The 56,016-nt window shown below is 54.0% G+C and carries 54 protein-coding genes (2 of these 54 running past the window's edge); 13 read left to right on the top strand and 41 right to left on the bottom strand.

Annotated features, from left to right (window positions below; all coding sequences use genetic code 11):
• From B9Z32_RS00505 to B9Z32_RS00550, 10 genes are all read right to left on the bottom strand, one after another.
• A protein-coding gene (locus B9Z32_RS00505; RefSeq protein ID WP_108419474.1) for a potassium transporter Kup crosses the window boundary here: on the bottom strand, positions 1-808 show its beginning. The gene continues 1,061 nt to the left of window position 1, outside the view; 808 of the gene's 1,869 nt are visible here — the first part of the coding sequence; the start codon lies at positions 806-808; its stop codon lies beyond the left edge, outside the window.
• Between the two features lie 153 nt (positions 809-961).
• The gene (gene gshA / locus B9Z32_RS00510) at positions 962-2,257 is read right to left on the bottom strand and encodes a glutamate--cysteine ligase (RefSeq protein ID WP_108419475.1); all 1,296 of its coding nucleotides are present in this window, start codon (positions 2,255-2,257) and stop codon (positions 962-964) included.
• Between the two features lie 17 nt (positions 2,258-2,274).
• Entirely contained in the window at positions 2,275-3,642 is a 1,368-nt protein-coding gene (locus tag B9Z32_RS00515) for a glutamate-5-semialdehyde dehydrogenase (protein ID WP_108419476.1), read from the bottom strand.
• A gap of 43 nt (positions 3,643-3,685) precedes the next feature.
• Entirely contained in the window at positions 3,686-4,741 is a 1,056-nt protein-coding gene (gene holA / locus B9Z32_RS00520) for a DNA polymerase III subunit delta (RefSeq protein ID WP_108419477.1), read from the bottom strand.
• Between the two features lie 25 nt (positions 4,742-4,766).
• Positions 4,767-5,324, bottom strand: a complete 558-nt coding sequence (lptE, locus tag B9Z32_RS00525) for an LPS assembly lipoprotein LptE (protein WP_108419478.1) — start codon at positions 5,322-5,324, stop codon at positions 4,767-4,769.
• Positions 5,325-5,334: 10 nt separating this feature from the next.
• Positions 5,335-8,007: a leucine--tRNA ligase gene (gene leuS, locus B9Z32_RS00530; RefSeq protein ID WP_108419479.1), complete on the bottom strand. Its 2,673-nt coding sequence runs from the start codon at positions 8,005-8,007 to the stop codon at positions 5,335-5,337.
• Between the two features lie 52 nt (positions 8,008-8,059).
• Entirely contained in the window at positions 8,060-8,500 is a 441-nt protein-coding gene (locus B9Z32_RS00535; RefSeq protein WP_108419480.1) for a biopolymer transporter ExbD, read from the bottom strand.
• Between the two features lie 21 nt (positions 8,501-8,521).
• A complete protein-coding gene (locus tag B9Z32_RS00540; protein WP_108419481.1) occupies positions 8,522-9,166 on the bottom strand; it encodes a MotA/TolQ/ExbB proton channel family protein in 645 nt (214 codons plus the stop codon).
• Between the two features lie 10 nt (positions 9,167-9,176).
• Entirely contained in the window at positions 9,177-10,025 is an 849-nt protein-coding gene (gene dapB, locus B9Z32_RS00545; protein ID WP_108419482.1) for a 4-hydroxy-tetrahydrodipicolinate reductase, read from the bottom strand.
• A gap of 8 nt (positions 10,026-10,033) precedes the next feature.
• The gene (locus tag B9Z32_RS00550; RefSeq protein ID WP_108420883.1) at positions 10,034-10,639 is read right to left on the bottom strand and encodes an outer membrane protein assembly factor BamE; all 606 of its coding nucleotides are present in this window, start codon (positions 10,637-10,639) and stop codon (positions 10,034-10,036) included.
• Positions 10,640-10,745: 106 nt separating this feature from the next.
• Between B9Z32_RS00550 and fur the strand changes: the two genes are divergently transcribed.
• Positions 10,746-11,168, top strand: a complete 423-nt coding sequence (fur, locus tag B9Z32_RS00555) for a ferric iron uptake transcriptional regulator (RefSeq protein WP_108419483.1) — start codon at positions 10,746-10,748, stop codon at positions 11,166-11,168.
• 47 nt (positions 11,169-11,215) lie between these two features.
• Here the strand turns inward: fur and hprK are convergent, their stop codons facing one another.
• The 4 genes from hprK to B9Z32_RS00575 all read right to left on the bottom strand — a co-directional run bounded on the left by hprK (position 11,216) and on the right by B9Z32_RS00575 (position 14,513).
• Positions 11,216-12,169 carry an HPr(Ser) kinase/phosphatase gene (gene hprK, locus B9Z32_RS00560; protein ID WP_108419484.1) on the bottom strand — a complete coding sequence of 318 codons (954 nt, stop codon included), beginning with the start codon at positions 12,167-12,169 and terminating at the stop codon, positions 11,216-11,218.
• A 39-nt stretch (positions 12,170-12,208) separates the two neighbouring features.
• Entirely contained in the window at positions 12,209-12,670 is a 462-nt protein-coding gene (locus B9Z32_RS00565; RefSeq protein ID WP_108419485.1) for a PTS sugar transporter subunit IIA, read from the bottom strand.
• A gap of 99 nt (positions 12,671-12,769) precedes the next feature.
• Complete coding sequence (hpf, locus tag B9Z32_RS00570; RefSeq protein ID WP_108419486.1) at positions 12,770-13,099, bottom strand: ribosome hibernation-promoting factor, HPF/YfiA family; 330 nt, start codon at positions 13,097-13,099, stop codon at positions 12,770-12,772.
• A gap of 187 nt (positions 13,100-13,286) precedes the next feature.
• Positions 13,287-14,513, bottom strand: coding sequence for an MFS transporter (locus B9Z32_RS00575; RefSeq protein WP_108419487.1), 1,227 nt, complete (start codon positions 14,511-14,513; stop codon positions 13,287-13,289).
• Positions 14,514-14,826: 313 nt separating this feature from the next.
• Between B9Z32_RS00575 and corA the strand changes: the two genes are divergently transcribed.
• On the top strand, positions 14,827-15,813 hold the full coding sequence (gene corA, locus B9Z32_RS00580; protein ID WP_108419488.1) for a magnesium/cobalt transporter CorA: 987 nt from the start codon (positions 14,827-14,829) through the stop codon (positions 15,811-15,813).
• Position 15,814: 1 nt separating this feature from the next.
• On the opposite strand, the gene B9Z32_RS00585 is transcribed toward corA, so the two are convergent.
• From B9Z32_RS00585 to B9Z32_RS00605, 5 genes are all read right to left on the bottom strand, one after another.
• The gene (locus B9Z32_RS00585; protein ID WP_108419489.1) at positions 15,815-17,488 is read right to left on the bottom strand and encodes a long-chain-fatty-acid--CoA ligase; all 1,674 of its coding nucleotides are present in this window, start codon (positions 17,486-17,488) and stop codon (positions 15,815-15,817) included.
• On the bottom strand, positions 17,488-18,927 hold the full coding sequence (locus tag B9Z32_RS00590; protein ID WP_108419490.1) for an NAD(P)(+) transhydrogenase (Re/Si-specific) subunit beta: 1,440 nt from the start codon (positions 18,925-18,927) through the stop codon (positions 17,488-17,490). Before B9Z32_RS00590 ends, B9Z32_RS00585 begins: the two co-directional genes overlap by 1 nt.
• Complete coding sequence (locus tag B9Z32_RS00595; RefSeq protein ID WP_108419491.1) at positions 18,924-19,247, bottom strand: NAD(P) transhydrogenase subunit alpha; 324 nt, start codon at positions 19,245-19,247, stop codon at positions 18,924-18,926. Before B9Z32_RS00595 ends, B9Z32_RS00590 begins: the two co-directional genes overlap by 4 nt.
• Before the next feature lie 42 nt (positions 19,248-19,289).
• Entirely contained in the window at positions 19,290-20,420 is a 1,131-nt protein-coding gene (locus B9Z32_RS00600) for a Re/Si-specific NAD(P)(+) transhydrogenase subunit alpha (RefSeq protein WP_108419492.1), read from the bottom strand.
• A gap of 136 nt (positions 20,421-20,556) precedes the next feature.
• Positions 20,557-21,306: a lytic transglycosylase domain-containing protein gene (locus B9Z32_RS00605; protein ID WP_233248006.1), complete on the bottom strand. Its 750-nt coding sequence runs from the start codon at positions 21,304-21,306 to the stop codon at positions 20,557-20,559.
• A gap of 56 nt (positions 21,307-21,362) precedes the next feature.
• Here B9Z32_RS00605 and mnmA point away from each other — a divergent pair, with 56 nt between their 5' ends.
• On the top strand, positions 21,363-22,481 hold the full coding sequence (gene mnmA / locus B9Z32_RS00610; RefSeq protein ID WP_108419493.1) for a tRNA 2-thiouridine(34) synthase MnmA: 1,119 nt from the start codon (positions 21,363-21,365) through the stop codon (positions 22,479-22,481).
• Positions 22,482-22,483: 2 nt separating this feature from the next.
• Here mnmA and tcuB read toward each other — a convergent pair whose 3' ends face one another.
• From tcuB to B9Z32_RS00630, 4 genes are all read right to left on the bottom strand, one after another.
• Positions 22,484-23,656 carry a tricarballylate utilization 4Fe-4S protein TcuB gene (gene tcuB / locus B9Z32_RS00615; protein WP_108419494.1) on the bottom strand — a complete coding sequence of 391 codons (1,173 nt, stop codon included), beginning with the start codon at positions 23,654-23,656 and terminating at the stop codon, positions 22,484-22,486.
• A gap of 10 nt (positions 23,657-23,666) precedes the next feature.
• Positions 23,667-25,157, bottom strand: a complete 1,491-nt coding sequence (gene tcuA, locus B9Z32_RS00620; RefSeq protein WP_108419495.1) for an FAD-dependent tricarballylate dehydrogenase TcuA — start codon at positions 25,155-25,157, stop codon at positions 23,667-23,669.
• A gap of 70 nt (positions 25,158-25,227) precedes the next feature.
• The gene (locus B9Z32_RS00625; protein WP_108419496.1) at positions 25,228-26,316 is read right to left on the bottom strand and encodes a 4-oxalomesaconate tautomerase; all 1,089 of its coding nucleotides are present in this window, start codon (positions 26,314-26,316) and stop codon (positions 25,228-25,230) included.
• Between the two features lies 1 nt (position 26,317).
• Entirely contained in the window at positions 26,318-27,277 is a 960-nt protein-coding gene (locus tag B9Z32_RS00630) for a tripartite tricarboxylate transporter substrate binding protein (RefSeq protein WP_108419497.1), read from the bottom strand.
• Between the two features lie 97 nt (positions 27,278-27,374).
• On the opposite strand from B9Z32_RS00630, the gene B9Z32_RS00635 reads away from it, so the two are divergent.
• Complete coding sequence (locus B9Z32_RS00635) at positions 27,375-28,292, top strand: LysR family transcriptional regulator (RefSeq protein ID WP_108419498.1); 918 nt, start codon at positions 27,375-27,377, stop codon at positions 28,290-28,292.
• Positions 28,293-28,396: 104 nt separating this feature from the next.
• Here B9Z32_RS00635 and ssb read toward each other — a convergent pair whose 3' ends face one another.
• A complete protein-coding gene (ssb, locus tag B9Z32_RS00640) occupies positions 28,397-28,888 on the bottom strand; it encodes a single-stranded DNA-binding protein (protein WP_108419499.1) in 492 nt (163 codons plus the stop codon).
• Between the two features lie 48 nt (positions 28,889-28,936).
• Positions 28,937-30,112 carry an MFS transporter gene (locus B9Z32_RS00645; RefSeq protein WP_108420885.1) on the bottom strand — a complete coding sequence of 392 codons (1,176 nt, stop codon included), beginning with the start codon at positions 30,110-30,112 and terminating at the stop codon, positions 28,937-28,939.
• 308 nt (positions 30,113-30,420) lie between these two features.
• Between B9Z32_RS00645 and B9Z32_RS00650 the strand changes: the two genes are divergently transcribed.
• On the top strand, positions 30,421-30,729 hold the full coding sequence (locus B9Z32_RS00650; protein ID WP_369909213.1) for a high-potential iron-sulfur protein: 309 nt from the start codon (positions 30,421-30,423) through the stop codon (positions 30,727-30,729).
• Positions 30,730-30,985: 256 nt separating this feature from the next.
• Positions 30,986-33,916, top strand: coding sequence for an excinuclease ABC subunit UvrA (uvrA, locus tag B9Z32_RS00655; protein WP_108420887.1), 2,931 nt, complete (start codon positions 30,986-30,988; stop codon positions 33,914-33,916).
• A 1-nt stretch (position 33,917) separates the two neighbouring features.
• Here the strand turns inward: uvrA and pyrF are convergent, their stop codons facing one another.
• On the bottom strand, positions 33,918-34,760 hold the full coding sequence (gene pyrF, locus B9Z32_RS00660; protein WP_108419500.1) for an orotidine-5'-phosphate decarboxylase: 843 nt from the start codon (positions 34,758-34,760) through the stop codon (positions 33,918-33,920).
• A 76-nt stretch (positions 34,761-34,836) separates the two neighbouring features.
• Between pyrF and B9Z32_RS00665 the strand changes: the two genes are divergently transcribed.
• Positions 34,837-35,751 (top strand): DMT family transporter, encoded by a 915-nt coding sequence (locus B9Z32_RS00665; protein WP_108419501.1) that lies wholly within the window; start codon positions 34,837-34,839, stop codon positions 35,749-35,751.
• On the opposite strand, the gene B9Z32_RS00670 is transcribed toward B9Z32_RS00665, so the two are convergent.
• Genes B9Z32_RS00670 through B9Z32_RS00685 form a run of 4 tightly spaced genes read right to left on the bottom strand, consistent with a single transcriptional unit; the run spans position 35,748 to position 38,831 of the window.
• Positions 35,748-36,542: a uracil-DNA glycosylase gene (locus B9Z32_RS00670; protein ID WP_233248007.1), complete on the bottom strand. Its 795-nt coding sequence runs from the start codon at positions 36,540-36,542 to the stop codon at positions 35,748-35,750. The genes B9Z32_RS00665 and B9Z32_RS00670 overlap by 4 nt on opposite strands.
• Before the next feature lie 3 nt (positions 36,543-36,545).
• A complete protein-coding gene (rimI, locus tag B9Z32_RS00675; RefSeq protein WP_369909216.1) occupies positions 36,546-37,043 on the bottom strand; it encodes a ribosomal protein S18-alanine N-acetyltransferase in 498 nt (165 codons plus the stop codon).
• Complete coding sequence (tsaB, locus tag B9Z32_RS00680; protein WP_199219918.1) at positions 37,040-37,864, bottom strand: tRNA (adenosine(37)-N6)-threonylcarbamoyltransferase complex dimerization subunit type 1 TsaB; 825 nt, start codon at positions 37,862-37,864, stop codon at positions 37,040-37,042. The genes rimI and tsaB overlap by 4 nt, the downstream gene beginning before the upstream one ends.
• 4 nt (positions 37,865-37,868) lie before the next feature.
• Entirely contained in the window at positions 37,869-38,831 is a 963-nt protein-coding gene (locus tag B9Z32_RS00685; RefSeq protein WP_108419502.1) for a DMT family transporter, read from the bottom strand.
• 38 nt (positions 38,832-38,869) lie between these two features.
• Here B9Z32_RS00685 and dacB point away from each other — a divergent pair, with 38 nt between their 5' ends.
• From dacB to B9Z32_RS00700, 3 genes are all read left to right on the top strand, one after another.
• Positions 38,870-40,381 (top strand): D-alanyl-D-alanine carboxypeptidase/D-alanyl-D-alanine-endopeptidase, encoded by a 1,512-nt coding sequence (gene dacB, locus B9Z32_RS00690; RefSeq protein ID WP_108419503.1) that lies wholly within the window; start codon positions 38,870-38,872, stop codon positions 40,379-40,381.
• Positions 40,382-40,517: 136 nt separating this feature from the next.
• Positions 40,518-41,723, top strand: a complete 1,206-nt coding sequence (locus tag B9Z32_RS00695) for an SGNH/GDSL hydrolase family protein (RefSeq protein WP_108420891.1) — start codon at positions 40,518-40,520, stop codon at positions 41,721-41,723.
• Between the two features lie 21 nt (positions 41,724-41,744).
• A complete protein-coding gene (locus tag B9Z32_RS00700; RefSeq protein ID WP_108419504.1) occupies positions 41,745-42,428 on the top strand; it encodes an OmpW family protein in 684 nt (227 codons plus the stop codon).
• Between the two features lie 45 nt (positions 42,429-42,473).
• Here the strand turns inward: B9Z32_RS00700 and B9Z32_RS00705 are convergent, their stop codons facing one another.
• Genes B9Z32_RS00705 through purE form a run of 3 tightly spaced genes read right to left on the bottom strand, consistent with a single transcriptional unit; the run spans position 42,474 to position 45,172 of the window.
• Positions 42,474-43,466, bottom strand: coding sequence for an L-threonylcarbamoyladenylate synthase (locus B9Z32_RS00705; RefSeq protein ID WP_108419505.1), 993 nt, complete (start codon positions 43,464-43,466; stop codon positions 42,474-42,476).
• A gap of 33 nt (positions 43,467-43,499) precedes the next feature.
• A complete protein-coding gene (locus B9Z32_RS00710; RefSeq protein ID WP_255416590.1) occupies positions 43,500-44,657 on the bottom strand; it encodes a 5-(carboxyamino)imidazole ribonucleotide synthase in 1,158 nt (385 codons plus the stop codon).
• The gene (gene purE / locus B9Z32_RS00715) at positions 44,654-45,172 is read right to left on the bottom strand and encodes a 5-(carboxyamino)imidazole ribonucleotide mutase (RefSeq protein ID WP_108419506.1); all 519 of its coding nucleotides are present in this window, start codon (positions 45,170-45,172) and stop codon (positions 44,654-44,656) included. Before purE ends, B9Z32_RS00710 begins: the two co-directional genes overlap by 4 nt.
• Before the next feature lie 94 nt (positions 45,173-45,266).
• On the opposite strand from purE, the gene trxA reads away from it, so the two are divergent.
• Complete coding sequence (trxA, locus tag B9Z32_RS00720) at positions 45,267-46,223, top strand: thioredoxin (RefSeq protein WP_108419507.1); 957 nt, start codon at positions 45,267-45,269, stop codon at positions 46,221-46,223.
• A gap of 38 nt (positions 46,224-46,261) precedes the next feature.
• Here trxA and B9Z32_RS00725 read toward each other — a convergent pair whose 3' ends face one another.
• Together B9Z32_RS00725 and fba are read right to left on the bottom strand one after the other, a co-directional pair.
• On the bottom strand, positions 46,262-47,176 hold the full coding sequence (locus B9Z32_RS00725) for a phosphoribosylaminoimidazolesuccinocarboxamide synthase (protein WP_108419508.1): 915 nt from the start codon (positions 47,174-47,176) through the stop codon (positions 46,262-46,264).
• 24 nt (positions 47,177-47,200) lie between these two features.
• Positions 47,201-48,265, bottom strand: coding sequence for a class II fructose-bisphosphate aldolase (gene fba / locus B9Z32_RS00730; protein ID WP_108419509.1), 1,065 nt, complete (start codon positions 48,263-48,265; stop codon positions 47,201-47,203).
• Between the two features lie 253 nt (positions 48,266-48,518).
• Here fba and B9Z32_RS00735 point away from each other — a divergent pair, with 253 nt between their 5' ends.
• Positions 48,519-49,154 (top strand): phosphatase PAP2 family protein, encoded by a 636-nt coding sequence (locus tag B9Z32_RS00735; RefSeq protein ID WP_233248008.1) that lies wholly within the window; start codon positions 48,519-48,521, stop codon positions 49,152-49,154.
• A gap of 3 nt (positions 49,155-49,157) precedes the next feature.
• Here B9Z32_RS00735 and pyk read toward each other — a convergent pair whose 3' ends face one another.
• A complete protein-coding gene (gene pyk / locus B9Z32_RS00740; protein ID WP_108419510.1) occupies positions 49,158-50,591 on the bottom strand; it encodes a pyruvate kinase in 1,434 nt (477 codons plus the stop codon).
• 78 nt (positions 50,592-50,669) lie between these two features.
• Positions 50,670-52,046 carry an MmgE/PrpD family protein gene (locus B9Z32_RS00745; RefSeq protein ID WP_108419511.1) on the bottom strand — a complete coding sequence of 459 codons (1,377 nt, stop codon included), beginning with the start codon at positions 52,044-52,046 and terminating at the stop codon, positions 50,670-50,672.
• 230 nt (positions 52,047-52,276) lie between these two features.
• On the opposite strand from B9Z32_RS00745, the gene B9Z32_RS00750 reads away from it, so the two are divergent.
• Positions 52,277-53,386, top strand: a complete 1,110-nt coding sequence (locus tag B9Z32_RS00750) for a fatty acid desaturase (protein WP_233248009.1) — start codon at positions 52,277-52,279, stop codon at positions 53,384-53,386.
• A 2-nt stretch (positions 53,387-53,388) separates the two neighbouring features.
• Here B9Z32_RS00750 and B9Z32_RS00755 read toward each other — a convergent pair whose 3' ends face one another.
• From B9Z32_RS00755 to fmt, 4 genes are all read right to left on the bottom strand, one after another.
• A complete protein-coding gene (locus B9Z32_RS00755; protein WP_108419512.1) occupies positions 53,389-54,579 on the bottom strand; it encodes a phosphoglycerate kinase in 1,191 nt (396 codons plus the stop codon).
• Between the two features lie 80 nt (positions 54,580-54,659).
• Complete coding sequence (locus B9Z32_RS00760) at positions 54,660-55,004, bottom strand: AzlD domain-containing protein (RefSeq protein WP_108419513.1); 345 nt, start codon at positions 55,002-55,004, stop codon at positions 54,660-54,662.
• Positions 55,001-55,735 carry an AzlC family ABC transporter permease gene (locus B9Z32_RS00765; protein WP_108419514.1) on the bottom strand — a complete coding sequence of 245 codons (735 nt, stop codon included), beginning with the start codon at positions 55,733-55,735 and terminating at the stop codon, positions 55,001-55,003. Before B9Z32_RS00765 ends, B9Z32_RS00760 begins: the two co-directional genes overlap by 4 nt.
• Positions 55,719-56,016: the end of a methionyl-tRNA formyltransferase gene (gene fmt / locus B9Z32_RS00770; RefSeq protein WP_108419515.1), read on the bottom strand. Its footprint extends 665 nt past the window's final position; the window shows 298 of its 963 coding nt (coding positions 666-963); its start codon lies beyond the right edge, outside the window; its stop codon occupies positions 55,719-55,721. The genes B9Z32_RS00765 and fmt overlap by 17 nt, the downstream gene beginning before the upstream one ends.

The raw sequence follows: 56,016 nt of genomic DNA on the forward strand, positions 1-56,016 counted from the left end.
GGGTCGACAACAACAAAGCACCTTGACCAAAATAATTCAAAGTCAAGGCGGGCATGACGGTGGAAAACCACGCCAATCGGATGGGCCTCTTGCCGAAGTGGCCCATGTCGGCATAGAGCGCTTCACCGCCAGTGACACACAAAACCACGGCACCCAAAATGATGAAGGTGGTGCCGGGGTTCTCCCACATGAACATCACTGCGTAATGGGGGCTGATGGCCCACAAAATTTCAGGCATGGTTGAGATGTGATAAACCCCCAACACGGCAATGGCTGCAAACCAAACCAAGGTGATGGGGCCAAAGAATTTACCAATGCCTGCGGTGCCTCGTTTTTGGACGGCAAACAAGCAAAACAAAATAATCAAGGTGAGCGGTATCACCGCCTTTTTAAAGTTGGGAGAAATAATCTCCAAACCCTCAACCGCGGAAAGCACCGAAATGGCTGGGGTAATCACACCATCGCCATAAAACAAACAGGTGCCAAAAATTCCCACCATCAGAAGCACTTTACGCAGCTTGGGTTTGTCTTTAACCGATTGCGACGCCAGTGCCAGCATGGCCACCAAACCACCCTCACCGTGGTTGTCTGCACGCAGCACCAAAGTGACGTATTTGAGCGAGACGATGGTGGTGAGTGTCCAAAAGAAAATGGACAATATTCCGTATATGTTGTCTGGGGTGAAGGCTACATGGCCCGAACCAAAAACCTCTTTCAAGGCATACAAGACGCTGGTTCCAATGTCGCCGTAGACGACACCGATGGCGCCCAAGGTCAGGGCACCGATAGAAGTTTTACTTGAAGACACAAAAAGTCAGCCAAGCAACAAGGCTAGGCTTTTATTCAGAATGTGGGCGATTTTGCGCCTGTTTTGACATCTTGAACATGGGGGCCACGCTCTAAAACACGGCCCCACATGAAATTGTTGCACCGCAGCAACTTGAGCCTATTGAGGAGAACTTTAGTCGTAAACCTCGGCTTCGGGGTCGGTTGACTCAAGCTCGTAGCTGGCGGCCAGCATGGCCAATCGGCCAATGACGCCATACATGTAGAAGCGATTTGGAACGCTGGCGCCTGGCTTCATACCTGGCTGGGGCAGATGTGGGGTTTCGGCAAATGCCAAGGGTACAAAGCTCGCACCTGGCGCATTCAAGTTTTCATCCACACCACGCTCGGCATGCACCCGGTAGAAGCCGCCCACCACATAGCGGTCCATCATGTACACCACGGGCTCGGCCACTGCGTCGTTCATACGCTCGTTGGTGAGCACGCCTTCCTGAATGATCACATCGCTCACCACCTGGCCATCTTTGATGACGCTCATTTTGTTGCGTGTTTTGCGGTTGAGCACATCCAAATCGGACACATCGCGCACGGTCATGATGCCCATACCGTAGGTGCCGTTGTCGGCCTTCACCACCACAAATGGTTTTTCATTGATGCCGTATTCTTTGTACTTGCGCTTGATTTTGGTCAAGAGCGCATCAACATTGCTGCGCAAGGCCTCAATGCCCAAGCCTTCCGCAAAATTAACATCCCCGCACTGGTTGAACATGGGGTTGATGAGCCACGGGTCAATTCCCAACAATTTGCCAAAGCGCTTGGCCACTTCTTCATAGCTTTGGAAGTGCAGGGTTTTGCGGCGCACACTCCAACCTGCATGCAACGGTGGCAACAGGTGCTGCTCGTGCAATTCCTCCAAAATACCAGGCGCGCCTGCCGACAGATCGTTGTTGAGCAAAATGGTGCAAGGATCGAAGTCTTTCAAGCCAACTCGGTGTTTGGTGCGAAGCACTGGCTCTAAAGTGACCTGCTCTCCGCCGGGCAAATCAATGGTGGTGGACTCTTTGATCTCAGGGTTGATAGAGCCAATGCGCACATTCAAACCGGCCATGTGAAAGATGCGCTGCAACTGAACCACGTTGCTCAAATAGAAGGTGTTGCGCGTGTGGTTCTCGGGAATGATGAGCAAGTTTTTGGCTTCAGGGCAAATTTTCTCGATGGCCGCTTGGGCGGCTTGCACCGCCAAAGGCAGCATTTCGGGCGACAAATTGTTCCAGCCACCCGGAAACAAATTGGTATCGACCGGCGCCAACTTAAAACCTGCGTTGCGAATGTCAACCGAGGTGTAAATGGGCGGCGTGTGCTCCATCCACTCCAACCTGAACCAGCGCTCAATGGCGGGCATGGAATCAAGGACCCGTTGCTCGAGTTCGTTGATGGGGCCATTCAAAGCCGTGACTAAATGCGGAACCATATGCGCCTTGTATGTAATTAGTTTCGAACTTCACCCTCGCCCAGCACAACGTACTTGAGCGAAGTGAGTCCTTCTATACCAACGGGCCCACGAGCGTGGAACTTGTCAGTGGAGATGCCAATTTCGGCACCCAAGCCAAATTCAAAGCCATCGGCAAATCGGGTGCTGGTGTTGACCATCACGCTGGCTGAATCGACCTCGCGTAAAAAGCGCTGCGCATGCATGTGATTGCGCGTGAGAATGGCATCGGTGTGGTGACTGGAATAGTGATTGATGTGTGCAATGGCCTGATCAAGACCTTCCACCACCTTGATGCTGATGATGGGCGCCAAATATTCTTCAAACCAATCTTGCTCGGTGGCATCGACCAACTTGGCACCGGCCACCTGCGACAAAATGGCTTTGGACTTGGGGCAGCAGCGCATTTCGACACCTTTGTCGGCGTAGACCTTGCCAATGAGCGGCAGAAATTCTGCCGCGACGCCTTGCGCCACCAGCAATCCCTCGCTGGCATTGCAGGGGCTGTATTTTTGCGTCTTGGCGTTGTCTGCCACCTTCACGGCCATGGCCACATCGCAGGGGTCGTCGATGTAGGTGTGGCAATTGCCATCGAGGTGTTTGATGACGGGCACTTTGGCATCGCGGCTGATGCGCTCAATGAGCCCTTTGCCGCCGCGCGGAATGATCACATCGACATACTCGGGCATGGCAATGAGTTGGCCCACGGCTTCGCGGTCGGTGGTTTGCACCAGTTGCACGGCCTGCGTGGGCAAGCCCGAATCTTGCAAGGCTTGCTGCACCAACAAAGCCAAGGCTTTGTTGGATTCAATGGCTTCTGAGCCACCGCGCAAGATGCAAGCATTGCCGCTTTTGATGGACAAACTGGCCGCTTCAATGGTGACATTGGGACGGCTTTCAAAAATCATCCCAAAGACCCCCAAGGGCACGCGCATCTGACCCACGCGAATGCCGCTGGCTTGTTGTTTCATGCCAATGATTTCGCCAATGACATCGGGCATGGCGGCCAATTGCTCACAGCCCTCGGCACAGGTGGCCAGAACTTGGGGGCTTAAGCGCAAACGATCGACCATGGGTGCCGACAAGCCAGCAGCCTGGGCCCGCGCCAAATCTTTGGCGTTGTCAATTTGCAGGGCCTCGGTATTTTGGCGAAGCAAAGCCGCCAAGCGTTTCAAAGCATTGTTTTTGGCAGCTGTGGAGGCTTTGGCCATGGCGGCAGAGGCCACTTTGGCCTGCTGTCCCAAAATTTGCATTGAAGCTTGTGTCGACTCTTGTGTCGACGCTTGCATCGACGCTTGCGTCGAAGCTTGTGTCGCTTCTAGGGCCCCGTCCGCCGTCTGGGCGTTAGCGTTGAGAGTTGCGTTCATATCGCTATTTTCGCACTCTTGTGTGGCAACTTGTCAAAACCGCTCAAGTCTTTGCTGCGCAAGCGCTTGAAACCCGCAAGGCCAGGCGCTGCAAGGCTTGCCAGGGGTCGGTGGGCCAATCGGCTACTTTCAGGCCTTTCACAATGCCATCGACTTGGTGGGCGTTTTGCAACAACTGCGCCAAACGTGAGGCCGGCAACTTAGGCAAGACCCTCTCAAACAACTTTTCTCGCACCCCCCAAATGCGTTGCTCACGCAGCGCCATGGGCAAGGGGCGGCCTTCTGCCATGGCGTCTTTGACACGCTTTAAAGCGCGAATGTCCTCTGCCAAAGCGTAGTGAACCAAAACCGCAGCTTCACCTTCGGCTTGCAAGCCGTCTAGCATGCGTTGCACGCGTGCAATCTGGCCCGACAAAACGGCTTCCGACAACTTGAAGACATCGTAGCGCGCCACGTTCAAAACAGCGCTTTCCACTTGGGCTTGGCTTAACTCACCGGCGGGGTAAAGCAAGCCCAACTTTTGAATTTCTTGGTGCGCTGCCAACAAGTTGCCTTCAACCCTGTCTGCAAAAAACTGCAAACAGTTTTGGCCCTCTTGTCCGGCAGCAACGCTTTGCTGTTGGAGCTTCAGACGTTGCGCAATCCACTGCGGCAATTGGGCGCGCTCCAGCGAATCAATTTGCAACGACACACCGTATTGCTCCAAGGCGCCAAACCAAGCGCCTTTTTTGGTGGCATGGTCTAGACGGGGCAAAATGAACAGGGTCAAGGTGCTGTCGTTGCCCTCTGCACTCTGAGCCAATTGTTGAATCATGGGGCTGCCCTCTTTGCCGGGCTTGCCGGTGGGCACACGAATTTCCAATATTTGTTTATCAGCAAACAAGCTCATGGAGCCCCCTGCTGCCAACACCTCACTCCAATCAAAGTGGGCGCCAGACACCACGTGCACACTGCGCTCGGTATAGCCTTGCAAACGGGCAGTAGCACGAATGGCATCGGCCGCCTCTTGCACCAACAAGGCTTCATCGCCGTGCAAGGTGTACAAGCTTCGCAAGCCTTTTTGCAAATGAGCTTGAAGCTGAGGCAGGGCCAGTTGCATAAAGGCAGCGTGCGTCTAACTGAACTTAAAGAGATTTGACCGCCGCCAAGCGACGCAAAATTTGCTGCACGATGTCGACTTGCATGTCACGGTACATCATGGCTTCTTCAATCTCTTTAGACAAAGCGGCCGACTCTAAAAAGCTCAGGTCCCGTTGCTGTTGCAGTTCTACTTCAGGAATCAAGTTCTTGCCCTGCGGCGTCCGCAAGCGAAACTTCACTCTCAAGCGAAGTTGCAACTCACGCACTTGTCCCGATGCATTCAAACCCACCACCACTCGATCGCGCGCTTCCGACAAGACCTCCAACACCACCTGCGAATTGGCCAAGTCTTTGGCCTCAGTGAAAACCTTCAAGTTGCTTTGACTTGCCAAGTTATTTCGCAAGTCGTTACCCAAAGCCGATTGACGTGGCAAGTTCAAAAACAAAGATTGGAAAGGCAGGTCGGCGCTTTGGCGCAATTGAAAGCCACAGCCCGTCAAGCCTGCAGCTGTGAAGCCACTCAACAACGCACCACCCGTCACGCTGCGTGCTAAAACGTGCAGCGCTTGACGACGGGTTTGCAACTGTTGAGTCTTGTTCATGCTGTGTGCTTTACAACACCACGTTGACCAAACGGCCTGGCACCACAATGATTTTCTTGGGTGCCGCGCCAGCGCCTTGCTTGGTCACTTGCTCATGCGATGCCGCAGCCTGTTCAATGGCCGCTTTGTCTGAATTGGCAGGCACCGTGAGTGAGCCGCGCAGTTTGCCGTTGATTTGCAACATGAGTTCAATCTCATCGCGCTGCAAAGCGGTTTCGTCTACAGCGGTCCAAGCCGTATCGAGCAAATCGCCTTGGCTTGTGCCATAGCCCAACTCGTTCCACAACTGAAAAGCCAAGTGCGGGCAAGCGGGGTACATCACGCGCAGCAAGATGGAATAGCACTCGGCCAAGGCGGCGTTGTCGTTTACATCGGTAGATGTAGACAAGGGAGAGTCTTCCAGAGTGTTGAGCATCTTCATAAGCGCCGACACCACCGTGTTGTATTGCATGCGCTCATAGTCGTAATTGGCTTGGCGCAGCACCGAGTGAATTTCGAGGCGCAGTTTTTTGGCATCAGCACTGAAAGTGATGGGCTGCGAACGATCGACCGTGAGACCGACCTTCAAAGCACTTTCTATTTTGACAGCGTAGTTCCATACACGACGCACAAAACGGTAGCTGCCTTCCACAGCCGCATCGTTCCACTCCAAGGTGGCTTCGGGCGGTGCGGTAAACATGGTGTACAGGCGCGCAGTGTCGGCACCATATTTTTCAATCAGGTCTTGCGGATCGACGCCATTGTTTTTCGACTTGGACATGGTGCCCACGCCTTCGTAATCGATGGCAGTGCCCACAGGCAAATTGCCCACGGCATTTTTCAAACGCGCACCGATCACTTTGCCATCTTCGGCCAACACATGCTCGACATCGTGTGGCCAGAAATAATCTTTGCCACCTTTGTCGGTGCGACGTGAATAGATGTGGTTCAGCACCATGCCTTGCGTGAGCAACTTGGTGAAGGGTTCGTCCACTTTCACCAAACCCAAGTCGCGCATCACTTTGGTCCAGAAGCGCGCATACAGCAAGTGCAGAATGGCGTGCTCAATACCGCCAATGTACTGGTCCATGGGCATCCAGTAATCGGCACCCTCGGCCACCATTTTGTCGGCATTGGTCGGGTCGCAATAGCGCATGAAGTACCACGACGAATCGACAAAGGTGTCCATGGTGTCGGTCTCGCGGCGCGCTGGTTTGCCGCACACAGGGCACACCACACCGGCGTGGAAACCTTCGTGTTTGTTGAGTGGATTGCCAGAACCATCGGGAATGCAATCTTGCGGCAGCACCACGGGCAAATCTTTTTCGGGCACCGGCACGGCGCCGTGTTCATCGCAATGAATAATGGGAATGGGTGTGCCCCAATAGCGCTGACGGCTGATGCCCCAGTCACGCAGACGCCATGTGGTTTTCTTCTCGCCCAAGCCTTTGGCGGCCAAGTCGGCGGCAACGGCTTCTAAAGCGTCTTTGAAATGCAGGCCGTCGTATTTGCCAGAGTTGACTAGCACGCCGTTGGCTTTGTCAGCAAAACCATCGTGCCATTCAGTGTGGCTGAACGTCACGCCTTTGGAGGCCACCACTTGCTGGATAGGCAATTGGTATTTGAGCGCAAACGCAAAGTCGCGTTCGTCGTGCGCAGGCACGCCCATGACGGCGCCATCGCCGTAGCTCATGAGCACATAGTTACCCACCCACACTTCCACAGGCTTGCCTGTGAGCGGATGCATGACAGACAAGGCTGTGCGCATGCCTTCTTTTTCTTTGACCGCCAACTCGGCTTCGGTGGTGCCGCCCTTTTGGCAAGTTTCGATGAACGTGGCCAAAGCAGGCTGTGTGAGCGCTGCTTGCGCGGCTAGGGGATGCTCGGGTGCCACCGCACAAAACGTGACACCCATGATGGTGTCGGGGCGTGTGGTGAACACATACATCTTGCCGTCTTGAATGAGCTGACCGTCTGCACCACGAATGTCGTGTGGAAACGCAAAGCGCACACCGGTGGATTTGCCAATCCAGTTTTCTTGCATGAGCTTCACGCGCTCGGGCCAACCGGGCAACTTGTCGCCCGTGACAAAGTCGAGCAATTCTTCGGCGTAATCGGTGATCTTGAGGTAGTAGCCTGGAATTTCGCGCTTCTCGACCACGGCGCCTGTGCGCCAGCCTTTGCCATCGATCACTTGTTCGTTGGCCAACACGGTTTGGTCAACGGGATCCCAATTGACGACTTGTGTTTTGCGATAAGCCACGCCCTTCTCTAACATCTTCAAAAACAACCACTGGTTCCACTTGTAGTAGCTGGCGTCACACGTGGCCACTTCGCGGCTCCAGTCGATGGCCAAGCCCATGGCCTGCATCTGCTTCTTCATGTAAGCGATGTTTTCGTAGGTCCACTTGGCAGGCGGCACACCGTTTTTGAGCGCGGCATTTTCGGCAGGCAAGCCAAACGCATCCCAACCCATGGGCATGAGTACGTTGTAGCCGTTCATGCGCAAATAGCGCGTGAGCATGTCGTTGATGGTGTAGTTGCGCACGTGGCCCATGTGCAGCTTGCCGCTGGGGTAGGGCAGCATGGAGCAGGCGTAAAACTTCTTTTTACTGGCGTCTTCGATAACGCGGTAGGCATCGCGAGCGTTCCACAGGCTTTGTGCCGCGGGCTCAACTTCGAGGTGGTTGTACTTGTCTTGCATGATGGTGCAAATTGTAGGTGTTTGGCGGGACGTATTCCCCCTGCTGGCGCAATCAGCGTGAGGTGGCCTTGGCAGAGTCAAGGCCCGGTGCTGTCACAAAGCCAATTCGGTGAAGGCCGGCTTGCTGTGCAATGCCCATGAGTTCGAGAACTTGACCGTAGGGCACGGCTTGGTCGACCCTCAGCTGTACCTCCAGATGCGGTTTTTGGGAGGCCATACGCTGGAGTTCGGCTTGCAATGCAGGCAGTTGCACCGGCTTGTCGTTGACAAACAGTTCCCCTGCAGGATTGAGGCTGAGAGTGATCGCCTCAGGCGCATCACCCGATTGAGCCACCTCGGACTGCGGCAGCTCCAAACGGATGGCACTGGTAAACAGGGGCGCTGTGAGAATGAAAATGACCAGCAAAACCAGCATGACATCGACCAATGGGGTGACATTGATGTCACTGAAGGGCTTGGCCTGTGCTGAACGAGGAAATCGACCGAATGCCATGGGTAGAAATGGTGATGACGCTTAGTTTTGCCGACCCGTAAGCAAATTCAAAAGATCTTGGGCAAAACCTTCCAATTCGACTTCAATTTGGGCCACTGTGCGGCCAAACACGTTGTAGGCAAGGACGGCAGGAATAGCCACCGCCAAGCCTGCGGCGGTCATGACCAAGGCCTCGCCAACGGGGCCTGCCACGCGTTCTAGGGTAATTTGTCCTACTTCGGCCATGCCACTCAAGGCATTGAAGATGCCCCAGACTGTGCCTAAAAGACCCACAAAAGGGGAAATGGCACCTACTGTGGCCAACAGCAATTGGCCCCACTGCAATCGGCTGACCGTGCTTTGCATGCTGTTGCGCAAAACGCGTGTGAGTTGGTGTTCGCGCTCTCCTGAGGCTGCTAGGGTACCGCCCAAGGGCAGCAGAGTGGCATCCAACATGGGCGTGACAGATTGATCGCGGTCGAACTGGGCAACACGGGTGTGAGCTTCGTCAAATTGGGAGGCCTGCCAAAAAGCGGCTGTGCTTTGGGGCACATCGTGTTTGACTCGGTGCAGCAATTTGAACTTCCAAAGTATGACCACCCAAGTGCTGACAGACATGGCCAACAAGGAAACCGCCACAAAGCGGATGACCCAGTCAGCTTCCTGCCAAAAGCTCAGTAAGTTCATGAATGCTTTTTTATCTTAATGACAGCACATCGAACATGTCAAAAAGACCGGTTTTTTGGCTTGCCAAAAAGCGCACTGCGCGCAAGCTGCCTTGTGCATAGGTGGCGCGGCTAGAAGACTTGTGAGTGACCTCGATGCGCTCGCCAGTGCCCGCAAACAAGACGGTGTGATCGCCCACGATATCGCCACCTCGAATGGTGGCAAAGCCAATGCTGGAGGGATCGCGCTCGCCCGTGACGCCCTCGCGGGCATAGACGGCACAGTCTTTCAAATCGCGTCCAAGCGCATCGGCAATGACCTCACCCATTTTGAGCGCCGTGCCGGAGGGCGCATCGACCTTGTGACGGTGATGGGCCTCAATGATTTCGATGTCGTAACCCGTGGCCAAGGCCTTGGCCGCCATTTCGAGCAGCTTGAGGGTGACATTGACACCCACGCTCATGTTGGGGGCCATGACAATGGCAATGTCTTGGGCAATGGCTTTGATTTCGGCTTTTTCAGCATCCGAAAAACCAGTGGTGCCAATGACCGCTTTGACGCCCAAGGCTTGGCAGACTTTGAGGTGGGCCAAGGTGCCCTCAGGGCGGGTGAAATCGATTAGAAACTGCGATTGTTGCAAGCCTGCTTTGAGGTCGCTTGTGACCAGCACACCGCTGGCTTTGCCCATGGCCGCTCCCGCATCGGTGCCAATGGCTGGACTGCTGGGCATGTCCAGAGCTCCTGTGAGGCTGCAGTCATCGGCGCTGGCAATGGCCTCAATGAGCATGTGACCCATACGGCCAGACGCGCCTGCCACGGCCACTTTGTGCAAAGGCAATGAAGATGGCAAAGCAGAATTTGAAGAAGTCACGGATGTCATTCGATGGTTCAGCGCGTAGCTGGCTCTAGCGGAGGATAAGAACTGGGCAAGGGTACGGCAGGTGCGGCGCTGGTTTCCGTATTGCGAACGGGAATGGGGAACTTGCGCAAATCTTCTTCTTTGGCTTCTAGGCGTGGCACTTTCAAATTGGATTTTTTGGCAACCAACTTGGTGACAAATTCGGTTTCGCTGGGCAACTCATCGCCAACGATGCGCTCAAGTTCATCGCCTTTGAACCAAACGCTAACGCTGAAGCTTTGCGGCGGCACGCCCTGACGGCGAATGGTGAACACATAATCCCAACGCTGATCGTGAAAGACGCTGGCAACCAAGGGGGTGCCCAAGACATCCCTGACCTGCTGACGCGACATGCCAAGCTTGAGAAATTCTCTTTGCTCGCGGGAGATGAAGTTGCCCTGAACCACCTCGGGGATGTAGTAAACCCGGGTTTCTGAGTTGAACTTCAGAGTCGGCACGCTGCAAGCGCTCAATAAACCGAACAGCACTGGCAAGGCGACGCCCCAAGTGAGGGTGGTGCGCAGATTGGTGAGCCGACTGGTGAGCCGACTGGTGCGCAGAGTGATGGGCAGAGGAATGAAAAAATATTGATTCATGGATGCTTCGCAGGCCATATGATCAGGTCATTGTAGCGGTAGCATTCAGCATTCGGCGAACTCGCTGCTGTCAAAGTCTCTCACTTTCAATGGCAACAGATAATTCATGGACGAACTCAAAAGCACTGGGCTGAAGGCCACCATTCCCCGTCAAAAGATTTTGGAAATCTTCCAAAAGGGCTTGCAAAGGCACATGACGGCTGAAGATGTTTTCAAGCATTTGCTGAATGACAACGCTGACATCGGCTTGGCCACGGTTTACAGGGTGCTCACCCAGTTTGAACAGGCGGGGCTTTTAAGCAGAAATCATTTTGAGAGTGGCAAGGCCGTCTACGAACTCAATGAAGGGCAGCACCATGACCACATGGTGTGCCTAGATTGCGGCAAAGTTGAGGAGTTTTACGACGCGGAAATTGAAAAACGTCAGCACGACGTGGCCTTGTCCAAGGGCTTTGTGATTGCCGATCACGCCCTCAGCTTGTATGCCCACTGCACCCAAAACCCCTGCCCGCATCGAAATCGCGCATAAATTAGACGCTTAAATTGGGCGCCCAATTTAGACGCTCAGTCATCACCCTAGCCGTTCCCGCCATCCATAGCAGCCTGCTGCCGCTCCATGAAGTCTTGGTAGGTATCAATGCCGCGCATTTGCAAAATAGTGTTGCGCACTGCGGCCTCCACCAACACCGCAATGTTGCGTCCCGCCACCACCTGAATGACCACTTTGCGAACCGGAATACCCAGCACGTCTTGAGTGAGTGGCTCGGTGGGAATGCGCTCGTAATCGCGCTCAAAGTTCTCGCGGCGCACCAAATGCACGATGAGCTTCAATCGCATTTTGCGGCGAACTGCCGTCTCACCAAAAATGGCACGAATGTCCAAAAGACCAATGCCGCGCACCTCTAACAAGTTTTGCAACAACTCTGGGCAGCGCGCTTCAATGGTGGTTTGGTTGATGCGAAACAAGTCAACGGCATCATCGGCCACCAAGCCATTGCCCCGTGAAATCAACTCCAAGCCCAACTCGCTTTTGCCCAAGCCAGACTCGCCCGTGATCAAGACACCCAAGCCCAAAATGTCCATGAAGACACCATGCATGGTGGTGCGATCGGCAAAGTGTTTGGACAAATAGGCCCGGAGCACATCAATCACAAACGCTGAAGACTCAGGCGTTGCGAACATCGGGATTTGAGCGCGCTCACACACGCGAAGCAATGCGTCTGGCGCGACTTGCCCATCGGCCAAGACCAACACCGGCGGCTCTAAAGTCACGATGCGGGAAATACGCCGAACACAGTCTTCCTCACTGCCTCGCGCGAGGTAGGCAAGCTCGCGCTCACCCAAAATTTGAACTCGGTAAGGGTGGATGTAATTGAGGTAGCCCACCAAATCGGCGCCAGAGCGCGCAGCGCGCACAGCCACTTCGTCAAAGCGACGCTCCGAAGCTCCCAAACCGGCAATCCACTGCCACTTGAGCTTGCCTCGGTGGTCTTCAAACAGAGCGTCGGCGCTGACAGCGGTAGGCTTCATCTCAACCTCGTTTCGTGGATGGGCTTAAGAGTGCGGATTTCAGTGGACGGGCGACCACTTGTCGATCAGCTGATGCAAGCGGGAAGCAGAGTCACTGCTGATGAGGTTGTCACGCAAACTGGCATTGCTCAACAGCTCAGCAATTTCAGACAAAATTTCTAAATGTTTTTGGGTGGCCGCTTCTGGCACCAGCAAGAAAATAAGCAACTTCACGGCTTGCTCGTCTGGTGCGTCAAAGCCAATGGCTTGCTCCAATTGGAACACTGCTGCCATTGGCGATTTCAAGCCTTTGATTCGGCCATGCGGAATGGCCACGCCGTGGCCCAGTCCGGTTGAACCCAAGCGCTCACGGGCGAACAAACTGTCGGTGACCAAGGCTCTGGACAAGCCATGTAAATTTTCAAACAACAAGCCCGCCTCTTCAAAAGCGCGTTTTTTGCTGGTGGCATCGACGCCAACCAACACTTGTTCAATGGGAAGGATAGCTGCAAGTCTGTTCATATCGAGGGCGGATTATGCACCCTGTGAAAGGCTCTGCCCCAAAAAAAACCGCACCTGAGGGGTGCGGCGGTGAGTTTCAAGCGAAAAAACAATGAAATTTCACATCATGCGCTTTGGCGCGATGTGTTGATGGTCAGTAATTCGATTTTTGTGCTTGACCACTTGGCGGTCCAACTTATCAACCAGGTCATCGACAGCGGCATAAAGGTCTTGGTGCGAGCTTTCCGCAAACAAGTCGTTGCCTTTGACATGGATATTGCATTCGGCGCGTTGCCGTTTTTCTTTCTCTTTTTGTTTTTCGACGGTGAGCAACACTTTCACATCCACCACCTGGTCAAAATGCCGGGTGATTCGGTCCAATTTGCCCGTCACGTAGCTTCTAAGGGCGGGCGTCACCTCAAGGTGGTGACCGCTGATCGTCAGATTCATAAATAATCCTCCTGCTGCTCTGTTTGACAAACATCCACCGCCAAAACATGGGGTGGGCTGAAGTCACTATGCGCGCCCCAACAGCCGAAAGCAAGCAAGTCGTCTTTAACCCTTTGGTTTGGTCAAGACTTGCAATTTTTTGACAAAAAGCTGATAAATTCCCATATTGAAGGCTTCAGAAGCTTTCTCAAGATTTAGCTGCCCCATGCAGTCTCAGTTTGCTGGCCAACGCAAAGCTCAAGAGACTGGCCCCTCCGCCCAACACAGCAGCCATCCAGTAATGGGTTAAGTGCCCATTGCCATCGCGGCCCAATATCTGCCCCCCGACCAATGCCGCCAGGCCCATGGCCAAGGATTGCACGGCCGAATTCAATGTCATGAAACTGCCCCGCCTGCGCGGATCGGCCGATGCACCGATGAGCGCCATACCGGGAATCATGCGGCCACTCATGACCACAAACAAAATAGAAGACACCACGAGCACGCCTGCCATGGGCAAGTCGGCCGACAAGGTCATGGCCAGCAATGGCAATGGCATGAGAAGTGCCAATCGGCGAAACGCATAGTCTTTGCCGGCCCGATCAGACCAGTGCCCAATGAAGCGGGCCGAAATGAGTGTGCACACACCGCCACACAAGTAGACGTAGGGAATCTGCTCAGTCTGAAAGCCTGCATTCGCCTGCAAATAAAGCGTGATGTAAGGAATAACAGCAAAACCGGCAAACACCATGCTGGAAGACATGGCATAGGCTCGCAAGTGATTGGGGTCAACCAACACCAAGCGCAGGTTGGACAAAATGCTGGGCGCAGATCCGTCATCGGAAGGGGTTTGCACATGCCCCTTCAAACTCGGCAAGGTTTTCAAAGCACCCAAGGCAAACACACTGACCATGATGGCAATGGCCAAAAATGGCGCATGCCAGTTGAAAGAGGAGGCCAAAAAGAGGGCCAAGGGAACCCCAGCTACCGTTGCCACAGAAAAAGAAGTCATGACCACGCTCATGGCTCGACCCCTGCGCTCAAATGGAATGACTTCCGCCACAATGGTTTGCGACAAGGCCATCAAGACGCCCCCAAAAAAACCAGAAGCGACGCGCGCTGTCATGAGCCATGCATAGGTCGGTGCCAAGCTGCAAGCCATGGCAGCAATCCCAAACAAAGGGTAGAGGGTGAGCATCATCCGCTTGCGGCCAAAACGGTCGATGTAGGTGGCTGCTAAAAGTCCCGACAGGCCCGCCGCAAAAGTGTAGGCCGACACCAGGAAACCAAACTGCCCAGCAGAGATGTCAAAAAGTTGGGTCAATTGCGGACCCAAGGGCATCATGATCATGAAGTCGAGCACGCTCGTGAATTGGATGCTGGCCAATGTGAGCAGCAGCCAGCGCTCTCGCCGAGGCGTCAAATGTGTGGTCATGGGTGGTTTTCCTGAAGCTCTGACTCTATCATTCAGCCACGCACCTGGATGACCTCACACGGTGCACACGACATGGCGCAACGCAAAGAGGCTCTGTTGGATTTTTTCAACGATTAAGTGCCATAATCCGACCCATCATTATTTTGGAGTTTGCTCCGTGGAAAGCCACCCTAGTTGGTAGCTTTCGAATGAAATGGTCTCCTCGCTGCGCACACAGTCGCAGCCCTGCCAGTCGTTCGAAAGCTGCTTGCCCCCAATGCCGCCTTATCGAACACTTGGCTCCCCGTTTTTTTGGGGCTGAAGGAGATCTGCCATGCTCAACATTTTTACATTGGCCAACGGCCGCCTGGTTCAGGAAGAGATTGAATCCCTGGAAGAGCTGTCCAAGTTCCAGCCGATCTGGGTCGACCTTGAGTCGCCCACCGTGGAAGAAAAACGCTGGATCAAACAATACTACGGCCTGTCCATTCCAGAAGATGCGATGGACGAGGACATTGAAGAGTCTGCACGCTTTTACGAAGAAGACAATGGCGAGTTGCACATTCGCTCTGACTTTTTAATTGCCGACGAAGACGAGCCTCGCACCGTGCGATGTGCGTTCATCTTGAACCAACACAACGCCGATTTGCGCAGCCGAGGTGTGCTGTTCTCCATTCACGACGAAGACGTACCGGTTTTTCGCCTGCTGCGTTTGCGTGCACGCCGCGCACCCGGTTTGTTGGAAGATGCCAAAGAAGTGTTGCTGAAGTTGTTTGACGCCGATGCCGAGTACTCTGCCGACACGCTAGAAAACATTTACGACAAGTTGGAAATTGCTGGCAAGCTGGTGCTGTCTGGCGACGTCACCGACGCCATGGCCGGTGAAGTGCTGGGGGCCATTGCCCGCCAAGAAGACTTGAACGGCCGCATTCGCCGCAATGTGATGGACACCCGCCGCGCGGTGAGCTTCATGATGCGCAGCAAGATGCTGAACGCCGAGCAGTTTGAAGAAGCGCGCCAAATTTTGCGCGACATCGATTCGCTCGACTCACACACCGAGTTCTTGTTTGAAAAGATCAACTTCTTGATGGACGCCACCGTGGGTTTCATCAACATCAACCAGAACAAGATCATCAAGATCTTCTCGGTGGCCAGCGTGGCCTTGCTGCCGCCAACGCTAATTGCCAGTTTGTACGGCATGAACTTTCAATACATGCCCGAGTTGTCGCAAAAATGGGGCTATCCGTATGCACTGTGCCTCATGGTGGCCAGTGCGGTGGTGCCTATGTGGTATTTCCGCAGGCGTGGGTGGCTCAAGTAGGCTATCGCAACTCGCGTCTTAAGATTTTGCCAACCGCAGTTTTGGGCAGTTCGGTTTTGAACTCAATCAACTTGGGTTGCTTGTAGGCCGTCATGTTGGTGCGGCAATGCTCACGAACAGCCAGCTCTGTCAGTGCTGGGTCTTTTTTAACAATGACCAACTTCACCGCTTCGCCTGTTTTTTCATCGGGTACGCCCACTGCGGCACACTCCAACACACCTGGGCACAAGGACACTGTTTCTTCGACATCATTGGGGTAGACGTTGAAGCCACTGACCAAGATCATGTCCTTCTTGCGGTCGACAATTTTGAAAAACCCGCGCGCATCGCAAATACCGATGTCACCCGATTTGAAAAAACCATCGGGTGTCATGCAACGCGCCGTTTCATCAGGCCGCTGCCAATAACCCGCCATGACTTGCGGTCCCTTGATGGCAATTTCGCCAGGCTGACCCAGCTCTGTGACCTCAATGCCCTCATCGTCTAACAACTTCATGAAGGTGCTGGGCAAAGGCACGCCAATGGTGCCCGTGAACTGTGTGCTGGTGGTGGGATTGCAACTGGCAGAAGGGCTGGTTTCTGACAAACCATAACCTTCGCAAATGGGACAGCCCGTTTTTTGCAACCACAAAGCAGCCACAGCACTGGTGACCGCCATGCCACCGCCCACCGAGACCTTGAGATTTTTCCAATTGACTTTGTCAAAGTCGGGGTGATTGGCCAAACCATTGAACAAGGTGTTGACCGCAGGAAAGCTGTGAAAAGTTTGCTTGGACAACTCTTTCAAGACAGCGGGCAAATCGCGCGGATTGGGAATCAATATATTTTTCCCGCCCGTGCGCATGCTCAGCATCATGTTCACTGTGAAAGCGAAGATGTGATAAAGCGGCAAAGCACACACCGACGTGGCTTGTTCGTTGGCGGGCACCCGCCTCATCACCGGCTCGTTCCAAGCTTCGGATTGCAGCAAATTGGCAATGACGTTGCGATGCAAAAGAACAGCGCCCTTGGAGATCCCCGTTGTTCCTCCCGTGTACTGCAACAAAGCAATGTCTTCTGCGCTAACAGTGGGCGGACGAAACCTGACTTCACTGCCAATTCGCAAAGCCTGGTTGAATTTCACGGCCCCAAAAAGGTGGAATTCTGGCACCAAGTTTTTCATGTTGCGAACCACGAAATTGACCACTGCAGATTTTGGCCAGTTCAACATGTCGCCCATGGCGCACATCACAATGTGTTTGACTTGTGTTTGCTTGATGCACTTTTGCAAGGTGATGGCAAAGTTTTCAATGATCACAATGGCTTTGGCGCCAGAGTCTGTCAATTGGTGCTCAAGCTCACGCGGCGTGTAAAGTGGATTGACATTGACCACCACCAAGCCGGCTCGCAAAATAGCAGCAACGGCCACAGGATACTGCGGCACATTGGGCATCATGATGGCGACGCGATCGCCTTTTTGCAGTCCCAAGGACTGAAAATAGGCCGCCAGAGATTGGCTTTTGACATCAGTTTCTTCATAGCTGATGTCGTGCCCCATAAAACTGTAGGCGGTGCGCTGGGCGTATTTGGCAAAACTCTCTGCCATCAAGCCCACCAAGGACTCATACTCAGAAGCGTCTATGTCAGTCGGTACACCCTCAGGGTAACTTTCTAACCAAACGCGTTCTGCCGTCATCACTCGATCGCTTTCACCATATCTTCCACCACTTTCTTGGCGTCACCAAACACCATCATGGTTTTGTCCATGTAGAACAGTTCATTGTCTAGGCCTGCATAACCTGCTGCCATCGAGCGCTTGTTGACGATGATGGTTTTGGCTTTGTAAGCTTCCAAAATAGGCATGCCATAAATAGCGCTGCCCTTGATGTGCGCTGCTGGGTTGACCACATCGTTGGCACCCAAAATGATGGCCACATCGGCTTGGCCAAATTCGCCGTTGATGTCTTCCATCTCAAACACTTGGTCGTAGGGCACTTCGGCCTCGGCCAACAACACGTTCATGTGACCCGGCATGCGGCCCGCCACAGGGTGGATGGCGTACTTCACAGTGATGCCTTTTTCAGTGAGCTTGGCAGCCAGCTCTTTGACCGCATGCTGTGCGCGGGCCACGGCCAAACCATAACCGGGCACGATAACCACGGTCTCGGCATTGCCGAGCACAAAGGCGGCATCGTCTGCACTGCCGCTTTTGACAGGGCGCTGTTCTTGTGCGCCACCGGCGGCGGCCGTGGCTTCACCACCAAAACCGCCCAGGATAACGTTAAAGAACGAGCGGTTCATGGCCTTGCACATGATGTACGACAAAATGGCGCCCGATGAACCCACCAAAGAGCCGGCAATGATCAACATGCTGTTGTTCAAGCTGAAGCCAATGCCCGCAGCAGCCCAACCGGAGTAGCTGTTGAGCATAGATACCACCACCGGCATGTCGGCACCGCCAATCGGGATGATGATGAGCACGCCCATGACAAATGCCAGGGCCAACATGGCAAAGAATGCGGTCCAGTTTTCGGTGAACATGAAGACCAAGCCCAGACCCACGGTGACCAAGCCCAAGATCAAATTCAGTTTGTGCTGACCGGCAAATTGCACGGGCGCACCTTGAAACAAACGGAATTTGTACTTGCCAGACAACTTGCCAAACGCAATGACCGAGCCGCTGAAGGTGATGGCACCAATGGCTGCACCCAAGAACAACTCTAGCAAGTTGCCTTTGGGAATGGGCGGTACAGTGCCGTCGGCTGCTTTGGTCACAATGCTGAAGGCATAAGGCTCGACCACTGCGGCAATGGCAATGAACACAGCAGCCAAACCAATCATGCTGTGCATGAACGCCACCAACTCGGGCATTTTGGTCATTTCAACTTTTTGCGCCATGTATGCGCCCAAGCCGCCGCCGACCACCAAGCCACCAAAGACATACACCATGCCATTGGCTTGACCGCCAGACAATTCAACAATCAATGCAGCGGTGGTCAAGGTGGCAATGAGCATGCCCGTCATGCCAAAGATATTGCCGCGAATGGATGTGGTGGGATGCGACAAACCCTTCAGGGCTTGAATGAAACAAACACTGGCAACCAAATACAACAAGGTGACAAGATCCATGCTCATGCTTTGTCTCCTTCAGAAGTCACGGCTTTCTTTTCTTTCTTTTTGAACATTTCCAACATGCGCCGCGTGACCAAAAAGCCGCCAAACACATTGACGGCAGCCAGCGCTACCGCCAGCACACCCATGGTTTTACCCAGCGTGGTTTCCGTGAGTGCGGCTGCCAACATGGCACCCACAATCACAATGGCCGAAATGGCATTGGTCACCGCCATCAAAGGCGTGTGAAGGGCGGGGGTGACGGTCCAGACCACGTGGTAACCCACGTAGATGGCCAGCACAAAAATAATCAGATTGAGAAGGGTGGGGGACACTGCTTCCATGGAGATCTCCGGTTTTTTTAAATAAGGTTGGAAGGTGAGGGCTTATTTGCGCTTGACGTCGCCGCCCTGCGTCATCAAACAAGCGGCCACGATGTCGTCTTCTATGTCCACTTTGAATTCACCTTCTTTGGTGAGCACCAGTTTCAAAAAGTCGAGCACATTGCGGGCATACAAAGAGGAGGCATCGGCGGCCACCAAGGCTGGCAGGTTGGTTTCACCTACCAAGGTCACGCCATGTTTGACAACCGTCTTGCCGGCTTCGGTGAGCAAGCAATTGCCGCCCACGCCATCGGCGGCTTTGCCTGCAGCAATGTCAACAATGACCGAGCCGGGCTTCATGCTCTTGACCATGTCTTCGGTTACCAGCACAGGGGCTGCGCGGCCGGGAATGAGCGCGGTCGAAATGACCACGTCGGCCATGGCCACACGTTTGGCCACTTCCACTTTTTGGCGCTCTAACCAGCTGGGGGGCATGGGGCGTGCATAGCCGCCCACGCCTTCAGCCGCTTCTTTTTCTTCAGCGGTTTCATAGGGGACATCAATGAATTTGCCACCCAAAGATTCCACTTGTTCTTTCACGCTGGGACGCACGTCGGAGGCTTCAATGACCGCACCCAATCGCTTGGCTGTGGCAATGGCTTGCAAGCCCGCCACGCCCACACCCAAAATGACCACCCGTGCGGCTTTGACCGTACCTGCGGCCGTCATCAGCATGGGGAAGAAGCGTTGGTATTTGTCTGCTGCCACCATGACGGCTTTGTAGCCCGCAATGTTGGCTTGCGATGACAACACGTCCATGCTCTGTGCCCGCGTGGTGCGAGGAGCCGCTTCCAACGCAAAGCTGGTGAGGCCCGCAGCGGCCAGTTTGGCGAGGCCTTCAGCGTCAAACGGGTTCAACATGCCCACCAAAGCGGCGCCAGACTTCATGTGCGCCAACTCAGCAGCGCTTGGGGCACTCACTTTGAGCACCACGTCGCAAGCCAAGGCCCCTGCTGCATCGGTGATTTCTGCACCGGCGGCTTCGTAGGCAGCATCGGTCACGCTGGCCGAAAGGCCGGCGCCAGACTGAACCAGCAAAGTATGCCCTTGTGCTTTTAACTTTTTAGCCGTTTCGGGCGTCATGGCGACACGGGTCTCGCCAGGTCGGGTTTCGGCAGGTACGCCAATGCGCATAGATGTCTCCTGAATGCTTACAAACCTAAAATTGCCGCTATTGTGCTTGATAAATCAAAAGGGCGTGGCCCAAGAGAAAGAAGTGAAACTTAATCTTGCATCGTAAAAATGCTGGAATTTGGCACCCGCCAAGGCTTCAGGGCAGTGTGCTCACTTTTTGACCCGCGGCCACTTGGTCCAAACGGGCTTGCTCGGCCAAAACTTTGGCCACATAGCCCGTGTCACTTTGCACCGAATCCCCTCCCAAATAGAAAAGCAAGCCGTCTTCCGTCACCCCCCCCTTCAGGCGGATGTATTCTTGGAGAACTTGCGTACCCACTCGCATGTTGGTGAGGGGGTCAAACGCGGCCAGCTTGCCACCGTACTTTTCATATTTTTTGACGTGGATGTCGGTCATTACCTGCATCAAGCCTTGGGCACCCGCTGGGCTTTGGATGTAGGGGTGAAAACTCGACTCAATGGCCATCACCGACAAAATGAGGTGCGGCTTGATTTTGGTGGTGTTTGACAACTCATAGGCCTCGGTCACCAAGGCCGCCATGGGCTCTGGGGCCACCCGGTATTTGCTGGCCAGCCAAGCCGCTACGGCCGCTTGCTTGCTGGGAATGTCTTTCAAATCTGTAGCTGTTGCTCTTTCTGCCGTGTTTTGAGGCTCCCACCACAGGCTGAACTGTCGGGCGCGCAGCCACTCATACACCGTGGATTCTGTTTGGGCCAAGATGTCTGGTCGAAACAAGGCCACGCTGACGCCCATGACAAGCACCAGGCCCACCATAGCCAGACCACTGTGCGTGATGGTGAACACGCCCTTGCCCACATCTTTCACAAAGATGCTGACGGCCAGTCTCAGTTTGGCAAAGGCAGTGGGGGGTGAATCGGGCAACATGATGCTCGCAAGTATAGATATTTAGATCAAGATTAGATCAAGAGATAATTGAAGCCATGAAGCATCACCGAATTGTTGTGGGTTTGTCTGGCGGGGTCGACTCCGCAGTCACTGCTCACTTATTGAAAAAGCAAGGCCACGAAGTGGTGGGCATTTTCATGAAAAATTGGGAAGACGACGACGACAGCGAGTTTTGCGCTGCCAACATCGACTTTGTCGATGCCGCAGCCGTGGCCGATGTGGTGGGCATCGAGATTGAGCACGTCAACTTTGCTGCCGATTACAAAGACCGAGTGTTTGCAGAATTTTTGCGGGAATACCAAGCTGGCCGCACGCCCAACCCCGATATTTTGTGCAATGCCGAAATCAAATTCAAATCATTCCTAGACCACGCCATGCAGGTGGGTGCTGACAAAATTGCCACTGGCCATTACGCGCGCGTTCGCCTGAATGAATCAACAGGGCTGCATGAATTGCTCAAAGGCTTAGACAACAGCAAAGATCAGAGTTACTTTTTGCATCGTTTGAACCAAGCGCAATTGTCAAAAACTTTGTTTCCAGTTGGCGAATTGCTTAAAACGCAAGTGCGCCAAATTGCAGAAGAAATTGGCCTGCCCAACGCCAAGAAGAAAGACTCCACAGGTATTTGCTTCATTGGCGAGCGACCCTTTCGCGATTTTTTAAACCGCTACATCTCCAAAGAGCCGGGCCCCATCAAAGACTCCAGCGGGCGCACCATAGGCAAACACGTTGGCTTGAGTTTTTACACCTTGGGACAACGTCAAGGCTTGGGCATTGGGGGCATTAAAGAAAAAGGTGCGCAACGCGGTGGGGGTGAGCACACGCCTTGGTTTGTGGCACGCAAAGACATGGCCCAAAATATTTTGTGGGTGGTGCAAGGCCACGACCACCCTTGGTTGTTGTCACCCCAACTTGACGCTGCCGATGCCAGTTGGTGTTCAGGCACTGAGCCAATTGCAGGACCCTACGCGGCGAAAACACGCTATCGCCAAGCCGATGCGGCTTGTGCACTCACCGCCCCAAGTGCCTCAGCGTTTTCATTGGCCTTCCATGAAAACCAATGGGCCGTCACCCCCGGGCAAAGTGCCGTGCTGTATGACGGCGAAGTTTGCTTAGGCGGGGGCGTGATCAGCTCGGCCGTAACCCTGAGCTAAGCTCAATCGCCGCCAAGAGCCAACTTACTGGGTTGTCTTTTTTCAACGGCAAATCTGAGCAGTGCCGCTGTTCTGAAAATGCCATGTGCAAATTTGCCATAGGGCAATGTCAAAAACAGCGCCATGACCGTACCCAAATGCACCGCCAACAAACTCGGCATGGCGGCGGTATCTTTGGAGAGCATCAAGGCCAAGCCCGTCACACTGATAAAGAACAACAGGGCAATGAAACCCCGGTCCATGGGTCTTTGTTGAGCATCGCCATGGTTGGGGTCTCGAGCCAAATTCAGACGCCACAACCACAAGGTGCCCAGCGCCAGAGAAATACCGCCAACGGTACCCAGCAATTTGGGCAGGCTGGTGAAGTCGTAGGGTGCTGGCCAATCTAGCAGATAGTGATAAATAGTGGCCACGCTGGTGGCGGCAAAGCACAACATGAAGCCGTAAAACGTCAGATGGTGCGCGCGTTTTCGGGCCAAGGTGAACGCATCGTCTTCGTTGTTGCAGCCCTCACCATGCCCACCGCCCAAATATTTCAAACGCAAGGCATCGTGTGCCGCTTCCGCTGCAGCAGGAGAGCTCAAGGGAGCCCCACTGGTAGCGGGCGTCACTTCTCGCCAAAACTTAATCACGCCCAATGTCAGCGCCAGCACAGCCCACAAGAAAATAGGCGCAAACATGCTCACCATGAGGTTGTGCGGGAAGATGGCATAAAAACCATTTTGAACAGGGCCGCCCCACAGCGTGCCATTGCTTTGAATTGCAAGTATCAAAAACAAGCTGAGGCTCACAGCCAAGGCCATCGACACTGCCAAACCATTGCGCTTGTAAAGTCCACCCAGGGCTTTGGGCCAAGCGTAGTCGGCATAGGTTTGACCTCGCACGGTGGCCATTGACTTGGGCACATTGATGGCAAATTCGTGTGGTGGTGCGTATTGGCAAGCGTGCAAGCATGCGCCGCAGTTGTGGCACAAATTGGCCAAGTAATGAATGTCGGCTTTGCCAAATTCCAAGCGCCGCGTCATGGCTGGAAACACAGCACAAAACCCTTCGCAATAGCGGCAGCCATTGCAAATGTGAAGCTGGCGTGCCACTTCTTTTTCAGGGGCCGTTAAAAGAATTTCGCCACGTCCCAAAGCTTGCGCTTCTTGCGTGAGTTGTTGAAGTGTTTGCATGATGTTCTGTTTAAGCGCTCACGCGCGTATCTCTGTCTGCGGTGCCCTGCATCACTTGCTGCGCCAAAAGCGGCTCAGACTCAGAGATGCCCAATGCAGCACGGGCTGCTTGCTGGCCCGCAATTCGGCCAAATGCGGTGCCAATGGTCATGCCAACGCCAGCGGTGTAGCCTTTGCCCAAAACGTTGCCCGCCATCATCTCGCCAGCCACAAACAAATTGGGGCTTGGTTGATCTTGAAAACGCACTGCCGTGGTGTCGTCTGTTTTCAAACCCAGATAGGTGAAAGTGACACCGGGCTTGACGGCGTAAGCATAAAAAGGCGCCGTGTCTAGCGGCAAGGCCCAGTGTGTTTTGGCAGGGCTCACGCCCTCGGTGTGGCAATTGTCTAAAACGGTATGGTCAAACTTGCCTGGCACACAGGCTTGGTTGTAGGCATTCATGGTGGCCATGAAGGTCTCGACATTGAGGCCAATCTTTTGGGCAAGCTCTGGCAGCGTTTGGGCCACCGTGCCTTCAAAGACGGGCGGCATGAAACGGCCAACGGCTTTGGCGTCCGAAATGGAGTAACCAATTTGACCTGGCTGCTGCGCAACCAGTCGGCCCCAAATGGCGTAACGCTTGGGCCAAAAGTCTTCGCCTTCATCGTAAAAACGCTCTGCATTTTTATTCACCACGACGCCCAAAGTAACGCAATCGATGCGTGTGCAAATACCGCCGTCGTAGAGCGGCGCGCGCGCGTCAATGGCCACCATGTGCGCTTGCGTGGGATCGCTGATCTGATCGGCGCCAGCGTCCAACAAGTACTTGAGCAAGGTGCCTTGATTGAACTTGGTGCCGCGAATTAAAAAGTTGTCAGCTGGAAATTCACCCTGTTCATTTTGACCCCAAGCTTCACGCAACCAGCCCAAATTAGATTCAAACCCACCCGCCGCCATGACACATGTTTTGGCGGTAATGCGCTCAGTGCGAATGAGTTCGCCTGTGGCAGATTTGTGCTTCACAACAGCCGCTTTGAAAACACCGTTGTCTAGTTCAATTTCATTCACCTCAGCGTTGTACTGAATTTGAATGCCCAGTTTTTCAGCACTTCGGTAGTAGGCGTTGATGAGGGCTTTGCCGCCGCCCATGAAGAAGGCATTTGTACGCGCCGTGTGAAGCGCGCCAGACAAAGAAGGCTGAAATCGGACGCCGTGCTTGAACATCCAAGGCCTGCAGTGATGGGAGTGCCTGATGGCCAAGCGCGCCAGGTGTTCGTTGGTCAGACCGCCGGTGACCTTCAACAAGTCTTGCCAAAACTCTTCTTCAGGATAGGCCTCGACCAATACGTCTTGAGGTGCATCGTGCATGCACCTCAAATTGCGCGTGTGAATGGAGTTGCCGCCACGCCATTCCCGAGGTGCAGATTCCAACACCATGACGCTGGCTCCTGCTTCGTGGGCCATGAGGGCCGCACACAATGCAGCATTGCCGCCGCCAATTACCAATACATCAACCGTCATTTTTGGGAATTCCTGTTCACGACCTGCACGCCAAATGGTTAGCCGCTTCCATGAAGCTGGCCAAAATTAATTAGGCCTGAAATAAATAGTCGGGCAAATATAACTCGCCTTGCATTATTTTGCGTACGGTGCGAACCAAAGCCGCCTTTTGAACTACGGCATTCATTCCTTCGCCAACCAACTCAACGTCCAACTCAATCTTCCCTTGTGGGTGCACCACAGACATTAAGTGACGTCCAGCAGCTCGCGTGTTGCCAGAAGCAACCGTTCCTGGCAAAGCAAAAGCAGTACCCACACCAATTGCACCGGTTACGGCATGAGAGGAATGGCAACGGTGCGGTGTGAAATACCTGGAGACGATACAGGCAGCGTCATCGCTTGAGCTGACCAAGACTGGTTTGGGCACCACGCTTGCAGAAACATCGCCCAAGCCCATTCGCAGACCCGCCTGCAAGCGCATTGCTTCTAATTGAGTCAAAAGCGCCTTGTTGGCGTCTAATTCAGCAGGACTTTCGCAACCTGAGACACCCATGTCCTTGGCACGCACAATCATCAAGGGCATGGCTGCATCGATGCAAGTGACCTCTATGCCATCGATTTTTTCTATGCGATGCCCTGTTGGGAACAACTGTCCCGTGACAGCACCCCAAGCATCTAAAAAATTAAGCAATACTGGCGCGGCTGTACCGACCACACCATCGATGCGCGCTGAGCCTTCGTAGGTGACTTTGCCATTCGGAGTTTGAACTGTGGCCTCAATTTTGGAGCCCGTATTGACATTGTGAATTCGCACAGTGGTTGTACCCTGCCTGGCCTCAATCAAACCCTGCTCAATAGCAAATGGCGCCACGCCAGACAACATGTTGCCGCAATTGGGCCTGATATCGACTGTGGCTTGACCGACGCCAACTTGGGCGAACAAATAATCTAAATCACAATCGGGCAAAGACGAGCGAGAGACTATGGCGACCTTGCTATTTAAGGTGCTATTTCCGCCCAGTCCATCTAATTGGAGTGGGTCTGATGCACCGATGGCCCCAATCAACGCCAAGTCACGTAACTTTGGATCGGCAGGCAACCATTCTTTGAGAAAAAATGGCCCCCGCGAAGTACCCGCGCGCATCAAAACGCAAGGGATTTTTTGATTGACAGATTGCATTTCAGTCGGCTTGGAGTTTGGCGCGTTGCACCACTTGGCGCCACTTTACCAAATCTTTGCGAACCATTTCTCCAAGTTGTTCAGGCGTGCTGGTTTCAACATCAGCGCCATGTCCCTCAATGCGTTTGATAATTTCTTTGTCTTCCAACACTTTGTTCAAGGCTTGGTTGAGTTTGGCAACCGTTTCTTTGGAAGTTTTTGCTGGGGCAAAAATAGCGTACCACTGCTCCACCTCGACACCTGCAATGCCCACTTCCTTCAAAGTTGGTACATCTGGCAACAAGGGCGAGCGCTTGGTTCCCGCAATAGCCAGGGCTTGCAAACGATTGGTCTTCACAAAGGGGGTGCCGGTGAACAAACTGGGAAACATGATCTGAGTTTGACCACCAATGGTGTCATTGATGGCTGGCGCAGATCCTTTGTAAGGCACGTGAAGCATTGAAGTTTGCGTGGACATTTTGAACAATTCAGCGGCAAAGTGCGGTGCGGTGCCGTTGCCAGCTGAAGCAAAACTGAACTCATCTGGTTTTTCTTTCAGCAATCGAACCAGGTCTTTCACATCTTTGACCTTGACGCTGGGGTTAACGACCATCAAGGTCGGTGAGTAACCAACCAAACCAACGGGCTCAAAGTCCTTCACGGGGTCGTAACGCAACTTTTGCAGGGCAGGGTTCATGGCATGTGTGGCGATGTAGCCAAACATCAGCGTGTTGCCGTCTGGTGCTGCCTTGGCGACAAATTCTGAAGCCAATGAACCATTCGCGCCTGCCTTGTTCTCAACAATCACGGTTCGATTGAGCAAGACGCCAAGTTTTTGTCCAATCGTACGCGCCATGGCGTCATTACCACCGCCAGCAGCTGTAGGGACCACAATGGTCAATGGTTTTTCAGTTTGGGCACTGCACCAAACACTGGTCAGCAACAAGGTTAGCGCAACAATGGTTTTTCCGTTGAATTTCATTTCAGTTCTTCCAATATTCCGTTTTGATTTGAAAAGGTGGCGAATATTGACGGAAATTTATATTTTAATGAAGTGCAATTTTTAATATGATTGTTGCATGAGACACATTAATTTCGATTTACAACAACTTCAGGCTTTTATTGCAATCGCTGAACGCGGAAGTTTCAGAGCAGCGGCTGAGCACATCCACTTGTCACCGCCCGCCCTGAGTCGGCGCATTGAAAAACTGGAATCCATCATTGGAACTCGGCTTTTCAACCGGACAACGCGTGAAGTTGAATTGACCAGCATCGGCCGAATTTTTCTAGAAAGAGCCCGCTCCACCATTGATGATTTGGAGTCCGCCATTCTGGGTATATCTGACATTGCAGCCACACGAAGTGGCCGGGTGACTGTGGCCTGCGTGCCCTCTGCTGCTGTGTATTTTTTGCCAAAGGTGATCAGCAGTTTTTCTGCCAAATACCCCTCTATTCGAATTCGCGTCATTGATGAATCTATGAATCAAACCATGCAGAGTGTGCTAACGGGTGAGTCTGATTTTGGCATTGGCTTTATGAACAACCTTATGCCTGAAATCAGTTTTCAAGGTATTCACGACGATCCATTTGTCATCGCAGTCAGGCGCGATCACCCTCTGGCGCATCTCAAAAGTGTGAAGTGGTCTCAAATTGAAAATGAAAGACTCATCTCTGTTGCGCGAAGCAGTGGCAATCGTCAATTGTTAGACGATGTGATGAGCAAACTTGGTTTGATACCCAACTATGCATTTGAGGTGAGCCATATCGGCACACTATTAGGCATGGTGGAAGCAGGATTGGGCATCGCCGCAGTTCCCCGAACTGCGTTGCCTGTCAATCACCCTGTGGTGGTTGGCTTGCCCCTTAAAAATCCAAGCATCTCACGCAGCCTCGGCTTGTTAAGCAAGCAAGGCACAACACTTAGGCCGGCTGCAGCCATGTTTCACGAATATTTGTTTGGCGCGCTGACAAAGCGCAAATTCACAAAATCGCTTTGACTGGCGCTGAATCAGGCACGCCCAACTTGCGCAACATCCAGCCCATGGGGCAGAGTACTTGACAGTTTTGCCACCCAAAGAAGCCTTGCAATGAGTTCTTATACTTAAAACGGAATGTCGTCGTCCATGTCGTCAAAACCACTTGCAGGCTTGGCGGCGGGTTTGCCGGCAGGCGCACTGGCCGCGGGGCGAGGCGCTGCAGCGGGGCGGCGTGCTGGTGCACCACCCTCTTCATCTCCGCCACTGGGGCCGCCCATGCCTTCACGGCCACCCAACAATTGCATTTCGGTGGCAATGATGTCGACCGTGTTTTTCTCAACGCCGGCCTGGTCGGTGTATTTGCCGTATTTCAGACGGCCTTCAATGTAAATGGGGCGACCTTTTTTGACATACTCGCCAGCAATTTCGGCCAAACGGTCGTAAAAAGTAACGCGGTGCCACTGCGTGTCCTCGACAGTTTCGCCAGACGTGCGGTCTTTGCGGCGGCTGGTGGTGGCAATGCTGATATTGGCCACGGCCTGACCGGAGGGCAGGTAGCGAATTTCGGGGTCACGGCCGCAGTTGCCGATCAGAATGACTTTGTTGACGGATGCCATGTTTGTTTCCTTGAAATCTCTTGCGATGAACAGCTGCAATTATGCTTGTTAGCGGGTGGGTGCTTCAATGGGTTCCATGAACCATGCAACCAAAAGCCAGACCAGCGTAGCCAGGCCACAAACCCCAAATAAAACCTGCGCACCCCCTGATTTCATGAGGGCGCCGCCCACCGCACCGCCCACAAAGAAGCCCAGCGACTGCAAGGTATTGTAAAAACCCATGGCCATGCCACGCGCATGCGGAGGCGCAGCGCGGGAAGCAATACTTGGCTGACAGGCTTCCAAGATGTTGGAAGCAGAAAAGAAAACACACAAGATTGCGGCAATGCACCACAAGTTGGGCGTTCCACCAGCCACCAAGGCCAAGCTGAACAAGACCAGCGCAATGACAATTGCAGAGCCTAGGAATACGGCGCGCAGATAGCCTTTTCTTTCAAGCGGAAAGAGCGTTTTGCCCATGACCAAAAACCCAAACAACACGGCTGGCAGATAGATCCACCAATGGTGCTCTTTGGGCAAGCCAGCATCCACCATCATTTGCGGCACAGCCACCCACATGGCCAAAAGGACGCCATGCAGCACAAACACGCCCAAGTTGTTGCGCAGAGAAGGGATGTGCGTCAGAACTTCCTTCAAACTGCCTTTGGGCACCGCTGTTTTCTGGGTCGGCTCGGGGGGCACGCCCCAAAGCACCACGGCCACACCGCCGAAAGCCAGAATGCCTGTGAGCACGAACAAGCCCGGCAAACCCGCAATGGCATTGAGGGCAGGGGCCAAAATCAAGGACAACGCAAACATCAGGCCAATGCTGGCCCCCACCAAGGCCATGGCCTTGGTTCTAACCAGGTCACGGGTTTGATCGGCCAACAAAGCGGTGACAACCGCAGAGACGGCGCCCGCCCCCTGCAAAGCTCGCCCTATGAGCACGCCATACAGACTGTCTGCGGCGGCTGCCCAAAAGCTGCCCACCGCCAGAATCAGCAAGCCAAACACAATCACTTTTTTGCGCCCCAGCTTGTCGGAAGCGGCGCCAAACGCTAACTGCAGTGCGCCTTGAGTGAGGCCGTAAATTCCCATGGCCAAGCCCACAAGGGCAGGATCGTCGCCCCCAGGGTAATTTGCAGCCTCCAAAGCAAATACGGGCAACACCAAGAACAAACCCAACATGCGCAAGCCATAAATGGCCGCAAGAGAGATGCTGGAACGCTTTTCCAAGGATGTCATGAGCGAGGCATTTAAGGCCTCTGGGGGCTCAGAAGGCGAAATAGGGCTGGGGTTGGGTGATGCGTTCATAGGAATAGGGATCTATTGTCCCTGATTCAGTAAGGTATCTCAAACGCCTATTTTCTCCGGTGGGGTTGGGCAGAAAGGCTGAAGGCGGCTTTCTCATACTGGCTACCAGAAATCGTTCAGCCGCCTTCAGCCTTTCTACCCAACTTCTAGGGCTGATAAGCCCAAAGCCGCCAACAGACTTTCATTTTTAACGTTAATATTCGTCCGTTCAGATTTTTAGCAACTTCTTTGGAGATTTTATGAAACAAACTAACCGCCGCGTTTTCATGATGCAAGTGGCATTGGGTGGTACAGCCTTGGCTGCACAACAAGCCATGGCCCAAGCCATGGTGAACGAAAAAGACCCGCAGGCTGCTGCATTGGGTTATGCCGCCGACACCACCAAAGTTGACGCGAAAAAATTCCCCAAGCACGCCGCCTCACAAAAATGCAACAACTGCGCTTTGTACCAAGCCAAGGCCACCGATCCTGCTGGCGGTTGCCCCTTGTTTGCTGGCAAGCAAGTCCACGGTAATGGCTGGTGCTCAGCTTGGGCCAAGAAAGCCTAAGTTCAGGCTTTTTCAAAGCACCCCTCTAAAAGCCAGCACTCGCTGGCTTTTTTTCATTTCAACCACCCTCTCAGTGGTTCTGTTGAACCAGGGCAGCAGACAGAGGGCCCTTCTTTAGCGATAATCGAGGGTTTTGTCTGGCACCTCGATTTTGAACGCTCCCAACGCCCCCGCAAGTCTCACTGAACTGGAAACGGCCAGGGAAAAAGTTCGTCTGCTGGAGGCTGCTCTTCAAGCTGCGCGCTTAGAAGCCGGTATGCCAAACACCCAAGACGCCAAGGATGGCGCCTACTTGGCCAGCGCGCTTCGCCAAACGCACATCAGCGTTCGCGGGGCCCGCACGCACAACCTCAAAAACATCGACCTCGACATTCCGCGCAACCAACTGGTGGTGATCACCGGCTTGAGCGGTTCCGGCAAATCGAGTTTGGCCTTCGACACTTTGTACGCCGAAGGTCAGCGCCGCTATGTTGAAAGCTTGTCGGCCTATGCACGCCAGTTTTTGCAGTTGATGGACAAGCCCGATGTCGATTTGATTGAGGGCCTGTCGCCCGCCATCTCCATTGAGCAAAAAGCCACCAGCCACAACCCCCGCTCTACCGTGGGTACCGTGACAGAAATTCACGACTATCTGCGCTTGTTGTTTGCACGCGCAGGCACCCCTTACTGCCCGGACCACAACCTGGCACTGCAAGCGCAAACCGTGAGCCAAATGGTCGATGCTGTTTTAGATTTGCCAGAAGACACGCGCCTCATGATCGTGGCGCCCATTGCACGCGAACGCAAGGGCGAGTTTGAAAAAGTCTTTGAACAAATGCAGGCGCTCGGGTATGTGCGCTTTCGCATCAATGGTGAAACCTTTGAAGTGGAAGATTTGCCCACCCTCAAGAAAACAGAAAAGCACAACATCGATGTGGTGGTCGACCGTCTCAAAATTCGCCATGAAGCCGAGGCCCCTGCGCGCGATGCACTACGCCAGCGTATTGCCGAAAGTTTCGAAGCTGCTTTGCGCTTGGCCGAACAACGCGCTGTGGCCGTTGAAATGGACTCGGGCCATGAGCACATGTTCAACGCCAAATTTGCGTGTCCCGTGTGCCATTACTCAATTGCAGAGCTTGAACCGCGACTGTTCTCTTTCAACTCACCTATGGGAGCGTGCACCACGTGCGATGGCTTGGGCACCACTGAGGTGTTTGACATCGACCGCGTGGTGGCTTTTCCTTCTTTGAGTTTGGCCAGTGGCGCCATCAAGGGCTGGGATCGTCGCAATGGTTTTTATTTCAGCATGCTCGAAAGCTTGGCCAAGCATTACGCGTTTGATGTGGAAGCGCCTTTTGAATCACTGCCAGAAGCCGTACGCCAAAGTATTTTATGGGGCTCAGGCGAAGAAGACATCAAGTTCAGTTACATCATGGAGTCTGGTGCTTCAAAGGGCAAAAAGGTTTCCAAAAAACACCCCTTTGAAGGGATCATTCCCAACCTCACACGGCGCTACAAAGAAACCGACTCTAGCGTGGTGCGCGAGGACCTTGCACGCATGCGCAGTCACCATGCTTGCTCCGATTGCAAGGGCACGCGTTTGCGGCGCGAGGCACGCCATGTGCGGGTAGGTGAGGGCCCACAAGCGCGCGCTATTTATGAAGTCAATCATGTCACTTTGGGTGAAGCCCAAAGCTACTTTCAAAGCTTGAAACTGCATGGCGCGAAGGCCGAAATTGCCGACAAAGTGGTGCGCGAGATTGGCTCTCGCTTGAAGTTTTTGAACGATGTGGGCTTGAACTATTTAAGCCTCGATCGCAGCGCAGACACCTTGTCGGGCGGCGAAGCACAGCGCATTCGCTTGGCCAGCCAAATTGGCTCAGGTCTCACGGGTGTGATGTATGTCTTGGACGAACCCAGTATCGGTTTGCACCAACGCGACAACGATCGCCTGATAGGCACGCTCAAACATTTGCGCGACATTGGCAACAGCGTGTTGGTGGTGGAGCACGACGAAGACATGATTCGCGTTGCCGACCATGTGATCGACATGGGCCCAGGTGCCGGCGTGCATGGAGGCCGCGTGATGGCACAAGGCACTTGCGAAGACATTTTGCAAGCACCCAGTTCTTTGACAGGCCAATATTTGTCGGGTCGCAAAGCCATCGAAGTGCCTGCCAAGCGCCATGCACCTGGCAAAGACTTTATTGAAATTGTGGGCGCCACAGGTCACAACTTGAAAAATGTGCGGGCCGCATTTCCTGTGGGCCTGCTCACCTGCGTGACGGGTGTTTCGGGTTCAGGCAAATCCACCTTGGTGAACGAAACTTTGTACACCGCTGCGGCGCGCAGCATTCATCGCGCGCACGACGAGCCTGCCGCCCACGAAGATATTTTGGGGCTCTACCACTTCGACAAAGTGATCAACGTCGATCAGTCGCCCATTGGCCGCACACCGCGCAGCAACCCCGCCACTTACACGGGCTTGTTCACGCACATTCGCGACCTCATGACCGAAGTGCCCGCTGCTCGTGAGCGTGGTTATGGCCCTGGCCGCTTCAGCTTCAATGTCAATGCTTCAAATGGTGGAGGGCGTTGTGAAGCTTGCCAAGGCGACGGCATGGTGAAAGTGGAAATGCACTTCTTACCCGATGTGTATGTGCCTTGCGATGTGTGCCACGGACAACGTTACAACCGCGAAACATTGGAAATTTTGTACAAGGGCAAAAACATTGCCCAAGTGCTCGACATGACCGTTGAGGCGGCCCACGAATTTTTCAATGCTGTGCCCGCCATAGCGCGCAAATTGCAAACGCTGCTCGATGTAGGCTTGAGCTACATCCGTTTGGGGCAGGCGGCCACCACTTTGTCTGGCGGTGAAGCACAACGCGTGAAGTTGGCCTTGGAATTATCCAAGCGCGATACAGGCCGCACCTTGTACATTCTGGACGAACCCACCACCGGCTTGCACTTTGCCGACATTGCACTGCTGCTCAAAGTGTTGCACCAACTGCGCGATGCGGGCAACACCATTGTGGTCATTGAGCACAACTTGGATGTGATCAAAACCGCCGACTGGTTGATTGACATGGGGCCAGAAGGCGGCTCGGGTGGTGGCACTGTAGTAGGCGTGGGCACACCCGAAACCTTGGCTGAAAATCCCAATAGTTTCACTGGCCGTTATTTGAAACGGCTGTTAGAAAAATAACTCAGCTTGAGGCCGCAGCCTTCAAGACATCGCGTGTGCGAATGGCTTCTTTTCGCGCGGCTCGCGCAAAGTCATCGCCCGATGAGGCATACAAAATGGCGCGTGATGAATTGACAATCACGGCACCCGTGGTGGCGCCATGGCTTTGGCGATAACCCGCTTTGATGGTGGCCACTGCATCGCCACCTTGCGCACCCACACCTGGAATGAGCAAGGGCAAGGTAGGCGCCAAACTGCGCACACGTTCAATTTCTGCAGGATAAGTGGCACCCACCACCAAACCCAACTGACCATTTAAATTCCAAGGGCCTTGCGCCAACTTGGCCACATGCTCGTACAACAAAGGCTGGCCTTCTACAGAAGCCAAGCGCTGATTCTGCAAGTCGTCACCACCGGGATTGGATGTGCGGCACAACAAAAACGCGCCTTTGCCGTGGTATTTCAAATAGGGCTGCACTGAATCAAACCCCATGAAGGGCGACAAGGTAACGGCGTCTGCACCATAGCGCTCAAAGGCCTCTTTGGCATATTGCTCGGCGGTGGAGCCAATGTCGCCCCGCTTGGCGTCCAAAATGGTGGGCACATGGGGCGCATTGCGGCGCATGTGCTCCATGAGTTTTTCCAATTGGTCTTCGGCGCGATGCGCTGCAAAGTAAGCAATTTGGGGCTTGAAGGAAATGGCCAGGTCGGCTGTGGCATCGACAATCTGCGCACAAAAATCATAGATCTTGCTGGCGTCGCCCTTCAGGCTCGCGGGAAATTTGCTGGGTTCAGGATCGAGGCCCACACACAACAGAGAGCCGTTTTGGCGCTCTGCACTTTGCAGTTGTTCTAAGAAGGTCATGTTGTGATTTTAAAGGCTCAAAGCGCAGGACTCAAACTCACAGCCTCTTGCGGCATTTCGCACTAAGATCGACCTCATGCATTCACTCACCACACGCCAATGGGTTCTCTTGGTGCTTCTGACCTTGGTTTGGGGCCTCAACTGGCCTGTTTTGAAGCTGGGTGTCACGGGTTTTCCGCCTCTGACCTTTCGCATGCTTTGCTTACTGATAGGCACACCCATCTTGGGCTTGGGCCTTTTGGCCATGAAGGTTCCATTTCGAGTTCCGCGGCAATACTGGCGTGAGTTGTTGGTTTTGGCCATCTTCAACATGTTCATTTGGCATGCCTTAATCATTTTGGCCGTGCAGTATTTGTCCAGCGGCAGATCGGCCATTTTGGGCTACACCATGCCCATCTTCTCAGCCCTGATTGGCGCCTTCATTTTTCAAAACCAACTCTCCAAGCGCGCATGGGGTGGGGTGTTTGCAGCAGCCCTGGGGGTTCTGCTGTTGCTTTGGCATGAGTTGTCCAATCTCTCTGGCAAACCTGTGGGTGTGTTGTTGGCCTTGATCTCTGCCAGCACTTGGGCTTTGGGCACCCAACTGATGCGCCGAACCACCATTCCATTGCCAACCCTCACCTTGTCTTTTTGGATGACCGCCATGACCACCCTGGTAATGATGGTCTTGGCATTTGTTTTTGAATCCGACAGGTGGCAAGAGCCAAGCCCCACACACTGGGCCGCCATTCTCTTCAATGCCTTCTTGGTGTTTGGCTTTGCGCATGCCGCTTGGTTTTATTTGGCCCGTGGCTTGCCGCCAGTGGCTTCCACATTGAGTGTCATGATGATTCCCATTTTGGGCGTGTTCAGCGGCGCATGGGCCCTGAATGAAATACTTCATTGGCAAGACTGGGCAGCAATGGCTCTCATGGTTGTATCGATTGCCAGCGTGTTGTGGCCATCACAAACTGCCGGTCTTGCCCAAACTGAAGACGCCAAAAAGGCTTAAGAGCTGCTTGACGACACCAAGCTGGCTGCCATGCACAAATCGGCCCAAGCTTTGGCCTTGTCAGCTTGATTGCGAAGCAAGTAGGCTGGCGGATAAGTGACCACCACCGGCACACCCTGAAAGCTTTGCACTTGCGAGCGCAATTTGCCCAAGGGCTCTGCACTTTGCAACAAAGCCAAGGCGGCTGTTCTGCCCATGGCCAAGATCACTTTGGGCTGAACCAGTGCCACTTGCCGCGACAAATAATTGGCGCAATGCGACACTTCCAGTTGACTCGCATTGCGACCCGATGGGGTTCGGCACTTCAATGCATGGGTGAGGTAAACGTCATCGCGTGTGAGGCTCAAGGCCTTCAACATGTTGTCAAGCAATTGGCCTGCGGGCCCGGCAAAACTTCGCCCATTTTGATCTTCTTCTTCGCCTGGCGCATCGCCCACAATCATCCAATTGGCTGAAGCCAAGCCATCGCCCAAAATTGCTTGCTGGCGAGACTGGCTCAAGCCGCAGCTTGTGCAGGCGCTAACCGCCGACTGCAATTGGGGCCAATCCATGCTGGCAATGCCAGCTGGCAAATTGGACACATCCACAATGGGCACAGACAACAATGGCGGCGCCATACTGATGTCTTTTTGAGGGCTGGCAGCCACTTCCTTCGCAACTTGAGGCACGGCTGGCGCTGTTTTGGGCATCCAAACACGCACACCCATTTCCGCCAGCATGGCGCGTTGGCGTTCGTCAAGCTCAAAACGCGTGGCGTTTTCGTTCATTGCAACAGTGGGTTCTTCCATCATGGCTTAAGTTTTGAGAGGCATGCTCATCACCACCGCAGACTCGCGAGTGGTTCGCCCAGCAGGATAGTAATCTTTTCTCACGCCAACTTGCTGGAAGCCAAAACTTTTGTACAAACTCAAAGCGGGTGCATTGCTTTCTCGCACTTCAAGCCACAAAAATTTTGCGCCTTGGGCTTGAGACCACAAGCTCAGTGATTGCATCAAACAACGTGCCCAGCCTTGCCGCTGAAATGCGGGGGCGACGGTAATGTTGAGCAAGTGAACTTCGTCAATGACCTGCATGGCCACAAAGTAGCCGATCAACTGATCCTCGGCCACCAAGCGATGCGCCACATAACCGGCCTTCAAGGCGTCTTTGAAATTGCCCCATGTCCAGGGATGGCTGTAAGCGGTTTGCTCCACGGCCACCACCGCTGGTAAATCGGCCTCCGTCATGGTGAGCAGTTCCACCTTGAGCGCAGGCGTCAACATTTGTTTGAGCTCTGGCGGCCACAGGTTCATGTTGGCGGGAGGCTGGTTGAAATAGTCGATGCACTGGCTTTGGCCAGTTTGATGGCGTCGCGCTCAGCCGTGGTTTGCGCCACTTTGTCGCGAATGTAAAGAGGCTGAACCCATTCTGGCGCCACAGCTTGCTCACTCAACCACAAGGCCGGCGCCATGCGCAGCAAGGCCAGCGCATGCGGCACGGCAGCCACACAGCGCAAGTAAACACTGTTTAACTCTAACTCTTGCAGCGAAAAGCGTTCTTTGTAAACCTCGAAACCATTGCCGGCCACGACCAACCGAGGCAAGCTCAATTGGCTCAATTGGCACAACTGCGCAGCCATCGCTTCGGGCGCGCCAACCTGCAAAGGCTGTACACAGGTCCAAAGTGCGGAAGCCGCCTGCCACCTGTAAACACCCAAGTAAACCTCACTCATCCTAGCGTCCATCACCGAAGCGATGTGCACATCTTCTAATGGGTTGAAAGGCTCAGTGTCTTGCGCATCAAGAAGCGCCTGTCTGGCATCTTCCGCTACAGCCTTCAGACTGTCTACGGGAATGACTTTCAAGTTTGCGCCCAAAGCCAGACCTTGAGCCACCGCACAGGTCGTTCTCAACCCAGTGAAAGAGCCCGGTCCTTGACCCACCACCAAGGCTGTCAAATCAGACAATTGCATCTGCGCTTGCGCGAGCAACTGGTGAATACTGGGAATCAATTGTGCCGAGGCATTGGAGCCTCCCACGCCATGGTGGTGCCAAGTTTGATGGCCATTCGACAAGGCCACCGACATCATGTCGGTGCTGGTGTCAAAGGCTAAAAATTTCAAAGCTGAGGTCATGGCTTCAAGGTTTGGGAAATGAGGATTTGGCCACGGCTTGGCGCACACCAAACAATATACCGCTTGTGACCAATGCCAAACCCACCCACAAATTCCAGGACAAAGGTTCACCCAAAAATACCACTGCGCCCAATGCCGACAAGCCAGGCACCAGCGCTGTGATCATGGTGGACTTGACGGGGCCAAAAGTGCGAATCATTTGCGTGAAGGTAATGCCTGAAATGACCACCGAGCCCACGCCCTGAAAGGCCGCTTGAAACACAATTTCAGACCACGCCGCTTGTGCCATGTGGCTGGGCAGCACATTCAGATAAACCAACAAGGCATAAGCGGGCACAAAGCTCACGAAAGCAAATGCCGTGATGGCCATGGTTGCCCGCACCGGATCCAAACCATATCGACGCACCATGACGCTGTAGGCCGACCAACACAAAGCCGCCGCCATGAACAAAAGGTCACCAATCCAAACATCACCACCATCAAAGGCTTGGAGCAGACTCATGCCGCCCACCAAAATATCGCCACACACAATCATGAGCAAACCAATGCTGCGGTTCATGCCAATTTGCTCGCGCAAAAAAAGCCACATCAGCAAAGTGGTCCAAAGCGGCAAACTGCCTGGCAAGAGCACAGAGGCGTGGCCCGCAGGCGCATAAAAAAATCCAATGTAGGCCATCACGGCATACAACAATCCCCCAAACAAGCCCGCCTGCACCGTGATGCGCAAAGGCAATGGCGACAGGCCCCACAAAGAACCCACTTTTTCGCCGCGCTGTCGGGCTTCCCGCATGAGCCACCATGTCCAAGGCAGCAAGACACTGCTGGCGCCCAAAATTCGGGCACACGCAATGTCCAAAGGCAAGAGCACGTGAGATGCCGAGGCCCGCGCCACGACGATGAAAGAAGACCAAATGAGAACAGTGATCACGGCCGCCAAAGGGCCGATGCTGCGTTGAGAAAATGCCATGTCCCAATGATACGTGCAAGGGCGGCTAGACTTCAGGCATGCGCACACTCTGCTTTCAGGCTTTTCTTCAAACGGTTTTGGCACTGGTTTTGATCCTGGTTATGGCCTTATTTTTGGCATGCCCCAACTTGGCCCTAGCAAACAAACCCCAAGCTGCGCAAGCTGAGAGATCACAACTGCCAGAGCCTGTTGCTCAGGCCTTCAAGCAAGCCCAAATTCCGTTGAGTGCCGTCAGCATTGTGGTGGCTCCGCTGAGCAATGTGTCTCCCAACGCCGCCCTGCCCAAGCCCCGCTTGAGTCTTCATGCCAACGCAGAGATGAACCCTGCCTCCGTCATGAAACTCATCACGACTTCTGCGGGGCTCTCGCTTTTAGGGCCCGATTTCACTTGGCGCAACAAAGTGTTCATTGATGGCCCCGTCAAAGACGGCGTGTTGCAGGGCAATTTGTTTTTGAAGGGAAGTGGCGATCCCAAATTGGTTGTCGAACGGCTTCAAGCACTGCTTCAAGATGTGATGGCCAAAGGCATTCGCGACGTAAAAGGCGACATCATTTTGGACAGCAGTGTGTTTGATCTGCCTGCCAAAAATCCGGCCAGCTTTGACGATGAACCGCTTCGACCTTACAACGTCGCGCCGCAAGGTCTGTTGTTGAACTTCAATGCCATGCTGTTCAAGTTCACCCCCGATGCCACACGCAACGAGGCCAAAGTGGAGAGTGAGCCGCCGTTGGCCAATGTGCAATTGCCAAGCAGCGTGCCATTGTCAGCGGGTCCGTGCCAAGATTGGCGCACCCAACTTCGCGCCGACTTCTCTCAAGCCGACAGCGTGCGCTTCAATGGCGCCTACCCCAAAGCATGCGGAGAGCAAAAGTGGCCCGTGGCTTACATCGAACCGCAAAGCTTTGCACCTCGAATGGTGCAGGCCATGTGGCGTCAAGCGGGTGGACTGCTCAAGGGCCAGGTTCGGCATGGCAGTGCGCCTGCAAACGCTTCGTTGTGGCACGAAGCACAGTCGCTGCCCTTGACCGATATCGTGGCAGATATCAATAAGTTTTCCAACAACGTGATGGCGCAACAACTTTTTCTAACGCTCTCCAGCCAGCAAGACAGGGGCAACTTTGCGGCGTCAAAGCAGACCGTTTTGAAATGGTGGTCGCAAAACTTAAAAGGCCATAGCCTGCCGGTTTTAGACAACGGCTCTGGCCTATCGCGCGATGAGCGCAGCAATGCTCAAGCTCTCAGCGCCTTGCTGCATTTGGCAGCACAAAGCCCTTACGCAACCGCCTTGCAAAACTCTTTGGCCATTGCAGGCGTGGATGGCACTGTGGTCCGTTTGAAAGACCGGCAACCCAACTCGGTTGCCATTGGGCGAGCGCTTCTCAAGTCTGGCAGCCTGCGTGATGTGGCTTCTTTGGCAGGCTACGTCGATGGCTTGAGCGGCAAGCGCTATGTCTTTGTGGTCATCGTGAATCATCCCAATGCCAATGCCGCTCGTCTGGCCTTCGACCGCTTGCTTGAATGGACCGTCAAGGATGAGAAAAAGTCTTAGCCCAGATTGGTAGTTACCCCATCACCGCCTCGCTTGGGCCTGCTTAAGATGAAACACAAAAGAACGAGCGTTCTTTTTCAGTGCGTCTTTTAAGCAAATTAAAACAATTCATACAAAGAGGTGAAAGATGAAATCCATGAAGTGGAAACTTGCACTACTGGCCACCGCTACTGCTGCAATTGTGGCGGGTTGTGGTGGTGGTGGTGCCGATTCAACCAGCCAGCGCGCCGGAATCACATCGGTCAAAGTGATGGGCGATAGCCTGTCCGACAGCGGCACGTTCAAAGGTATTCCTGGTTTTGGCCGCATGTTCTCAGTGCAAGACAGTGCCAGCGAACCCAACACAGTATGGACTGAACGCATTGCAGCCTTGCTGGGCACACCTCAACTGTGCAGTTTTTTCAGATTCACAGGCACCACTTTCGTTCCTAATTCTGTAACGGGTTGCACCAATTTTGCTGTGGGCGGTGGCCGCATCAACAACTTCGACCCAGCTTCAGGCGCAGGTAACTCACCGCTGTCCATCACCTTTCAATTGCAAACAGCCAGCGCTGCCGGCAATTACAAAAGCTCCGACTTGTTGCTCGTGGATGGCGGTGGCAATGACGCGGCCGATTTAGTGGGTGCCTTTTTGGCAGCCGGCACCGATAGCGGCGTTAGTTTTGCTCGCATGACAGGGACTTTGCTCCCCCCGGCCACACTAAACCCCTTGTTAGCAGGCGGTCAAACTGGTTTGGCACAAGCTGGCGGCCTGTACATGGTGGCCTTGGCCGACATGTTTTATGACAGCATCAAAAGAACAGCTTTAGACAAAGGCGCTGAGAAAATCGCCGTGCTGAACATGCCAGGCATTACCAAAACCCCTCGCTTCCAAATGGCTCTGGCTGGTGTGGCGGCAGCCAGTGGTGGCGGTACGGCGGGGGCAGCCGTGCGAGCTCAATCTGAAGCCTTGTTTGTATCTTGGGTCGAAGCTTTCAACTCAAGATTAGCAACCAAAGTTGCTGGCGACAAGCGCATTCTTTTGGTTGACTTCTACACAGCCTTCAACGATCAAATTGCCAACCCTGCGCAATATGGTTTGACCAACGTCACCACGCCAGCCTGTCCAATCGTGCGCGACGCCCAAGGACAACCGGTCCTATCAGGTGGACTGCCAACCTACAACTTCCAAACTTGTACTGCGGCTGCGCTTTCCGCCATGACACCGCCTCCTGGCGCAACGGGCGGCACCAACTGGTGGCAAACCTATGCCTTCTCTGACGGCTTCCACCCCACCCCCTTGGGCTACCAGTTGCTGAGCCAATTGGTTGCAAAGTCATTGTCCACAGCGGGCTGGCTGTAATTTACGCAAAGGAGAAACACCATGAAATCTAAATTCTGCTTTGCGCTTTCAGCGATCACTGCACTGACCTCACTTGCCCTTAGCACTTCAGCACAAGCCCAATCGCAAGGAAGCTGGCTGATTCGCGGTGGCATCGTGCAACTGGCACCGCAAGTTACCAGCGGCACGCTTTCTGCACCGTCTTTGCCTGGGGCTGAAACCAGCGTTGGCAACAGCACGCAACTTGCGGGCGGCGTCACTTACATGTTGAGCAACAGTGTGGCCATCGATCTGCCCGTGGCCTTGCCGTTCAAGCACAACCTGTATGGTGCTGGCAGCATTGCCGGTGTGGGCAAAATTGGTGACACCAAAGCCATTCCCGCCACCGTCATGGTGCAGTATCGTTTTGGTGAAGCTGGTGCCTTGTTTCGCCCATTTTTGGGTCTTGGCGTCACTTATGCCAAGTTTGACAGCGAGCACTCAACGGCTACCTTGTCTGGCCTCACAGGTGGCACCCCCAAGAACCCCACCACGCTCTCGATTCAATCTAAATTTGCACCCACCTTCCAATTTGGCGGTTCTTACAAAATAGATGAGCGTTGGTTTGTTGATGGTGCCATTAGCAAAACGCCCTTGAAAACACGCAACACTTTGTCGACAGGCCAAACCTTGGACATTGAACTCAACCCCATTGGCATTAGCTTGGGTGTGGGCATGCGTTTCTAAAACTGACCTCCCCAAAAAGCACCTTTCGAGGTGCTTTTTTTTGGCTCAAGCAGCCGCTCTTTGAAGGCGATCTCGCACGCCTTCCCAATCGGGCGTATTGGGGGGCGTTTCAATCCAAATGGTGCGCACGCCGCGTGCGTCAAAGTCGCGAAGCACGCCAAACACATCGTGTGCAGCTTGCTTTGCATTGCCTGGCATGGCGCGCCAAAACAAGCCGCCACCCATCAGGTCTGGTGAAGGTTTCTGTACCGACCACAAACCCAGGTTTTGCGTGTGTGGGCCCAAAGCTTCTAATGCCTTTTGCCAATCGAGGGGGCTCATCAGCCGCACTTTGGCAGCCGGTGCGTAATGCGATGCCAAGGTACCAGAGGCGCGCGGAGCTTCTGCTTCTAACGATTCTGGGCTTACCAGTTTCAAGCCGCAGGCCTGCTCAATTTGCGCTCTGCCGATGTGGCCGGGGCGCAGCAACACGGGCACGCCCCGGGTGCAATCGACAATGGTGGACTCAATGCCCACCTCGCATTCACCACCATCCAAAATCAAGAGCGCATCGCCAAATTCTGATTGCACATGGGCGGCAGAGGTGGGGCTCACACGGCCAAACAAATTGGCACTGGGCGCGGCCACACCCCACACCCCTTTGTCTGCGCAAGCCTTCAGCACTTGATGCGCCAAAGGGTGCGAGGGGCAGCGCAAACCCACAGAATTTTGTCCGCCTGCTGCTGCAGTCGCCATGTGTTCATGTCGAGGCAAGATGAGTGTGAGTGGGCCGGGCCAAAAATGCGCCATCAAAGCTTGCGCAAACACGGGCACGTCACTGGCAAATTTTTTGACTGCATCGGCCGATGCCACATGAACGATCAAAGGATGATTAGATGGCCGGCCTTTGGCTTTGAAAATTTTGGCCACGGCACTTGCATTGCTGGCATCGGCTGCCAAGCCATACACTGTTTCTGTAGGCAAACCTACAAGCTCGCCTGCACACAAAGCATCAACAGCTTGTTGCACATTCAAGGGAAGAGCGCCAGAAATGATCATGGTTCGGTAACTCAGCTGCAGTCTGTGCGCAACTTAAAAAGCCTCGATGCCCAAAATGGCTGCGGCCTTCAGGGCCACTTGGCGCACCTCTGAAATGGAGGCCCCTGTTACATTGAGGTGCCCCATTTTGCGAGCTTTGCGCGCTTGTGTTTTGCCATACAGATGCAAATGGGTGCCAGGCAATGCCAGCACAGCAGCCCAATCGGGTGTGCGCATTTTGCTCTGGCCATCAAACCACACATCGCCCAGCAAATTGAGCATGATGGCCGCGCTGTGTTGGCGAGGCTGCGTTAAGGGCAAACCGGCCAAGGTGCGCACTTGCAAATCAAATTGCGATTGATCACACGCATCAAGCGTGTAGTGGCCGCTGTTGTGCGGGCGTGGCGCCATTTCATTGACCACCATGCTGCCATCTTGCAGCACAAAAAATTCTACGCACAAAACACCAACGTAATTCAAGCCATTGGCGATGGCGCGCGCCGCAGCAATCGCTTGCGTCTGCAATGCGTCAGGCAAGTGGCCTTCATAAACTTCGGTAACGGCCAAGATACCATCGCGGTGCAAATTTCGTTGCACCGGAAAATTCACCATCTGTCCATCGCGCCCGCGCGCCACAATGACGGAGCACTCGAGCGCAAGAGGCAACATCTTTTCAAGTACGCAAGGCACTTGCTTCAAGTCTTGCCATGCCTGGCGCAAAGCCTGAACATCTTTAACGCGCACTTGCCCTTTGCCGTCATAGCCCATGCGCGCAGTTTTTAAAATGCCGGGCAGCAAGTTTTGCAACGAAGCGGCTTCCAATTGATCGGCAGATTCAATGGCCGCGTAGGGTGCACAAGCGACACCACATTGACCAAAGTGCGCTTTTTCTGCCAGCCGGTCTTGCGCAATAGCAACAGCCTCAGCGCCAGGTGCAACAGGCCTCTGTTTGGCCAATTCGCGCAGCGCAGGCGCGGGAACGTTTTCAAATTCGGTGGTGATGGCTGCACTGCATGCCGCCAATTGTTTCAAGCCTTCAGGATCGGTATAAGCCGTTTGAATGTGGCGATGACTTACCAAACCTGCAGGGCTGTTGGCATCGGGATCGAGCACTGCCGTGAAATATCCCATGCTTTGCGCTGCATGCACAAACATCCGGCCCAACTGGCCGCCACCCATCACACCCAAGGTGAGCGGTTCAGCGCCGCTCACGCGCCACCCACTGGCGGCAAGCTCATGGCTTGTGCTGCAGCCGTTTGATCTTGTCTGAATTTTTCCAACTTGGCTTGCAAAACTGCATCGTGCTGTGCCAGCATGGCCACGGCAAACAAAGCGGCGTTGGCAGCGCCGGCGGCGCCAATGGCAAATGTGGCCACGGGAATGCCTTTGGGCATTTGCACAATGCTGTGCAGCGAGTCGACGCCTTGTAAATGCTTGCTGGCCACTGGCACGCCCAACACAGGCACTACAGTTTTAGCCGCTAACATACCGGGTAAGTGCGCAGCACCGCCAGCGCCCGCAATGATGGCCAACAAGCCACGCTCCAAAGCTGTTTCGGCATAAGTGAACATTTCGTCGGGCATTCTGTGGGCAGATACCACTTTGGCCTCATGATCGATGCCAAACTGTTGGAGAATCTGTACTGCGTGTTGCATCGTGTCCCAGTCAGAACTGGATCCCATGACCACGCCAATGCGGGTTTTGGCTTTGGATGCTGTGTTTGGCATGTTTGGCTTAAATGAAGCGTTAAAGAAAAATTGTCTCAACTGAATTTCGGTTGAATCCTTGAATTTTAAGGTTTAGGCCATAGGTCTGGTAAATATGATTGATGTCACCATAGAAACTTTTGAAGCTGAGGTCATTGATGCCTCCATGACCACCCCTGTGCTGGTCGACTTTTGGGCGCCTTGGTGCGGCCCCTGCAAAACCTTGGGTCCCCTCTTAGAGAAGGTAGAAGTTGCCTACCAGGGCCGCTTCAAATTGGTCAAAATTGACTCTGACCAAGAACAGCAATTGGCTGCCGCCTTTGGCATCAAAAGCATCCCCACCTGCGTGCTGCTCAAAAACGGCAAGCCCGTGGATGGTTTCATGGGTGCCGTGCCCGAAGGCAAATTGCGCGAATTCCTAGACAAACACGTCCCTGGCGAAAACGAAGTGTTGGCCGAGGCCGAAGTGCAAGAAGCCGAAGCCTTGATGGAATCGGGTGACTTAGAAACCGCTCAAACCAAATTGCTTGAGGCCCTCCAAGCCAACCCCGCAAACGACGACGCCCGCTTTGAGTTGGTCAAGCTGCTGATCAGCATGGGCCAACTCGACAATGCGAGCACCGTGCTCAAACCCTGCCTCTCGCAAATCCCTCTGAAGCTGCGCTTTGAGGCCTTGAATCAGTGGCTAGAAGCTTTGGCATTTGTCACCACCGACCCCATGGGCCAATGGCCGCTTGAAAAGTTTGATGCCCTCATTGCCGCCAACAAGCGTGATTTTGAAGCCCGCTATGCCAAAGCCCGTGTGCTGTTGGCCAGCGACGATTGGACTGGCGCCATGGACGAGCTGTTAGAAATCATCATGCGCGACAAAAAATGGAACGACGAAGCGCCGCGCAAAACCATGGTGGGCTTGTTGGAGCTGATGACCCCCGTTGCACCCAAAGGTGGCACCGATCACACTGGCAAATCTGCGGGCGGTATTGAACTCATGGGCAAAAGCGCAGTGCAAGAAGATCCGCAAGCGGCCATGGTGTCGAGCTACCGCCGCAAACTCAGCATGATGCTGAATTGACCCTCTAAAGCCTATTCCAGCATAGGGGCGCCAGCGAATTAGCGAGTCAATCGCTGCAGCGCCTCTGCGTATTTTGCCGAGGTCTTTTCAATCACTTCACGGGGTAAACGAGGAGCGGGTGGGGTTTTGTCCCAAGGCTTGCCATTGACCAGCGTGCTCTCTAGCCAATCTCGCAAAAACTGCTTGTCGTAGCTGGGTGGATTGATGCCTTCGGCATAGCTTTCAGCAGGCCAATAGCGCGAAGAATCAGGCGTGAGCACCTCGTCCATCAAGACCAAGGTGCCATCGGCATCGAGGCCAAATTCAAATTTGGTATCGGCAATGATGATGCCCTTTTGAGCAGCAATGTGGCTGGCCGCTTGGTAGATGGCAATGCTGATGTCTTTGATGCGCGTGGCCAAATCGAGGCCAATCATTTCGACTGTTTTTTCAAACGTGATGTTTTCGTCGTGATCACCCACTGCGGCTTTGGCGGCTGGCGTGTATATGGGCTCTGGCAGTTTGCTGGCGTTCTTCAAGCCCGCTGGCAACTTCACGCCACACACTTGTTGGCCTTCTTGGTATTCTTTCCAACCACTGCCTGCCAAGTAACCGCGTACCACGGCTTCGACAGGGATTGGCTTCAAGCGCTTGACCAGCATAGAGCGGCCCTTCACTTGGGGTACTTCTTCTTCACTGACCACACTCTCAGGGGCATCGCCTGTGAGGTGGATGGGGCACAAGTTCAAACCCTTGGGGCCCAACTTGTCGAACCAATACAAAGCCATTTGCGTGAGCAACACACCTTTGCCAGGAATGGGTTCGCCCATGATGACGTCAAATGCACTGATCCGGTCGGAGGCCACCATCAAAATGCGATCGGTGCCCACCGCATAGTTGTCGCGCACCTTGCCACGGGCGAGCAAGGTGAGCGAAGTTAAAGCGGAAGTGTGCAATGCAGAAACTGTCGTCATAGTGTCTGCATTATCGAGCCAATTTCAGTGAACGACTTGCGCCAACTCACCTTTTGCGTATTGCGCTGCCACCACTTGCAAACTGTGCCCCTTGATCTTGGGCGCTTGACCTTCACAACCAAATTCAATGTAGCGCTGTTTGCAAATTTGCTTGGCCGCTTCACGGGCTGGCTTGAGCCATTCGCGAGGGTCAAACTTGTCTGGGTTTTGCGCCATGAATTTGCGCACAGCAGCAGTCATGGCCAAACGGATGTCGGTATCAATGTTGATCTTGCGCACGCCAAATTGGATGGCCTTTTGAATTTCTTCCACGGGCACGCCGTAGGTTTCTTTCATGTTGCCACCATATTCGCGAATGACAGCCAGCAAATCTTGGGGCACGCTGGAGGAGCCGTGCATCACCAAGTGCGTGTTGGGGATGCGTTTGTGAATGGCCTGAATGCGGTCAATGGCCAAAATATCGCCTGTGGGCTTGCGCGTGAATTTGTAAGCGCCGTGGCTGGTGCCGATGGCAATGGCCAGGGCGTCAAGCTGAGTGCGTTTCACAAAATCGGCGGCTTGCTCAGGGTCTGTGAGGAGCTGGTCGCGGGTCATCACGGCATCGGTGCCGTGGCCGTCTTCTTTGTCGCCTTGCATGGTTTCAAGGGAGCCCAAGCAGCCCAACTCGCCTTCCACGGTGATGCCCAATTTGTGCGCCATGCTGACCACTTTTTGGGTCACTTCAATGTTGTATTCGTAGCTGGCAATGGTTTTGCCGTCGGCTTCCAAGCTGCCATCCATCATGACGGAGCTAAAGCCCAAATCGATGGCGCCTTGGCAAACGGCTGGGCTTTGACCATGGTCTTGGTGCATGACCACGGGAATTTCTGGGTAGGACTCCACCGCGGCCTGAATGAGCAATTTCAAAAAGCCTTCGCCCGCGTATTTGCGCGCGCCAGCAGAGGCTTGCATGATGACGGGAGCACCCGTTTCTTTGGCGGCCTCCATGATGGCTTGGACTTGCTCCAAGTTGTTGACGTTGAAAGCTGGAATGCCGTAGCCGTTGGCTGCAGCATGATCCAGTAGCTCGCGCATCGATACGAGTGCCATGATGAAGAGTCCCAGAGAGTGAAAGAATTTTTCTTCAAGTCCGTGTGTCAGACCGATGCGCAGGACAGAGTCCTTTTGCAAAAGCGTGTAACCGACTTGTAACTGGTTCTGATTTTAACAAGCCACTTCTTGATTTAGCCGGGTTTTCTGCACTCAGGCTATGATTTCAGTGATGTTTAGTTTGCGCACTCTGTTTTCTTCCTCACGAACCTCCCCACAATGGCGAACCGATGCCCTCATCAGTTTGGGGCTCATGCTCATTTTTTTGGCTTGGGACAGCACAGGCTGGGACATGGCCTTGGCAGAGCCTTGGGGCAACAGTACTGGATTTGCACTGCGCAACAACTGGTGGATGTCCACCGTCATGCACAACGGGGCCCGCAACCTCGGATGGTTGATTTTTTTGGCTTTGCTGATTGGCGTTTGGAAGCCCTGGGGCGCGTTCAAACACCTTGCCAAAGCAGACCGTTGGGGGGTGCTTTTCTCATTCGCAGGTGCCTTGCTTTCAGTCTCCCTGATCAAGGCCTTTAGCCATACAAGCTGTCCTTGGGACCTCCAAACATTTGGGGGCACTGCACCGTATGTGTCTCACTGGAATGTGTGGTTGGACGATGGCGGCGGCGGCCATTGCTTTCCTGCCGGCCATGCCTCCACGGGTTTTGCCTTCATTGCCGTCTATTTTGGTCTGCGACAAGCCGGCCTTCTGGCTGCTCGAAAATACCTGCTAATGGCCGTTTTGGCTGGCTTTGTGTTGGGCCTGTCTCAGCAAATGCGTGGCGCACATTTCATGAGCCACACGCTTTGGACGGCTTGGCTGTGTTGGACTGTGGGTGGCATCAGCCACCACTTGTACCAAACAATGCAAAGATTGATTATTTCAAAAAGTTAGTACTTACTCGGCTATGCATAATTTGAGCATGTTGGTACCGCCAGGAGCACCCATCGGCTCGCCACAGGTGATGGCATAAATGTCGCCGGCGCGCACAATGTTGCGAACCTTCAACAGCTTTTCAGCTTGCGCCAAAGCGGTATCTCGGTCGGCACTGGTGTCCATGAGGAGGGGGCGAACATTGCGATACAGCGCCATTTTGCGCTGGGAGCTGATTTTGGTGGTCAGTGCATAAATAGGGATGTTGACGCGGTGACGGCTCATCCACAAAGCGGTTGAACCCGATTCAGTGAGCGCCACAATGCCCTTGGCATGCAGATGGTGCGCCGTGAACAAGGTGCCCATGGCAATAGATTGGTCAATTCGGCTGAAGGTTTGGCCCTTGAAATCGGAGTCCAACTCAACCTCTTCGGCAGCTTCGGCAGCCAAACAAATTTTGGCCATCTCGACCACGGTTTCAAGCGGAAAATTACCTGCAGCCGTTTCTGCACTCAGCATCACGGCATCTGTGCCATCCAACACAGCGTTTGCCACGTCGCTCACTTCGGCACGGGTGGGTACGGGGTTGGTGATCATGCTTTCCATCATTTGAGTGGCCGTGATAACCACTTTGTCGTGGGCCCGCGCCAGCTTGATCATGCGCTTTTGCAGAGCAGGGACAACTGCGTTGCCAACCTCAACGGCCAAATCGCCACGGGCCACCATGATGCCATCGCTGGCCAACAAAATTTCTTCTAAACGGGGGATGGCTTCGGCACGCTCAATTTTGGCAATCAAGCCTGGCTTGTGGTTGAACTCAGCTGCGGCCACATTGGCCAATTGGCGGGCCATTTCCATGTCGGTGGCATTTTTGGGGAAGCTCACAGCCAAGTAGTCGGCTTGAAAACTCATGGCCGTTTTGATGTCTTCCATGTCCTTGGCGGTAAGGGCTGGCGCAGTGAGGCCGCCGCCCTGTTTGTTGATGCCTTTGTTGTTGGACAACTCACCGCCCAATTTGACGGTGGTATTGACTTTTTCGCCCTGCACCGAATCGACGGTGAGCACAATCAGGCCATCGTTGAGCAGCAACACATCGCCAGCTTTGACATCGCGTGGCAGTTCTTTGTAATCAAGTCCAACGCCCGACAGGTCGCCAAGTTCGGTGCGTGAGGCATCGAGCACAAAATGAGCCCCCGGCGCCAAGATGACTTTGCCTTCTGCAAACTTGCCGACCCTGATTTTGGGGCCCTGCAAATCGGCCATGATGGCCACTTCTCGCCCTGCTCGGCTGGCTGCTTCGCGCACCAGCTTGGCGCGGTCAATGTGATCTTGGGCTTTGCCGTGGCTGAAGTTCAGACGAACCACATTGACACCAGCGCGAATCAAGGCCTCGAGCATGGCAGGATCGCTGGAGGCTGGCCCTAGGGTGGCGACAATTTTGGTGGCTCGAGTTGGCATTAAAAAAGTCTCCGGTGTAATTTAATTTCAATTTTCCCACGAAATGCGTTACAAACAGATAACAAGTTTCAGAGAAAATTAAACCGTCAAACTGCGCAACAAAGCGCTGAGGTTGGCTTGTGCTGCCAAATTCATGCACAAGTTCCAAGCTTCTTCAGTTTTGGCGACACCCAAAATGGGCGCGCTTTGATCGACAAACTTGGCTTTGAGTTGCTCGTTGCTCATGGGTTTTTCCAAACTGCCAATGGCACGCTCAATGAAAATGTGGTGCTTTTGGCCGTCGGTGGTTTCCAAGGTGACGTCGACAGAGGCCTCGTGAATGCTCCGGTCGACAATCAATTCAACCTTGTCGCGCACGCCAATGACCAAGGGTGAGCGCACCACATCGTCGGCATATTCGTGTTCTCCTGCACGGCCATAAATGAGGGCCACAGCGCAGGCATGAAACACGCTGAACTTGGCCAGCAAGCCGTCGGTGGGGGTTTTCTTGCCCGTGAGTTCTTGCACCAAGGGGTGGGCTTTCAAGCTTACTTTGGCCACTTGCTCGGGCTTGATATGGTGCTTTTCTCGGAGCTGCACACACGCATCAATGGCGGGGTGAATCACAATGCCACACGCAAAAGGCTTGTAAGTGTTGAGTTCAATTTCCCAAGAAGCACCTAAGTTTTCGGTAATTTCTTTCCAATCGGTTTTGTCTGAAAACACTTGCATCAAACCACGCGGCGCTTCAAGCGCGCGGGCCGAAGAGGTGTACCCGTGCTTGGCCATGAGCGCTGACATCAAGCCCACTTTGGCTGCGCCACCAGGATGAAAGGGCTTGGTCATGGTGCCAAACTGTTCGCGCAAGCCCACTGGCTGAGAGGCAGCAATGCCCAAGGCCATTTGTGTTTGCTTGGCATTCAGACCCAGCAAACGCGAGCAAGCCGCTGCACTGCCCAACATGCCGGTCGAGCCCGTGATGTGCCAGCCACGGTCGTAGTGATTGGGGTACACGGCATTGCCGACGCGGCATGACACCTCAACGCCAAGCACCAATGCATCGATCAATTGACGACCGCTAGAGCCCAAGTGCTCACCCAAAGCCAAGATGGCAGAAGCCACGGGGCCCGCTGGGTGGATGATGGTTTTGAGGTGCGTGTCATCAAAATCAAAGGTGTGTGAACTGATGCCGTTGAGCAGTGCCGCATTGGCCATGTCCACCCGGTCACTGCGCCCCAACACGGCGGCTTGGGCAGAAGGCGCCAATTCTTTCACGGCCCCCAATGCCGCCTCCATGGTTTCGTGTGTGCTCGGGCCTACAGCGCAACCTGCCCAGTTGGCAAACGTGCGGTGGGCTTGGGCTTCGACAGCGTCCGACCAGCCCTTGGATGGGTGATTGGCCACAAATTCGGCCAGCATTTGAGTGATGGCGGGAGCATTGGCGTCGGCTACGACGGTGGTATTTCTAGCGGTCATGGAAAAAGGGGCTGGTCAGCCATCTGTTGAATCAAACGAAGCGCCGATCATAGGGGAAAAGCCAATTTTTCACCGAGCCGGCCATCACTGAGATGACTGTGAGTGATCTCAAACCCGTCAATTGGGTCATTGACCCATGTCATGCACGGGTAAAGCCTCTGGGTTTAGACTCTGCGTATTCAAATAGTTGGTACACATGCCTTGCCTCCGCGCATTTTTGCGTCTTCACTATGACCACTGACTCGAAACCTGACAATTTGCAGCCGATCCCCCTAGATCAAGCCATGCCGCATCGCAAAGTTATTCGCGAATGGCTAACTCCTTTGTCTGACCGGTCCACTTTGCGCGCCTTTCTCTTGCTGATTGTCGATACCGCCTTGTTCATGGGCTTGGTTGCCGGCACGGTTTACTTTGAATCTATTTGGCTCAAGCTTTTGTGCGGCACGGCCGCTGGATTTGTCATTGGTCGCCTGTTCATCCTTGGCCATGATGCTTGCCATCAAAGTCTTACACCGCACCGTGAACTCAACAAATGGATTGGCCGCTACGCCTTTCTGTACTCGCTCACGCCTTTCAGCTTGTGGGACACCGGTCACAACGTGGTACACCACGGCTACACCAACTTGAAAGGCGTCGACTTTGTTTGGACCCCTCTCACCTCCGAAGAATTTGCGGCACTGGGCCCCGTCGACCGCCTGTTGCAGTACCTCTACCGCAGTGGCTGGGCGCCTGGTTTGTATTACCTGATTGAAATTTGGTGGAAGCGCGAATTCTTTCCGAACAAAACGCACATGCCCACTCGCCGTCCCATTTTCTTCAAAGACAGTTTGTTAGTTACCGTCTTTGGCGTGGTGTGGGTAGCAGCAATGACCTATGCCGCCATTGCCACGGAACAATCTGTGGCGCTCACCTTGCTCATTGGCGTGCTGCTGCCATTTTTGTTTTGGAACACCATGATTGGATTCGTGGTTTACGTTCACCACACCCATGTGCGGGTGTCTTGGCACAACGACAAATCGGCTTGGACCAAAGCCCAACCCTTCGTATCCACCACCGTGCACCTCACATTTCCCATGAAGATTGGCAACATGGTGCACCACATCATGGAGCACACCGCGCACCACGTGGACATGAGCATTCCGCTGTATCGCTTAAAGCAAGCACAGGCCAAGCTGGAAGAAATGTTGCCAGGCCGCATCATTGTTCAGCCCTTCTCTTGGGGCTGGTACTTCAAAACTGCCAAGGCTTGCAAACTGTACGATTTCTCGCGCGAATGCTGGACAGACTTTCAGGGCCGCATGACCAGCCCTGTGCGCGGCAATTTGCCAGCCAAAACTTAAGCTTAATGCGCGCGCTTGGTCAAAATCTCAAGTGCGGGCAAGGTTTTGCCCTCTAGCATTTCCAAGAAGGCGCCGCCGCCTGTAGAGATGTAGCCCACTTGCTTTTCAATGCCGTACTTGGCAATGGCGGCCAGCGTGTCACCACCGCCGGCAATGCTAAACGCTTTGGATTCTGCAATGGCCTGAGCAATCACACGCGTGCCATTTTCAAACGCATCAAATTCAAACACCCCCACTGGGCCGTTCCACACAATGGTGCCAGCCGCTTTCAATTGTGTGGCCAGCTTGGCGGCAGTCTCGGGGCCTATGTCCAAAATCAAATCATCGTCTGCCACCTCTGTGGCTTTTTTCACAGTGGCCACGGCGTCGGCTGAAAATGTTTTGGCGGTGACCACGTCTGTTGGAATGGGCACTTCTGCACCACGTGCTTTCATGATCTCGATCACGGCCTTGGCTTCAGGCAGCAAATCAGGCTCGGCCAAACTTTTGCCAATGCTCAAACCAGCGGCCAGCATGAACGTGTTGGCGATGCCGCCACCCACAATCAGTTGATCGACCTTGTCGGCCAAGCTCTTCAAGATGGTGAGCTTGGTAGACACTTTGCTGCCCGCCACAATGGCAGACAAAGGACGCGCAGGGTGCGCTAGCGCTTTGCTGATGGCATCTATTTCTGCGGCCAACAAAGGGCCCGCGCAGGCCACTTTGGCGTATTCGGCAATGCCGTAGGTGGTGCCTTCAGCGCGGTGCGCAGTACCAAAGGCATCGTTCACATAAATGTCGCAAAGGGCGGCCAATTTTTTTGCCAGTTCGGGACTGTTCTTTTTCTCGCCTTTGTTGACACGGCAGTTTTCTAGCAACACCACCTGGCCCGGCGCAACTTCTACACCCTCCACCCAATTGCTCTTCAATGCCACATCGCGGCCTAGCAATTCTGCCAAGCGTTTGGCCACAGGGGCCAATGAGTCTTCTGGTTTGAAGTCACCTTCTGTGGGGCGACCCAAGTGGCTGGTCACCATCACGGCTGCGCCCGCATCTAGGGCCATTTGAATGCAGGGCACAGAAGCGCGAATGCGGGTGTCTTCCGTGATATCGCCTGCATCATTTTGCGGCACGTTCAAATCGGCGCGAATGAAAACACGTTGGCCTTTGACCTTGCCTTGTTGGCACAAATCGGAAAAACGAATGACGTTCATGAAATGACTCTGAGATAAGAAAAGAAAATCGAAATGCCGCGGAGGCTTATTGAGGTTGGCACAATTTTAGTCGTCCTTCACTACCAACCCAGCACCAAATGCAAAGGCAAATAAGCCAGCATGCCAGCCACAATGGTCAAGAGCACATCGCGCCGCCAAAAATAAACCGCAGCACCTACCGCGGCTCCCATCCAGCGAGCATCCATCCACGTTTGCAAAAACTGTCCCTGCTGCATCAGCACTTCGGGCAAGACCACGGCCGCCATGGCCGCAATGGGCGCATATTGCAAGCCGCGCTGCGCCCAATCTGGCAAGCTCCACTCTTCACTCGAGATAAAAAAGAAACTGCGTGTGAGCACGGTAACGCCGGCCAAGCCCACAATCACAGCCAAGGTCCAAGCATCCGTACCTTCAAAAAAACTCATGCCGCTTGCCCTTCTCGCGTTTTTCCAAATCGCTCTAAGCTCATGCTCAAGATCACTGCCACGCCAATGGCCAGCACGATGTTCAATTTTAAGGGCACGTGATAAGCAGTGATTGCCGTGATCGCAGCCACGCTTGCCGCGAAAATTCGCATGCGGTTGCTGGCCAATGAACACAAGATACCGACCAAGCACAAAGTGCCTGCAAAGCCTAAGCCCCAAGACGTCGGAATCACGTTGGCCAAAAAGATGCCCACAAAACTAGCCACGATCCAACTGGTCCAGACCATGAATGTGTTGCCCGCAAGAGACGCCGCTTGCGTCATTTGATCTTGAGGGTCGTTGCTGGGAGTTTCAAAGCGCCGCGTGAACATCACATAGCTCATGTCGGCGGTGAGATAACCGTGCACCATTCTTTCAAGGCGCGGCAAATGCATGAGGTATTTGCGCAGGTGCAAACTGAACACCATGAAGCGCAAGTTGACACACAAGCCAGTGGCCAGAATGACCCAGGCCGGTGCACCCGCTACAAGCAAAGGCAAGGCTGCCAATTGAGAACTGCCCGCATACACCAGCAGCGTCATGGCGATGGACTCAAACACACTCAAGCCAGAATTGACCATGGCCACCCCGGTCATCAAACCCCAGGCGGCAACACCTGGAGCTTGGGGCGCCAACTCACGCACGGCCTCCATGAACGCTGGATGGCGATAGTTTTCAGCTTTGAAAAACATCGCCCACTTGCCCTTTGAAGCTGCGCACAAAATCTGCGACGGGCAGCCGTTTGCCACCTGCATTTTGCAATTGCGTCAAACACAACACGCCTTCACCACAGGCAACTTGCAAGCCGTCTTCGCGCACTGCGAGCAATGTGCCTGGTTTCTTTTGAATGTCCTCAATGCGCGCTGGGGTCTGGACATGCGCTTGCCAAACTTTAATGACCTCGCCGCCCCAGCGTATTGTCATTCCCGGAAAGGGATCAAAGGCACGAACGCGTTGTGCCAACACTTGCGCT

Source organism: Limnohabitans sp. MMS-10A-178 (assembly GCF_003063375.1).
Classification (GTDB): Bacteria; Pseudomonadota; Gammaproteobacteria; order Burkholderiales; family Burkholderiaceae_C; genus Limnohabitans_A.

What these genes read in the sequence shown, in the direction of transcription:
- corA (WP_108419488.1), top strand. Translation starts at nt 14,827, where the DNA reads ATGCTCAACATTTTTACATTGGCCAACGGCCGCCTGGTTCAGGAAGAG.
- B9Z32_RS00695 (WP_108420891.1), top strand. Translation starts at nt 40,518, where the DNA reads ATGAAGTGGAAACTTGCACTACTGGCCACCGCTACTGCTGCAATTGTG.
- B9Z32_RS00745 (WP_108419511.1), bottom strand. Translation starts at nt 52,046, where the DNA reads ATGACCGCTAGAAATACCACCGTCGTAGCCGACGCCAATGCTCCCGCC.
- mnmA (WP_108419493.1), top strand. Translation starts at nt 21,363, where the DNA reads ATGAAGCATCACCGAATTGTTGTGGGTTTGTCTGGCGGGGTCGACTCC.
- fur (WP_108419483.1), top strand. Translation starts at nt 10,746, where the DNA reads ATGGACGAACTCAAAAGCACTGGGCTGAAGGCCACCATTCCCCGTCAA.
- trxA (WP_108419507.1), top strand. Translation starts at nt 45,267, where the DNA reads ATGATTGATGTCACCATAGAAACTTTTGAAGCTGAGGTCATTGATGCC.
- rimI (WP_369909216.1), bottom strand. Translation starts at nt 37,043, where the DNA reads ATGAACCTGTGGCCGCCAGAGCTCAAACAAATGTTGACGCCTGCGCTC.
- hprK (WP_108419484.1), bottom strand. Translation starts at nt 12,169, where the DNA reads ATGAAGCCTACCGCTGTCAGCGCCGACGCTCTGTTTGAAGACCACCGA.
- B9Z32_RS00645 (WP_108420885.1), bottom strand. Translation starts at nt 30,112, where the DNA reads ATGACATCCTTGGAAAAGCGTTCCAGCATCTCTCTTGCGGCCATTTAT.
- pyk (WP_108419510.1), bottom strand. Translation starts at nt 50,591, where the DNA reads ATGCCAACTCGAGCCACCAAAATTGTCGCCACCCTAGGGCCAGCCTCC.
- B9Z32_RS00670 (WP_233248007.1), bottom strand. Translation starts at nt 36,542, where the DNA reads ATGATGGAAGAACCCACTGTTGCAATGAACGAAAACGCCACGCGTTTT.
- B9Z32_RS00630 (WP_108419497.1), bottom strand. Translation starts at nt 27,277, where the DNA reads ATGAAATTCAACGGAAAAACCATTGTTGCGCTAACCTTGTTGCTGACC.
- B9Z32_RS00765 (WP_108419514.1), bottom strand. Translation starts at nt 55,735, where the DNA reads ATGTTTTTCAAAGCTGAAAACTATCGCCATCCAGCGTTCATGGAGGCC.
- B9Z32_RS00515 (WP_108419476.1), bottom strand. Translation starts at nt 3,642, where the DNA reads ATGAACGCAACTCTCAACGCTAACGCCCAGACGGCGGACGGGGCCCTA.
- B9Z32_RS00725 (WP_108419508.1), bottom strand. Translation starts at nt 47,176, where the DNA reads ATGACGACAGTTTCTGCATTGCACACTTCCGCTTTAACTTCGCTCACC.
- B9Z32_RS00625 (WP_108419496.1), bottom strand. Translation starts at nt 26,316, where the DNA reads ATGCAATCTGTCAATCAAAAAATCCCTTGCGTTTTGATGCGCGCGGGT.
- uvrA (WP_108420887.1), top strand. Translation starts at nt 30,986, where the DNA reads ATGCCAAACACCCAAGACGCCAAGGATGGCGCCTACTTGGCCAGCGCG.
- B9Z32_RS00700 (WP_108419504.1), top strand. Translation starts at nt 41,745, where the DNA reads ATGAAATCTAAATTCTGCTTTGCGCTTTCAGCGATCACTGCACTGACC.
- B9Z32_RS00550 (WP_108420883.1), bottom strand. Translation starts at nt 10,639, where the DNA reads ATGAATCAATATTTTTTCATTCCTCTGCCCATCACTCTGCGCACCAGT.
- dacB (WP_108419503.1), top strand. Translation starts at nt 38,870, where the DNA reads ATGCGCACACTCTGCTTTCAGGCTTTTCTTCAAACGGTTTTGGCACTG.
- dapB (WP_108419482.1), bottom strand. Translation starts at nt 10,025, where the DNA reads ATGACATCCGTGACTTCTTCAAATTCTGCTTTGCCATCTTCATTGCCT.
- B9Z32_RS00540 (WP_108419481.1), bottom strand. Translation starts at nt 9,166, where the DNA reads ATGAACTTACTGAGCTTTTGGCAGGAAGCTGACTGGGTCATCCGCTTT.
- B9Z32_RS00605 (WP_233248006.1), bottom strand. Translation starts at nt 21,306, where the DNA reads ATGTTGCCCGATTCACCCCCCACTGCCTTTGCCAAACTGAGACTGGCC.
- B9Z32_RS00755 (WP_108419512.1), bottom strand. Translation starts at nt 54,579, where the DNA reads ATGAACGTCATTCGTTTTTCCGATTTGTGCCAACAAGGCAAGGTCAAA.
- B9Z32_RS00650 (WP_369909213.1), top strand. Translation starts at nt 30,421, where the DNA reads ATGAAACAAACTAACCGCCGCGTTTTCATGATGCAAGTGGCATTGGGT.
- B9Z32_RS00760 (WP_108419513.1), bottom strand. Translation starts at nt 55,004, where the DNA reads ATGAGTTTTTTTGAAGGTACGGATGCTTGGACCTTGGCTGTGATTGTG.
- B9Z32_RS00705 (WP_108419505.1), bottom strand. Translation starts at nt 43,466, where the DNA reads ATGATCATTTCTGGCGCTCTTCCCTTGAATGTGCAACAAGCTGTTGAT.
- leuS (WP_108419479.1), bottom strand. Translation starts at nt 8,007, where the DNA reads ATGCAAGACAAGTACAACCACCTCGAAGTTGAGCCCGCGGCACAAAGC.
- lptE (WP_108419478.1), bottom strand. Translation starts at nt 5,324, where the DNA reads ATGAACAAGACTCAACAGTTGCAAACCCGTCGTCAAGCGCTGCACGTT.
- ssb (WP_108419499.1), bottom strand. Translation starts at nt 28,888, where the DNA reads ATGGCATCCGTCAACAAAGTCATTCTGATCGGCAACTGCGGCCGTGAC.
- holA (WP_108419477.1), bottom strand. Translation starts at nt 4,741, where the DNA reads ATGCAACTGGCCCTGCCTCAGCTTCAAGCTCATTTGCAAAAAGGCTTG.
- B9Z32_RS00565 (WP_108419485.1), bottom strand. Translation starts at nt 12,670, where the DNA reads ATGAACAGACTTGCAGCTATCCTTCCCATTGAACAAGTGTTGGTTGGC.
- B9Z32_RS00600 (WP_108419492.1), bottom strand. Translation starts at nt 20,420, where the DNA reads ATGCGCATTGGCGTACCTGCCGAAACCCGACCTGGCGAGACCCGTGTC.
- hpf (WP_108419486.1), bottom strand. Translation starts at nt 13,099, where the DNA reads ATGAATCTGACGATCAGCGGTCACCACCTTGAGGTGACGCCCGCCCTT.
- tcuB (WP_108419494.1), bottom strand. Translation starts at nt 23,656, where the DNA reads ATGCAAACACTTCAACAACTCACGCAAGAAGCGCAAGCTTTGGGACGT.
- pyrF (WP_108419500.1), bottom strand. Translation starts at nt 34,760, where the DNA reads ATGACCTTCTTAGAACAACTGCAAAGTGCAGAGCGCCAAAACGGCTCT.
- B9Z32_RS00750 (WP_233248009.1), top strand. Translation starts at nt 52,277, where the DNA reads ATGACCACTGACTCGAAACCTGACAATTTGCAGCCGATCCCCCTAGAT.
- B9Z32_RS00585 (WP_108419489.1), bottom strand. Translation starts at nt 17,488, where the DNA reads ATGACGGCAGAACGCGTTTGGTTAGAAAGTTACCCTGAGGGTGTACCG.
- tsaB (WP_199219918.1), bottom strand. Translation starts at nt 37,864, where the DNA reads ATGACCTCAGCTTTGAAATTTTTAGCCTTTGACACCAGCACCGACATG.
- B9Z32_RS00595 (WP_108419491.1), bottom strand. Translation starts at nt 19,247, where the DNA reads ATGGAAGCAGTGTCCCCCACCCTTCTCAATCTGATTATTTTTGTGCTG.
- B9Z32_RS00665 (WP_108419501.1), top strand. Translation starts at nt 34,837, where the DNA reads ATGCATTCACTCACCACACGCCAATGGGTTCTCTTGGTGCTTCTGACC.
- B9Z32_RS00685 (WP_108419502.1), bottom strand. Translation starts at nt 38,831, where the DNA reads ATGGCATTTTCTCAACGCAGCATCGGCCCTTTGGCGGCCGTGATCACT.
- B9Z32_RS00535 (WP_108419480.1), bottom strand. Translation starts at nt 8,500, where the DNA reads ATGGCATTCGGTCGATTTCCTCGTTCAGCACAGGCCAAGCCCTTCAGT.
- B9Z32_RS00635 (WP_108419498.1), top strand. Translation starts at nt 27,375, where the DNA reads ATGAGACACATTAATTTCGATTTACAACAACTTCAGGCTTTTATTGCA.
- fba (WP_108419509.1), bottom strand. Translation starts at nt 48,265, where the DNA reads ATGGCACTCGTATCGATGCGCGAGCTACTGGATCATGCTGCAGCCAAC.
- B9Z32_RS00590 (WP_108419490.1), bottom strand. Translation starts at nt 18,927, where the DNA reads ATGAGCATGGATCTTGTCACCTTGTTGTATTTGGTTGCCAGTGTTTGT.
- purE (WP_108419506.1), bottom strand. Translation starts at nt 45,172, where the DNA reads ATGCCAAACACAGCATCCAAAGCCAAAACCCGCATTGGCGTGGTCATG.
- B9Z32_RS00575 (WP_108419487.1), bottom strand. Translation starts at nt 14,513, where the DNA reads ATGACCACACATTTGACGCCTCGGCGAGAGCGCTGGCTGCTGCTCACA.
- B9Z32_RS00735 (WP_233248008.1), top strand. Translation starts at nt 48,519, where the DNA reads ATGCTCATTTTTTTGGCTTGGGACAGCACAGGCTGGGACATGGCCTTG.
- tcuA (WP_108419495.1), bottom strand. Translation starts at nt 25,157, where the DNA reads ATGACGGTTGATGTATTGGTAATTGGCGGCGGCAATGCTGCATTGTGT.
- gshA (WP_108419475.1), bottom strand. Translation starts at nt 2,257, where the DNA reads ATGGTTCCGCATTTAGTCACGGCTTTGAATGGCCCCATCAACGAACTC.